Annotated in this window: 33 protein-coding genes and 3 pseudogenes; 11 read left to right on the forward strand and 25 right to left on the reverse strand. The window is 69.9% G+C overall.

Annotated features, from left to right (window positions below):
* Positions 1-79: 79 nt before the first annotated feature.
* Complete coding sequence (locus tag FPZ47_RS11685; protein WP_144950314.1) at positions 80-4,333, reverse strand: alpha-(1->3)-arabinofuranosyltransferase; 4,254 nt, start codon at positions 4,331-4,333, stop codon at positions 80-82.
* Between the two features lie 64 nt (positions 4,334-4,397).
* A complete protein-coding gene (locus tag FPZ47_RS11690) occupies positions 4,398-4,571 on the reverse strand; it encodes a DUF2613 domain-containing protein (protein ID WP_144950317.1) in 174 nt (57 codons plus the stop codon).
* A 162-nt stretch (positions 4,572-4,733) separates the two neighbouring features.
* Here FPZ47_RS11690 and FPZ47_RS11695 point away from each other — a divergent pair, with 162 nt between their 5' ends.
* The 3 genes from FPZ47_RS11695 to FPZ47_RS11705 are packed head-to-tail and all read left to right on the forward strand — an operon-like array spanning position 4,734 to position 7,868.
* Positions 4,734-5,894 (forward strand): glycoside hydrolase family 3 N-terminal domain-containing protein, encoded by a 1,161-nt coding sequence (locus tag FPZ47_RS11695; protein WP_144950319.1) that lies wholly within the window; start codon positions 4,734-4,736, stop codon positions 5,892-5,894.
* A 58-nt stretch (positions 5,895-5,952) separates the two neighbouring features.
* On the forward strand, positions 5,953-6,603 hold the full coding sequence (locus tag FPZ47_RS11700) for a TetR/AcrR family transcriptional regulator (protein ID WP_144950321.1): 651 nt from the start codon (positions 5,953-5,955) through the stop codon (positions 6,601-6,603).
* 11 nt (positions 6,604-6,614) lie between these two features.
* The gene (locus FPZ47_RS11705) at positions 6,615-7,868 is read left to right on the forward strand and encodes a chloride channel protein (protein ID WP_144950323.1); all 1,254 of its coding nucleotides are present in this window, start codon (positions 6,615-6,617) and stop codon (positions 7,866-7,868) included.
* Between the two features lie 13 nt (positions 7,869-7,881).
* On the opposite strand, the gene FPZ47_RS11710 is transcribed toward FPZ47_RS11705, so the two are convergent.
* The gene (locus FPZ47_RS11710) at positions 7,882-8,733 is read right to left on the reverse strand and encodes a MaoC/PaaZ C-terminal domain-containing protein (protein ID WP_144950325.1); all 852 of its coding nucleotides are present in this window, start codon (positions 8,731-8,733) and stop codon (positions 7,882-7,884) included.
* Between the two features lie 22 nt (positions 8,734-8,755).
* Positions 8,756-10,120, reverse strand: a complete 1,365-nt coding sequence (locus FPZ47_RS11715; RefSeq protein WP_144950327.1) for a 3-oxoacyl-ACP reductase — start codon at positions 10,118-10,120, stop codon at positions 8,756-8,758.
* A gap of 135 nt (positions 10,121-10,255) precedes the next feature.
* Between FPZ47_RS11715 and FPZ47_RS11720 the strand changes: the two genes are divergently transcribed.
* Complete coding sequence (locus FPZ47_RS11720; RefSeq protein WP_144950329.1) at positions 10,256-11,602, forward strand: acetyl-CoA C-acetyltransferase; 1,347 nt, start codon at positions 10,256-10,258, stop codon at positions 11,600-11,602.
* Positions 11,603-11,914: 312 nt separating this feature from the next.
* On the opposite strand, the gene FPZ47_RS11725 is transcribed toward FPZ47_RS11720, so the two are convergent.
* On the reverse strand, positions 11,915-13,750 hold the full coding sequence (locus tag FPZ47_RS11725) for an acyl-CoA dehydrogenase (protein ID WP_144950331.1): 1,836 nt from the start codon (positions 13,748-13,750) through the stop codon (positions 11,915-11,917).
* A 257-nt stretch (positions 13,751-14,007) separates the two neighbouring features.
* Between FPZ47_RS11725 and FPZ47_RS11730 the strand changes: the two genes are divergently transcribed.
* Positions 14,008-14,496 carry a flavin reductase family protein gene (locus FPZ47_RS11730; protein WP_144950333.1) on the forward strand — a complete coding sequence of 163 codons (489 nt, stop codon included), beginning with the start codon at positions 14,008-14,010 and terminating at the stop codon, positions 14,494-14,496.
* Positions 14,497-14,574: 78 nt separating this feature from the next.
* Here the strand turns inward: FPZ47_RS11730 and FPZ47_RS11735 are convergent, their stop codons facing one another.
* The 5 genes from FPZ47_RS11735 to FPZ47_RS11755 all read right to left on the reverse strand — a co-directional run bounded on the left by FPZ47_RS11735 (position 14,575) and on the right by FPZ47_RS11755 (position 19,113).
* The gene (locus tag FPZ47_RS11735) at positions 14,575-15,321 is read right to left on the reverse strand and encodes a succinate dehydrogenase/fumarate reductase iron-sulfur subunit (RefSeq protein ID WP_144950335.1); all 747 of its coding nucleotides are present in this window, start codon (positions 15,319-15,321) and stop codon (positions 14,575-14,577) included.
* Complete coding sequence (locus FPZ47_RS11740) at positions 15,322-17,253, reverse strand: fumarate reductase/succinate dehydrogenase flavoprotein subunit (protein ID WP_144950337.1); 1,932 nt, start codon at positions 17,251-17,253, stop codon at positions 15,322-15,324.
* Between the two features lie 43 nt (positions 17,254-17,296).
* Complete coding sequence (locus tag FPZ47_RS11745; RefSeq protein ID WP_144950339.1) at positions 17,297-18,127, reverse strand: hypothetical protein; 831 nt, start codon at positions 18,125-18,127, stop codon at positions 17,297-17,299.
* An 80-nt stretch (positions 18,128-18,207) separates the two neighbouring features.
* On the reverse strand, positions 18,208-18,513 hold the full coding sequence (locus FPZ47_RS11750; protein ID WP_144950341.1) for a hypothetical protein: 306 nt from the start codon (positions 18,511-18,513) through the stop codon (positions 18,208-18,210).
* A gap of 147 nt (positions 18,514-18,660) precedes the next feature.
* Positions 18,661-19,113: an Hsp20/alpha crystallin family protein gene (locus FPZ47_RS11755; RefSeq protein WP_144950343.1), complete on the reverse strand. Its 453-nt coding sequence runs from the start codon at positions 19,111-19,113 to the stop codon at positions 18,661-18,663.
* A gap of 215 nt (positions 19,114-19,328) precedes the next feature.
* Here FPZ47_RS11755 and nirB point away from each other — a divergent pair, with 215 nt between their 5' ends.
* Positions 19,329-21,911, forward strand: a complete 2,583-nt coding sequence (gene nirB / locus FPZ47_RS11760) for a nitrite reductase large subunit NirB (protein WP_144950345.1) — start codon at positions 19,329-19,331, stop codon at positions 21,909-21,911.
* Positions 21,908-22,264 (forward strand): nitrite reductase small subunit NirD, encoded by a 357-nt coding sequence (nirD, locus tag FPZ47_RS11765; protein WP_144950347.1) that lies wholly within the window; start codon positions 21,908-21,910, stop codon positions 22,262-22,264. Before nirB ends, nirD begins: the two co-directional genes overlap by 4 nt.
* 9 nt (positions 22,265-22,273) lie before the next feature.
* Here the strand turns inward: nirD and FPZ47_RS11770 are convergent, their stop codons facing one another.
* From FPZ47_RS11770 to FPZ47_RS30425, 8 genes and pseudogenes are all read right to left on the reverse strand, one after another.
* Positions 22,274-22,726, reverse strand: a complete 453-nt coding sequence (locus FPZ47_RS11770; protein WP_144950349.1) for a TetR/AcrR family transcriptional regulator — start codon at positions 22,724-22,726, stop codon at positions 22,274-22,276.
* A gap of 47 nt (positions 22,727-22,773) precedes the next feature.
* The gene (locus tag FPZ47_RS11775; protein ID WP_144950351.1) at positions 22,774-23,922 is read right to left on the reverse strand and encodes a uroporphyrinogen-III synthase; all 1,149 of its coding nucleotides are present in this window, start codon (positions 23,920-23,922) and stop codon (positions 22,774-22,776) included.
* Positions 23,923-24,004: 82 nt separating this feature from the next.
* Positions 24,005-25,423 carry a nitrate/nitrite transporter gene (locus FPZ47_RS11780; protein ID WP_144950353.1) on the reverse strand — a complete coding sequence of 473 codons (1,419 nt, stop codon included), beginning with the start codon at positions 25,421-25,423 and terminating at the stop codon, positions 24,005-24,007.
* Positions 25,424-25,760: 337 nt separating this feature from the next.
* Positions 25,761-26,306 carry a GNAT family N-acetyltransferase gene (locus FPZ47_RS11785; RefSeq protein ID WP_144950355.1) on the reverse strand — a complete coding sequence of 182 codons (546 nt, stop codon included), beginning with the start codon at positions 26,304-26,306 and terminating at the stop codon, positions 25,761-25,763.
* Between the two features lie 11 nt (positions 26,307-26,317).
* Positions 26,318-27,229 (reverse strand): 5-oxoprolinase/urea amidolyase family protein, encoded by a 912-nt coding sequence (locus FPZ47_RS11790; protein WP_144950357.1) that lies wholly within the window; start codon positions 27,227-27,229, stop codon positions 26,318-26,320.
* 9 nt (positions 27,230-27,238) lie between these two features.
* Positions 27,239-27,901, reverse strand: a complete 663-nt coding sequence (locus tag FPZ47_RS11795; protein ID WP_144950359.1) for a 5-oxoprolinase subunit B family protein — start codon at positions 27,899-27,901, stop codon at positions 27,239-27,241.
* Positions 27,902-28,001: 100 nt separating this feature from the next.
* Positions 28,002-29,000 (reverse strand): ABC transporter substrate-binding protein, encoded by a 999-nt coding sequence (locus FPZ47_RS11800; RefSeq protein WP_144950376.1) that lies wholly within the window; start codon positions 28,998-29,000, stop codon positions 28,002-28,004.
* Positions 29,001-29,129: 129 nt separating this feature from the next.
* A pseudogene (locus FPZ47_RS30425) lies at positions 29,130-29,507 on the reverse strand (acyl-CoA-like ligand-binding transcription factor); the annotation flags it as partial.
* On the opposite strand from FPZ47_RS30425, the gene FPZ47_RS11805 reads away from it, so the two are divergent.
* Positions 29,500-30,897, forward strand: coding sequence for a NarK family nitrate/nitrite MFS transporter (locus FPZ47_RS11805; RefSeq protein WP_428321245.1), 1,398 nt, complete (start codon positions 29,500-29,502; stop codon positions 30,895-30,897). The pseudogene FPZ47_RS30425 and the gene FPZ47_RS11805 sit on opposite strands and share 8 nt — an antisense overlap.
* Here the strand turns inward: FPZ47_RS11805 and FPZ47_RS11810 are convergent.
* Positions 30,894-32,135: a DNA polymerase domain-containing protein gene (locus FPZ47_RS11810; RefSeq protein WP_144950364.1), complete on the reverse strand. Its 1,242-nt coding sequence runs from the start codon at positions 32,133-32,135 to the stop codon at positions 30,894-30,896. The two genes, FPZ47_RS11805 and FPZ47_RS11810, sit on opposite strands and share 4 nt — an antisense overlap.
* A gap of 57 nt (positions 32,136-32,192) precedes the next feature.
* On the opposite strand from FPZ47_RS11810, the gene fadD2 reads away from it, so the two are divergent.
* On the forward strand, positions 32,193-33,872 hold the full coding sequence (fadD2, locus tag FPZ47_RS11815) for a long-chain-fatty-acid--CoA ligase FadD2 (RefSeq protein WP_144950366.1): 1,680 nt from the start codon (positions 32,193-32,195) through the stop codon (positions 33,870-33,872).
* 24 nt (positions 33,873-33,896) lie between these two features.
* On the opposite strand, the gene FPZ47_RS11820 is transcribed toward fadD2, so the two are convergent.
* The 4 genes and pseudogenes from FPZ47_RS11820 to FPZ47_RS11840 form a co-directional block, all read right to left on the reverse strand.
* A complete protein-coding gene (locus tag FPZ47_RS11820; protein ID WP_144950368.1) occupies positions 33,897-34,265 on the reverse strand; it encodes an ATPase in 369 nt (122 codons plus the stop codon).
* Positions 34,266-35,455: 1,190 nt separating this feature from the next.
* Entirely contained in the window at positions 35,456-37,684 is a 2,229-nt protein-coding gene (locus FPZ47_RS11830) for an acyl-CoA dehydrogenase family protein (protein WP_144950370.1), read from the reverse strand.
* A 183-nt stretch (positions 37,685-37,867) separates the two neighbouring features.
* Positions 37,868-37,987 (reverse strand): annotated as a pseudogene (locus FPZ47_RS30620) (alpha/beta hydrolase); the annotation flags it as partial.
* Between the two features lie 94 nt (positions 37,988-38,081).
* Positions 38,082-38,753 (reverse strand): TetR/AcrR family transcriptional regulator, encoded by a 672-nt coding sequence (locus tag FPZ47_RS11840; RefSeq protein WP_246133340.1) that lies wholly within the window; start codon positions 38,751-38,753, stop codon positions 38,082-38,084.
* A gap of 93 nt (positions 38,754-38,846) precedes the next feature.
* Between FPZ47_RS11840 and FPZ47_RS11845 the strand changes: the two genes are divergently transcribed.
* Entirely contained in the window at positions 38,847-39,764 is a 918-nt protein-coding gene (locus tag FPZ47_RS11845; protein ID WP_144950374.1) for an oxygenase MpaB family protein, read from the forward strand.
* On the opposite strand, the pseudogene FPZ47_RS30625 reads toward FPZ47_RS11845, so the two are convergent.
* Both FPZ47_RS30625 and FPZ47_RS29385 read right to left on the reverse strand, forming a co-directional pair.
* Positions 39,739-39,966 (reverse strand): annotated as a pseudogene (locus FPZ47_RS30625) (PIN domain-containing protein); the annotation flags it as partial. The gene FPZ47_RS11845 and the pseudogene FPZ47_RS30625 overlap by 26 nt on opposite strands.
* Entirely contained in the window at positions 39,876-40,058 is a 183-nt protein-coding gene (locus FPZ47_RS29385) for a hypothetical protein (protein ID WP_246133341.1), read from the reverse strand. The gene FPZ47_RS29385 and the pseudogene FPZ47_RS30625, both read right to left, overlap by 91 nt.
* Before the next feature lie 66 nt (positions 40,059-40,124).
* On the opposite strand from FPZ47_RS29385, the gene FPZ47_RS29390 reads away from it, so the two are divergent.
* Positions 40,125-41,358 (forward strand): PPE family protein (locus FPZ47_RS29390; protein ID WP_246859844.1); only part of this gene is annotated, 1,234 nt, incomplete at its 3' end.

The raw sequence follows: 41,358 nt of genomic DNA on the forward strand, positions 1-41,358 counted from the left end.
CCGGCCCGCATCGTCACCGCGGTGTCAATGCCGCGGTTCCTCCTCGGGCCGCTGCCCGGCCCGCATCGTCACCGCGGTGTCAATGCCGCGGTTCCTCCTCGGGCCGCTGCCCGGCCCGCATCGTCACCGCGGACGCGGCGACCGCGGTGACCGAGATCAGCGCCAGCAGTTGCACATTCGCCGAATGGCCGGCATAGAAGTCGACTGACCGCCACGGATGCCGGGACAGCACGGCTCCGGCCAGGATCAAACCCCCCGCACTCAGTGCAAGCATGACGGCGTCGGAGTTCCGGTCCCGCAGCGCATACCGCAGCGCGAGCACGGCACCGGCCACCACCAGGCCCGCCGCACCGGCGATCGCCGCGCCGGCCGCCAGCACCGCGACGGCGGCCCACCCCCCGGGTGACCATGGCGCCGCGGGCGGGTCGGCGTCGGGACGGCGGCGTCTCCACCAGGCCAGCAGCGCCAGCAGCGGTAGCAGCGCCAGCCCCACCGCCAGGCCCGCCCGATACTGCGCGTCGGAGGCGAAGGTCAACGTGATGGCACCGGGATCGCCCGCGGGCACCACCCAGCCCTGCTGCCACCCGTTGACGGCGACCGGCGTCAGCCGGACCCCGGTGGCGGTGCGCGCCACCCAGCCGGGGTTGATGCTTTCGGGAACGACCAGCACCCGGGACCGCGCGGACGCGGGCGCGCGCACCTCGCGGTGGTCGGAACTCCACGCTCCGGTCGCCGCGGGCATCGGGGAGCCGGAAGCGGGGGGCAGTGCGCTGGTACCGGCGGCCGCCAGTTGGGCCCCATCCACCGCGAACGCGGCGCCCGGGCTGATCAGCAGTTCCTGCCGGCCCGCCGGCAGCGCGATCGGGTCGCGCTCGCAGGGCAGCGCCCGCACCGGGTCGCCGTCCAGCAGCGCGCCCGCGGTGGTCCGGATCGAGGTGTGCACGAACCGGCCCGCGACGGCGATGACCGGGCCGTGGCCGCAGTCGACGTCGACCACCCGGGACCGGTTACGGGCGGCGTCGGCGGGCGCTATCGGCCGGCCGTCGGCGCCCAGGACCGTGATCTCGGCCAGCCCCGGGGGTTTGAGCTGGTCGAATCCCAGCGCGTTGCGGTCGATGACATCGTGCCAGTGCAGCAGGCTGACGGTGACGGTGTCGGTGACCCGGGGCTGCAGGGCCAGTTCGAAAGACTGGGTCCCGCCCGCCCCGCCGCTCGCGGTCAGCTCCCGGACCTGCGGGCCGTCGCCCAGGTTGACGGCCACCAGCGTCGGGCGCGCCGGCAGCTCCCAGCGGCTGGGGACCAGCCGCAGCCCGGCGACCTCGGTGGGCCGCGGCAGGGTGAGGGTCAGCGTCGGCGGGACCCTGTGTTGCACGACCCGCTGCGGTGCCGTCCACGCGGTGGCCGGGTCACCGTCGGTGGCCGCATACGCGGAGCCCAGGACATCCACCGTGTCGGAATCGCCTTGTGCCCGCGTGCTATTCGGCTGCGCGATCAGATCGGCGAGCCTGGGTCCCTGTCGGGGCCGCACCCACACCTTCGGGGTCACCGACGTCGGGTCCGGCACGGCCAGGGTGCGGCTGAAGGTGACCGGCTCCTCGGCCACCAGCGCCATCGACGCCGCGCAGCGCACGCTGTCCGGAGCCGGGGCGCACCCCGGCCGGCCGAGCAGCTCCGGGCCCAGGTCCCAGCCCGCGACGGCGGCACCCGGCGGGGGTGCCGGAACCAGCGCGGTGTGCCGCAGGTCGACGGGATGGGCGAATCCCGACGCGTCGTACTGGGTGATCGACAGCTCGGTGATGCCGAACTGCACGCCCGAGGACCCGTTGTCGGTGCCGGCCGCGGTGATCCGCACCCACGGGGTCTCGCCGTAGGGCAGCGCGGCGGTCAGCGGCTTGCCAGCCTCGTCGAATCGCAGAGTCGTGCTGCCGGTGGCGGTTTCGACCAGCATGCGGCGCACCTGCGCGCCGACGGCGGTCGGGCTGGGCGTCACCGTGATGACCGCGTTGGTCACCGGGTGGTCGAAGTCGACCTGCAGCCACTGCCCGACGGCCGCCTGCAATCCGTTGGACACCCAGGCGGTCGCCGGGTCGCCGTCGACCGCGGCGGCGGGGGAGGTGGCCGCGGCGACGTCGGGCATCGCCGTGGCGTCCGACGACGAACTCGACACGGTGATACGGCCGCCCGTCCAGGCGCCGAACACCGTGTCGGCGCCCGGAACCGGGTAGTCGGGCACCCGGTTGAACGTGTGCCGGGCGTCACCGGCCGCCCGGAGGGCCGAGGAGTGCTGGTCCACCCGGCCGTAGTCGGTCTCGCGGGCCACCGGGGTGTCGGTGACGGTCACCAGCGGCGCCGGCAGACCGGCGCGCCGGGCGTCCGCGGTCATCAGCACCGGACCCAGTGCCGGCTGCCCCCGCAGCCGCCGGCGCTCGTCGAGGCGCAACAGCACCTCGGGCCCGCCGTCGACCCGGGCCAGCCCGTCGATGTCGGCGAAATAGGGGGCGCCGGGGTCGTCGGATCCGCCGTTCGGCGATGCGACGCGATAGATCTCCACGGCGGGGTAGCGCGGTCGCAGCCCGCTGTCCGCGACGAAGCCCGCCACGGCGCCGGGGCCCACCGGCGCGCCGAACTGCGCCACCTTCGTCAGGCGCGGCGACCCTCCGACGGCGCGGTGCACGAGGATGGGGCGCGCCGAGCGCGACGTGTCGGGATCCAGGTCGTTGCGCAGCACGACGTACGAGATCCCTTGGTGAGCAAGGGTATCGGCGAGGCCGGCCGAGGGGCGACCGGCGGCGAACAGTCGTTGCACCGAATCCAGCGCCCGGATGGTCTGCGGCGGGGTCAGCGGAATGGAGTCGCGCACCCCCCACGGGCTGCCGCCGAGCACCTGCAACGGCTCGTCATGGCTGGTGCCCCACATCTGGGTGGCGAAGGGCGCACCGGGCACCACGAGCACGCGTCCGGGCCGTGGTGTCCCCGTGTTGTGCTCGTCGAGCCAGGCGGCGGCGTCCTGCCAGTAGCGGGGGATCGCAGTGAACGTGCCCGGCGGCGTGAGCCGGCCGGTCCAGGCCAGCGACGTGCTGACCAGCAGCGCCGTGAAGACCACGATCGCGACCGCGAGCCGCTTGTCGCGTTCCGGGTGGGCGAACACCCGCAGCCACTCAGCCCGCGGCGCGCCGCCCGGCCCCCCACCGGGCAGGGGCACCCGGCCCAGCAACTGGGCGAGGCCCAGCACCACCGGGATCCGGACGACCGAGTCCAGCTTGTGCACGTTGCGCAACGGCGCGCCGCCGGCGTCGAGGAACGCCTGCACCTGGTGGGCCAGCGGCGATCCCAGGCCCCCGCTGTAGCCCGCGGCCAGCAGCAGCACGCCGACCAACAGCATCGTCACCAGCCGGCCCCGTGCGGGCATGCCGGGGCGGGCGAGCCCGGCCAGCCCGGCCGCGGCGACCAGGCACGTGCCCAGGATGGCCGCCGACCCCGTCACCAACGGCGCGCCCGCGGTGGCGGTCGGCGCCACGAACGGGGTCCAGCTGTCGGTGCCGCGCAGGATCTCGGTCAGCGACGACCACTGGGTGGTCACGCCGGAGGATTCGATGAAGTCCAGGAACGGCGGGCTGATGGCGTGCAGCTTCGCCAGCGCCACCACCCACCACAGCACGGCCAGGGACACCGACAGCAGCCACCAACCGGTGTAGCGCCACCACAGTCGGTTGGGCCGGTGGCAGGCCCACCAGATGACCGCGGGCAGGCAGCCGGCCAGCGTCGCGATGGCGTTGACCGCGCCCATCAACGCGACCGCCAGCCCGGCCTGTCCGCCGAGCGCCCGCACCGACCTGGCCGAAGCCGATCCCGCGCTGCCCCGCAGGGCCAGGATCGTCGGCAGCAGCACCCAGGGCGCCAGCATCATCGGCAGTGTCTCCGACGAGATCGAACCGAGCGTGGTCAGCACCCGCGGCGACAGCGCGAACGCCGCCGCGGCGACCACCCGGGAGGCCGGGCTGCCGACGCCGAGCGCCTCGGCGACCCGCAGCAGCCCCCAGAAACCCGCGGCGAGCAGCAGCGCCCACCACAGGCGCTGGGTCACCCAGCCGGGCAGTCCCAGCAGGTGGCCGGCCAGGAAGAAGGTGCCGTGCGGGAACAGGTAGCCGTAGGCCTGGTTCTGCGCCTGGCCGAACGGGAGGTCGCTGTTCCACAGGCTGGTCGCGCGGACCAGAAACCGCAGCGGGTTGGCGGTGAGGTCGAGTTTGGTGTCGGGGGAGACCCGGCCGGGGGACTGGGCGAACGTCAGCGCCAGCGCGATCGCCCCGACCAGCAGCAACCATTGCCGAGACAGCGGGGCGGCCGGCGGGGACGAGGCCGGCGCGCCGGCCCGGGCACACGCGGATGCCCGCGCCGGGCTAGCTACGGTTGCCGTACTCGACCCGGTTGAGCACTGACGACTGCGGATCGCCCCCGGGAAGTGGCGGCTTCGTGTCCTGCTGCACCATCAGCGTGACCCCGAAAGTCGCTGCTGCGCCCAGCAACAGGCCGACCACCACGCTGGCGGCGGCGGGCGCAACGATCCGGTTCATCCGGGTTCTCCTCAGGCTCCTCGGGGTGAACAGACGTAGCGCCAACCTAGCAGACGGGCGACCGGCGCCGGACGGCGCCGATCGAGATGCGCGCCGGGTGAAACGTCACCCGGCGGGTCCCCGCGCCCGGGGGCCCGGACCGGGCCGTGACACCATGTGCCGATGCCTTTTCCGCGCACCCGGGCCGTGCTGGCCACCGCAACGTTGGTCGTGGCGGGCGCGTTCGTGGCGGGCTGCGGCCACCACGCCGCGCGGCCGCCGGCCGCCTCCTCGGGCGCGGCGGCCAAGCCGTCCCCCGCTCCCGCGCCGGTCTGTGGCGACCCTACGGTCCAGCTGTCGACGCGCGACAAGCTGGCGCAGCTGGTGATGGTGGGGGTGAAAAACGCCGACGACGCCCGGGCCGTCGTCGACGGCTACCACGTCGGCGGAATCTTCATCGGCAGCTGGACGGACCTGTCGATCTTCCGGGGGCCCCTGGCCGACATCGCCGCGCACGCGGGTCCGCTGCCGCTCGCGGTCAGCGTCGACGAAGAGGGCGGCCGGGTGTCCCGCTTGAAGTCGCTGATCGGGTCCGCGCCCGCACCCCGGGTGCTGGCGAGAACGCAGACCGTCGACCAGGTGCACGACCTGGCGGCCGAGCGCGGCAAGAAGATGCGCGACCTCGGCATCACTGTCGACTTCGCCCCGGTGGCCGACGTCACCGACGCCCCCGACGACTCCGTGATCGGCGACCGCTCGTTCGGCAGCGACCCCGCCACCGTCACCGCCTACGCCGGCGCGTACGCGCAGGGGCTGCGCGACGCCGGGCTGCTCCCGGTGCTCAAGCATTTCCCCGGGCACGGGCACGGCTCCGGCGACTCGCATTCCGGTGGGGTGGTGACGCCGCCGCTGAGCGAACTGCGAGGCGACGACCTCGTTCCCTACCGGACGTTGGTGAAGGCGGCCCCGGTCGCGGTGATGATGGGACACCTGCAGGTCCCCGGACTGACCGACGGCGCCCCGGCCAGTCTCAGCAGGCCGGCGGTGCAGTTGCTGCGCGACGGCACCGGCTATGGCGGCCCGCCGTTCACCGGCCCGGTTTTCAGCGACGACCTGTCGAGCATGGCCGCGATCTCCGATCGGTACGGCGTTGCCGAAGCGGTCCTGCGCAGCCTGCAGGCCGGGACCGACGTCGCGCTGTGGGTCACCACCGCGGAGGTTCCCGCGGTGCTCGACCGGCTGGACAAGGCGGTCGCCGCCGGCGAACTGTCGATGCCGGCGGTCGACGACTCGGTGGTGCGCGTCGCGACGATGAAGGGCCGCAACCGGGCGTGCGGGCGCTGAAGCCCAAGCAGGGTCGTTATTCTTGTCTGGAGACAGTGGGGCTGGAAAGGCGCAACGGATGGCAGGTGGTACCAAGCGGCTGCCCCGTGCCGTGCGCGAGCAGCAGATGCTCGACGCCGCGGTGCAGATGTTCTCGGTCAACGGGTACCACGAGACCTCGATGGACGTCATCGCCGCCGAGGCGCAGATCTCCAAGCCGATGCTCTACCTGTACTACGGCTCCAAAGAAGACCTGTTCGGCGCCTGCCTGAACCGCGAACTGGGCCGGTTCATCGATGCGGTGCGCGCCGACATCGACTTCACGCACGGTCCCCGGGACCTGCTGGGCAACACCATCGTGTCGTTCCTGCGCTACATCGACACCAACCGGGCGTCGTGGATCGTGATGTACACCCAGGCCAGCAGCTCGCAGGCGTTCGCCCACATGGTGCGCGAGGGCCGCGAGCAGATCATCGAGATGGTGGCGGGGCTGGTGCGTGCCGGCAGCCGTACCCCGAGGTCGGAGATCGAGAACCAGATGATGGCCGTGGCGCTGGTGGGCGCGGGTGAGGCGATGGCCACCCGGCTTTCCACCGGCGACATCGACGTCGACGAGGCGGCCGAGCTGATGATCGACCTGTTCTGGCACGGTCTGCGTGGCGCCCCGGAGGATCGCGAGCCCGCGACGGCGCTGCGCGGCGACGGCGGTCCGGGCACGCTGTCCGGGTAGTCCCTGGCTTCGTGCGCCGCAACCTGGACTTCTTCTGCGCCGTGATCGCCGTCGGCTTGCTGGCCGGGGTCGCCGGGTTGACGACGTCGGCGGTGCTGCGCTTCGTCGAGCACGTGACGTACCACTACACCTTCGGCACGCTGCTCGCCGGGATCACCGGCAGCAGCCCGGTGCGTCGCGCGCTCGGGCCGATGGTCGGCGCTGCGCTGGCGGCGATCGGCTGGTGGATCCTGCGGCGCACGACGGAGGTGCCAGAGCTCGCGCAGACCGTCGCCCGCCGGGATCGGGTACCGCGCCTGACCTGGAGCATCGACGCCCTGCTGCAGGTCGTGCTGGTCGGGTCCGGGGCGTCCCTCGGCCGGGAGGGCGCCCCGCGCCAGTTCGCGGCCGCACTCGGCGACGTGGCCATGGGTTGGCTCAGGCGGCTGTCCCCGGGTGACCGGCAGATCCTGCTGGCGTGTGCGGCCGGCGCCGGGCTCGGCGCGGTCTACGCCGTTCCGCTGGCCGGTGCGCTGTTCTCGGTGCGCATCATTCTGCGCACCTGGCGGTTGCGGGCGGTGGGGGCGGCGCTGGTCACCTCCAGCCTCGCCGTCGCGGTCGGTTCGCTCATCACCAAGGACAAACCCGTGCTGGACTGGCCCAGCCTGGGTCTGTCCCCCGTGCTGACCGGGCAAGCGCTGCTGCTGGCCCCGGTGGCGCTCGCGGTGGGGTTGGCGTTCGACCGGCTGATGGCCGCGGCACGGCCGCCGCGCCCGATGCGGACCTGGGTGCTGGTCCCCGCGCTCGGGACCGCCGGGCTGGTGATGGGCGTCTGCTCGCACTGGTGGCCAGACCTGCCCGGCAACGGGCGCAGCATCCTGACCGTCAGCCTGGCCAGCGGCATGACGCTGTCGGCGGCGGCGGTGATCCTGGTCCTCAAACCGCTGTTGACCGCGCTGTTCCTGCGCGCCGGCGGTGCCGGCGGCATGTTGACGCCGTCGCTGGCCACCGGTGCGGCGGCCGGTTCGCTGATGGCGCTGATCGCCGACTGGGCGGTCGGGACGCATCTGCACATGCCGACGGTCTCGCTCGCCGGTGCCGCGGGGGTGCTCGCGGTCACCCAGGGGTCGCCGCTGTGGGCTGCGGTGTTCGTCTGGGAGCTGGCCGAGCCCCCGCTGTGGCTGTTTCTGGTCTTCCTGGTCACCGCGGTCGGCGCGCACCTGCTCAAAGCCGTCGTGCCCGTTCGCGATACGCCGCCCCCGACGCCGTACCCGCGCACCCGCTGAATCCGGAAACCGTTCAGAGCGCGCGGACGGTGCCCGTGAGGTACGGGTACTTCTTGGCGACGTTGCGCAGCGCCAGGTCCCAGCCCGCGGCGTTCGTGTCGCATTCCCGGACGTACAAACCCGCGGTGGCGGGCAGCACCAGCGGCTTGCCGAAGCGCACCGAGTACCCTACCGCGTCGGGCAGGCGGGCCTCGATGTTCGCCAATACCGCTGCGGCGCTGAACATCCCGTGCGCGATGACCGTCGGGAACCCGAACATCTTGGCGGCGATCGGGTTGGTGTGGATCGGGTTGTGGTCGCCCGCGACGGCGGCGTACCGGCGGATCTGTGCGGGCGTGACCCGCAGCAGCGCGCTGGGCGGGGGCAGCTTCGGCGGCTTCTGCGGCGGCGGTTTCGGTTCGTCCGACAGGCTCGTGCGCTGCTGGTGCAGGAACGTCGTCACCTGATGCCACGCGTCCTCGTTGCCGACGCTGACGTCCGTCACCAGGTCGACCAGCAGTCCCTTGCGGTGTTCGCGCAGGTTCTCCGCGCGCACGCGCACGCCGACCGAGTCGGTGACCGCGATGGGCCGGTACGCGGTGATGTGGTTCTCGGTGTGCACCGCTCCCAGCGCCGCGAAGGGGAAGTCGAAGCCGGTCACCAGCGACATCACCACGGGGAAGGTCAACGCGAACGGGTAGGTCAGCGGCACGTGGTTGCCGTAGCGCAGCCCGGTGAGCGCCGCGTACTCGGCCACATTGGTGTGGTCGATGCGCAGTTCGTCGACGTTGACCGTGCGGGTGGGCAGTTGGTCCGAACGGGCCACCAGGGGCAGGGCCCCGGCCGCTGCGCGCAGCATGTTCAGCATGCCGCTCGGCTGATTCATCGTGTCCTCCCGGGAGTCCTGGTCACGCGCCGAGCATGGCCTGGCCGCAGACGCGGATGACGTTGCCGGTCACCGCGTTGGAGGCCGGGCTGGCGAAGTAGGCGATGGTCTCGGCGACGTCGACCGGTTGGCCGCCCTGCAGCAGCGAGTTCATGCGCCGGCCCACCTCGCGGGTCATCAGCGGGATGGCCGCGGTCATCTGGGTCTCGATGAAACCGGGTGCGACGGCGTTGATCGTGATGCCCTTCTCGTACAGTCCGGGCGCCAGCGCCTGGGTGAGGCCGATCATCCCGGCCTTGGTGGTGGCGTAGTTGGTCTGTCCGCGGTTGCCCGCGATACCGGCCATCGAAGACAGACCGATCACCCGGCCACCTTCACCGATGCTGCCGTTGCCGACCAGCCCCTCGGTGAGCCGCAGCGGAGCGAGCAGGTTGACCGCCAGCACGGCGTCCCAGCGGGCATCGTCCATGTTGGCCAGCAGCTTGTCCCGGGTGATGCCGGCGTTGTTGACCAGGACGTCGGCGTGGCCGCCGTAGTGGTCGCGCAGGTGCTGGGTGATCCTATCGACGGCGTCCTCGGCGGTGACGTCGAGCGCCAGCGCGGTGCCCCCCACCCGGGTCGCGACCTCGGCCAGCGGCTCGGCGGCCGACTCGACGTCGAGGGCGACGACGCGCGCGCCGTCGCGGGCGAACACCTCGGCGATGGTCGCGCCGATGCCGCGGGCGGCGCCGGTCACGATGGCGACCTTGCCGTCCAGCGGGCGGTCCCAGTCCGCGGGCGCCGTGGAGTCGGCTTCACCGATGTAGAACACCTGGCCGTCCACGTACGCCGACTTGGCTGACAGGATGAACCGCAGGGTCGATTCCAGGCCCGTCGCGGCCGGCTTGGCGTGCGGCGACAGGTACACCAGCGCCGCGGTGGCGCCGTGGCGCAGTTCTTTGCCCAGCGAGCGCGTGAAGCCCTCCAGCGCGCGCTGGGCGATGCGCTCATGCGGGCCTGCGGCGGCGTCGGGCGTGGTGCCGACGACCACGACCCGCGACGAGTGGCCGAGGTTGCGCAGCACCGGGGTGAAGAACCCGTGCAGCTGCCGCAGTCCGGCCGGCGCCGTGATCCCGGTGGCGTCGAAGACCAGGCCGCCGAACTTGTCGGCCCAGCGGCCGCCCATGTTGTCGCCCACCAGGTCGTAGTCCTCGGCCAATGCGGCGCGGATCGGCTCGACCACTCTGCCCTCCCCGCCGATCAGCAGCGACCCGGCCAGCGGCGGCTCGCCGGCCCGGTAGCGGCGCAGCGTCGCGGGCTGGGGGAGACCGAGCTGTTTCGCCAGAAACGACCCGGGGCCGGAGTTGACGACCTGTGACAACAGGTCCGACGAAAGCTTGGGAGCCACTGCGCTGCCTTCCGTGTCGGTGGTTTCGCGTCCTATTGGGCCAACGGTATCGGTGCTGAACTTACTTCAGAGTAAGAATAGCGGGTAGGATGCCCCCAGTGGCCCTCAGTGGCCGACCCATGCCGACAACCGGAGATGAACGTGGCCCCTGCACAGGCAAACAACCAGGCCGCCCCGAAGAGCACGCAGACCAGGCGACGCGTCGCCGTGCTGGGTGGCAACCGGATCCCCTTCGCCCGCTCGGACGGCGCCTACGCCGAGGCGTCCAACCAGGACATGTTCACCGCGGCGCTGGACGGGCTGGTGGACCGGTTCGGGCTGGCCGGCGAGCGGCTGGGCGTGGTGGTCGGCGGCGCGGTGCTCAAACACAGCCGCGACTTCAACCTGACGCGGGAATCCGTGCTGGGCTCCGCGCTGTCGTCGTACACGCCCGCGTTCGACGTCCAGCAGGCCTGCGGCACCGGCCTGCAGGCGGCGATCGCCGCGGCCGACGGGATCGCGGCGGGCCGCTACGAGGTGGCCGCCGCGGGCGGGGTGGACACCACGTCCGACCCGCCGATCGGGTTCGGCGACGACCTGCGCCGCACCCTGCTGAGGCTGCGCCGGGCCGCGTCGCACGTCGAGCGGCTGAAGTTGGTCGGCAAGCTGCCGGCCACCCTCGGCGTCGAGATCCCGGCCAACAAAGAGCCGCGCACCGGGATGTCGATGGGCGAGCACGCGGCCGTCACCGCCAAGCAGATGGGCATCAAACGGGTCGACCAGGACGAACTGGCCGCCGCCAGCCACCGCAACATGGCCGCCGCCTACGACCGGGGCTTCTTCGACGACCTGGTCACGCCCTTTCTGGGGCTCTACCGCGACGACAACCTGCGCCCGGACTCCAGCGCGGAAAAGCTGGCCACCCTGAAGCCGGTCTTCGGGGTCAAGGCCGGGGACGCGACGATGACCGCCGGCAACTCGACGCCGCTGACCGACGGGGCGTCGGTGGCCCTGCTGGCCTCCGAGGAGTGGGCGAGCGGGCACTCCCGGGCGCCGCTGGCCTATCTGGTGGACGCGGAGACCGCCGCGGTGGACTACGTCAACGGACGCGACGGCCTGCTGATGGCGCCGACCTACGCGGTGCCGCGGCTGCTGGCGAGAAACGGACTGGGATTGCAGGATTTTGATTTCTACGAGATTCACGAGGCGTTCGCGTCGGTGGTGCTGGCGCACCTGCAGGCGTGGGAATCCGAGGAGTACTGCAAGGAGCGGCTGGGCCTGGGCGCCGCGCTGGGCTCGATCGACCGGTCCAGGCTCAACGTCAACGGTTCGTCGCTGGCCGCGGGCCACCCCTTCGCGGCCACGGGGGGCCGCATTCTCGCCCAGGCGGCCAAGCAGGTCGCCGAGAAGAAAGCGGAGCGCAAGGGCGGCGGCACCGTCCGGGCCCTGATCTCGATCTGCGCCGCCGGCGGTCAGGGCGTCGCGGCGATCCTGGAGGCCTGACGGGGCCCGACCACCGGCGATGGCATGGAGCACATCCGGTTGGCTGCGCCGAAGCTGGGTAACCCACGGCGCGGAAGCCCCGTGTTGTGGTCTGACCCCGACGGCAATACGGGGCATCCCTGAATCGGCCGTCCGTCACGTGGCGGTGACGGCGTACGGAATGGACCGCCGCTGGACAGAGGGGATCCAGCGGCGGTCTTTTTACTGTGCTCGGACTACTGTGCTCGGCCTACTGTGCTCGGCGGATGCGGAAATCCCCCGCGTGGAAGCGGGGGATTTCCGGGTGTTCGTCCGGGCCCGTCGGGCCGCCAGTCAGAAGGCGGCTTCGTCGAGCTCCATGATGTCGTTGTCCAGCGTCTCGATCACCTCGCGGGTGGCGCCCAGCATCGGCAGGAAGTTCTTCGCGAAGAACGAGGCAACCGCGACCTTGCCCTCGTAGAACGACCGTTCCTCGCCAGCGGCGCCGGCGTCGAGCGCCTGCACGGCCACCGCGGCCTGACGTTGCAGCAGCCAGCCGATGACGAGGTCGCCGACGCTCATCAGGAAGCGCACCGACCCCAGGCCGACCTTGTAGAGGCTGGTCACGTCTTCCTGTGCTGCCATCAGGTAGCCGGTCAGCGTGCCCGCCATCGCCTCGACGTCAGCCAGCGCCTTGGCCAGCAGCTCGCGCTCGGACTTCAGCCGTCCGTTGCCCGACTCGCCGTCCACGAACTCGCGGATCTGACCCGACACGTGCGCCAGCGCCACCCCCTTGTCGCGGACGATCTTGCGGAAGAAGAAGTCCTGCGCCTGGATGGCGGTGGTGCCCTCGTAGAGCGAGTCGATCTTGGAGTCGCGGATGTACTGCTCGATCGGGTAGTCCTGCAGGAAGCCGGACCCGCCGAGTGTCTGCAGGCTCTCGGTCAGCTTCGCGTAGGCCTGTTCGGAGCCCACGCCCTTGACCACCGGCAGCATCAGGTCGTTGACCTTGACGGCCAGGTCGGCGTCGACGCCGTGCAGCGCTTCGGCGACCGCCGCGTCCTGATAGGTCGCGGTGAACAGGTAGAGCGCCCGCAGGCCCTCGGCGTAGGCCTTCTGGGTCATCAGCGACCGGCGCACGTCGGGGTGGTGCGTGATGGTCACCCGCGGTGCGGTCTTGTCCGTCATCTGGGTCATGTCGGCGCCCTGCACCCGGGACTTGGCGTATTCCAGCGCGTTCAGGTAGCCGGTCGACAGGGTCGCGATGGCCTTCGTGCCGACCATCATGCGGGCCATCTCGATGACCTCGAACATCTGCGCGATGCCGTTGTGCACCTCGCCGACCAGCCAGCCCTTGGCGGGCACGTCGTGCAGGCCGAACGACAACTCACAGGTCGCCGAGACCTTCAGGCCCATCTTGTGCTCGACGTTGGTGACGAACACACCGTTGCGCTCCCCCGGCTCGCCGGTCTCGAAGTCGAACAGGAACTTGGGCACGATGAACAGGGAAAGGCCCTTGGTGCCGGGACCGGCGCCGTCGGGGCGGGCCAGCACCAGGTGGACGATGTTCTCGAACAGGTCGTCGGAGTCGGCGGAGGTGATGAACCGCTTCACGCCCTCGATGTGCCAGGAGCCGTCGTCCTGCTTGACGGCCTTGGTCCGGCCGGCGCCCACGTCCGAGCCGGCGTCCGGCTCGGTGAGCACCATGGTCGCGCCCCAGCCGCGCTCGGCACACAGCACCGCCCACTTCTTCTGCTCCGCGGTGCCGAGGTGGTGGATGATGTTGGCGAACCCGGCGCCGCCGGCGTACATCCACACCGCCGGGTTGGCGCCCAGGATGTGCTCCTGCAGCGCCCAGACCAGCGACTTGGGCATCGGCATGCCACCGAGGACCTCGTCGATGCCGGCCTTGTCCCACCCGGCGGCCAAGACGGCCCGGACCGACTGCTTGAAGGATTCCGGCAGCGTCACCGAGTGTGTCTCAGGGTCGAAAACCGGCGGATTGCGGTCGCCGTCGATGAACGACTCGGCGACGGGACCCTCGGCCAGCCGGCTGATCTCGCTCAACATCTCGCGCGCGGTGTCGGCATCCAGGTCGCCGTACTCGCCCGCCCCTAAAGCCTTGTCAACGCCCAGTACCTCGAAAAGGTTGAACACCTGGTCGCGGACGTTGCTCTTGTAGTGGCTCACTACGGTCCTCCTCGTTGAGAATGCCACACCGTGGTTGGGTACTAAGTCTAAGTTACCCACCAGTAACACTGCTAAAATATCCCCGTCGGACAGTTCCACGCAAGTCGATGTGAGCTAAATTTCATAATCTAATTAACCAACCGGTTGGGTTGGGCGCCGTTTGCCGGGGTTTCAGAGGCTTGCGGCGCCGGCCGCCGGTCGGCGCGGCCGGGTCTAGTAGGGTCGGGCGGGAAGTCGTCGATCACGAGCGAAGGCCGATGAACTCGAACAACAAGCTGACTCCGACCTCCCTTCGCGAGGCGTTCGGCCACTTTCCCTCCGGAGTGGTGGCCATCGCCGCGCAGGTCGACGGCAATCGCGTGGGCTTGGCGGTCAGCACCTTCGTACCGGTTTCGCTGGAGCCGCCGCTGGTCTCATTCTGCGTGCAGAACACCTCGACCACGTGGCCCAAACTCGAGGCCGCGCCGATGCTGGGCATCAGCGTGCTGGGCGAGTCCCACGACGCGGCCGCGCGCACCCTGGCCGCCAAGACCGGTGACAGGTTCGCCGGCCTGGAAACGGTGTCCAACGACTCCGGCGCGGTCTTCATCAAGGGCACCGGCCTGTGGCTGGAAAGCGCCGTCGAGCAGCTGATCCCGGCCGGCGACCACACCATCGTCGTGCTGCGGGTCAACGAGGTGACCGTGGACGCCGAGGTGGCGCCCATCGTGTTCCACCGCAGCGGGTTCCGGCGCCTGGGCGCTTAGTCCTGATGGTGGCGACCCGCCTCGCCCGGCTGCGCCGCGCTCGCGATCGCCACGGGGTTTTCCTGGAGGCCCGGCGCCTCAGCGGCGGAACAGCTTGTTACCCAGCCAGACGATCGGGTCGTACTTGCGGTCGGCGACGCGCTCCTTCATCGGGATCAGCGCGTTGTCGGTGATCTTGATGTTCTCCGGGCACACCTCGGTGCAGCACTTGGTGATGTTGCACAAGCCCAGGCCGTGCTCCTCCTGGGCGTCGTTACGCCGGTCCCGGGTGTCCAGCGGGTGCATCTCCAGCTCGGCGATGCGCATCAGGAACCGGGGCCCGGCGTAGGCCTTCTTGTTCTCCTCGTGGTCGCGGATCACGTGGCAGACGTTCTGGCACAGGAAGCACTCGATGCACTTGCGGAATTCCTGGGAGCGCTGCACGTCGGACTGCGCCATCCGGTACTCGCCGGGCTGCAGTTCCTTCGGCGGCGCGAACGACGGGATCTCGCGCGCCTTCTCGTAGTTGTACGACACGTCGGTGACCAGGTCGCGGATGACCGGGAAAGTGCGCATCGGCGTCACGGTGACGACCTCGTCCTCGGCGAACGTGGACATCCGGGTCATGCACATCAGCCGGGGCTTGCCGTTGACCTCGGCCGAGCAGGAGCCGCACTTGCCCGCCTTGCAGTTCCACCGCACCGCGAGGTCGGGTGTCTGGGTCTGCTGCAGGCGGTGGATGACGTCGAGCACCACCTCACCCTCGTTGACCTCGACCGTGAAGTCCTGCAGCGCGCCGCCGGCCTCGTCGCCACGCCACACCCGCAGGGTCGCGTTGTAGGTCATTTACTTCTCCGTCCTTGAGGTCCGTCCCGGATGCGCGGCCAGTTCGTCGTCGGTGAAGTACTTCTCCAGTTCGGAGATCTCGAAGAGCTCCATCAGATCGGCGCGCATCGGCACCTGGGCCTCTCGAGTCACCGCGATGTCGGGGATCACGGGATCCGAGCCCGCTGCCGCGCGGCAGACCAGCAACACCTTGCGCCACGCCGAGTCCATCGCCGGGTGGTCGTCGCGGGTGTGCCCGCCGCGGCTCTCGGTGCGCTCGAGTGCGGCCTTGGCGACGCATTCGCTGACCAGCAGCATGTTGCGCAGGTCGATGGCCAGGTTCCAGCCCGGGTTGTACCGGCGTTGACCCTCGACGTGGATGTTCTTGAACCGGGCCCGCAGCTTGTCGAGCCGGTCCAGGGCCTCGGAGAGCTCGTCCGCCTTGCGAATGATGCCGACCAGGTCGTTCATCGACTGCTGCAGCTCCAGCTGCAGGGTGTAGGGGTTCTCCGCCGCGGCCTTGTCGGCGGGGCCCTCGAACGGTGCCACCGCCTGTTCGGCCGCGGTCTCGAGGACCTCCGGTGCGATCGTCGGGCGGCTGCTGAGCGTGCGCACGTAGTCGGCCGCGCCCAGGCCCGCCCGCCGGCCGAAGACCAGCAGGTCCGACAGCGAGTTGCCGCCCAGCCGGTTGGAGCCGTGCATGCCGCCCGAGCACTCGCCGGCGGCGAAGAGCCCGGGCACGGTGGCCGCACCGGTGTCCGCGTCGACCTCGATCCCGCCCATCACGTAGTGCAGGGTGGGCCCGACCTCCATTGGCTCCTTGGTGATGTCGACGCCGGCCAGCTCCATGAACTGGTGATACATCGACGGCAGCCGCCGCTTGATCTCCTCGGGCGTCAGGCGGGAGGCGATGTCCAGGTAGACCCCACCGTGCGGGCTACCACGTCCGGCCTTGACCTCGGAGTTGATCGCGCGTGCCACCTCGTCGCGGGGCAGCAGGTCCGGGGTGCGGCGCGCCGCGTCGTTGTCCTTGAGCCACTGGTCCGCCTCCTGCTCGCTCTCGGCGTACTGACCCTTGAAGACCGGTGGGATGTAGTCGAACATGAAGCGCTTGGAGTCGGAGTTCTTCAGCACCCCGCCGTCGCCGCGCACGCCCTCGGTGACCAGAATCCCCTTGACGCTCGGCGGCCACACCATGCCCGTCGGGTGGAACTGGACGAACTCCATGTTGATCAGCGACGCGCCGGCGCGCAGCGCCAGGGCGAACCCGTCGCCGGTGTACTCCCAGGAGTTGGAGGTCACCTTGAACGACTTGCCGATCCCGCCGGTGGCCATCACGATCGCGGGGGCCTCGAACACGATGAATCGGCCGCTCTCCCGCCAGTAGCCGAACGCACCGGCGATCCGGTCGCCGTCCTTGAGCAGCTCGGTGATCGTGCATTCGGCGAAGACCTTGATCCGGGCCTCGTAGTCGCCGACCTCCGCGTAGTCCTCCTGCTGCAGCGACACGATCTTCTGTTGCAGCGTGCGGATCAGCTCCAGCCCGGTGCGGTCACCGACGTGCGCGAGGCGCGGATAGGTGTGCCCGCCGAAGTTGCGTTGGCTGATCTTGCCGTCTTTGGTGCGGTCGAACAGTGCGCCGTAGGTCTCCAGCTCCCAGACGCGGTCCGGGGCCTCCCTGGCGTGCAGCTCGGCCATCCGCCAGTTGTTGAGGAACTTCCCACCGCGCATGGTGTCGCCGAAGTGGGTCTTCCAGTTGTCCTTCGGGTTGGCGTTGCCCATCGACGCGGCGCAGCCGCCTTCGGCCATCACCGTGTGGGCTTTGCCGAACAGGGACTTGCACACCACCGCGACCCGCAGGCCGCGTTCGCGCGCTTCGATGACCGCCCGCAACCCGGAGCCGCCGGCACCGATGACGATGACGTCGTAGGAGTGCCGTTCGACCTCAACCATGGAACCTCACTCAGCCTTTTCTGGGTATTCCTGAAATGGCTTCTCAGCCAACAAATCTCAGGTCAGGGATGGTACCGCTGGCCACCAGCGCGATGTAGAAGTCGGTGAGCATCAGGGTGCCCAGCGTGATCCAGGCGAACATCTTGTGCCGGGTGTTGATGTTGCTGACCTGGGTCCAGATCCAGTACCGCACAGGGTGCTTGGAGAAGTGCTTGAGCCGCCCGCCGGTCACGTGCCGGCACGAGTGGCAGGACAGCGTGTAGGTCCACAGCATGATGACGTTGCCGACCAGGACCAGGTTGCCCAGGCCGAAACCGAATCCGCCCGGCCCGTCCTCGGAATGGAACGCGACGATGGCGTCGTAGGTGTTGATCACCGAGATGATCGCGGCGACGTAGAAAAAGTACCGGTGACTGTTCTGGATGATCAGCGGGAGCCTGGTCTCGCCGGTGTAGTGGACGCGGGGCTCGGCCACCGCGCACGCGCTGGGCGACTGCCAGACCGTGCGGTAGTAGGCGCCGCGGTAGTAGTAGCACGTCAGCCGGAACAGCAGCAGGAACGGCAGCGTCAGGGCCGCGTACGGCAGCCACCACACATCCGGCAGGATCTGCGGCCAGAACTCGCTGGCCTCCTTGGCGCAACCGGTGCTGACGCACGGTGAGTAGAACGGCGTCAGGTAGTGGTACTTCGGGACGAAGTAGTTGTCCTGCAAGAACGCGCGCACCGTCGCGTAGATGAGGAATGCGGCGAAGCCCAGGTCGATCCGCAGCGGCGACATCCACCACCGGTCGGTGCGTAGGCTCCGTTGCGGGATGCGGGCGCGCGTGGGTGAAAAGACACCTGACGCAGGACGGTTCGCCGTGGGTGCGCTCATCTAGTGTTCCTCTTCGAACGGGCTGTTGATCGAAGGGTACACAGAGAAGCACCCCCTGGTTTGCGGGGGTTTGGGTTAAATCAGTACCTGCTGTGGCCTCCGACACCCTCGTCGTCGGCATCGCGCCAGAATTCGCTGTCGTACTGGGTGTCGGGGATGGCGATCTTCTCTTCTGATTGCTGCACCGTGGCGAGTATCACGTCCAGTTCGGACACGTCGGCATCGAGCAGGTCGACGTCGGACAGGATGCGGTCGGCGTCGATGACGAGGCGGCGCAGCGCCGGGCTGTCGCCGTACCGCGCCCTCAGTGAGCTCACGCAGCGCCGCAAACCGCCGACGAGGTCGTGTAGTTCGGCGAGTTCGGTGGAGCCGGTCGTGCTGGTCAACGAATCTCCTGGGCAGGCGGTGTTGTAAATCACATTACGCCCCCGATCCCAGCCACGGCACCGCGCCGGCGCCGCGCCGAGACGACTCCGGCGAGGCCGAAGGGCCCCGCCGGAAGTCGTCGAGTGCCGCTCCGGGGCGTTCGCGGGTTACTTGGCGATCGCGATGCGCTGCGGCTGGGTTCCGGCGTGGACGCCGGCGACTCGCACGGTCAGCACGCCGGCGTCGTACGACGCCGAGACGGCCTCGCTCGTGACGTGCGCGGGCAGTTGGAACGTCCGGCGGAACGAGCCGTAACGAATCTCACGCAACGTGCGGCCCTCCCGCTCGTCCGCGCGCTCGTCGCGGTGTTCGCCGTGGATCACCAGGCGGCCGCGTTCCACCTCGACGTTGACGTCCTTCTCCACGTCGACGCCGGGCAGCTCGACGCGTATCACCGCGTCGTCGCCGTCCTTGACGATCTCGGCGGCCGGCCGGAATCCGCTGCCCGTCTGCTCGTTCGCGGGTTTGTACCAGTCCGTCGCCGCGGCGGGCCCGAAGAGGTCGCGGAACCACCGGTCGGTGTCCCAGGCCGGTCGCGACCACAATGCGAGGTTGCTCATTGGCATCTCCTTACGCTTCCTTGTGAGTTGGCTGTGACCGGCGCCTTACCGGTCGGCTACCACTACCAACATGAGCCGAGGACGCTTAAGTTCCACCTGGGGGTTCGCCGTGGGCGAACGGCCTCACCACGATCGCATAGTTTCGTGAGCGTTCCGTCATCTGCGCGTAACACCAGGCGACGGGCCCTTAATTAGCCACCGGTACGCTCAATTTCGTGCCTGCCGAGGGGATTTCGCGCGCGAACTGTGCGGTACGTCACATTGTCGTGGTGGGGCATGGAATGGTCGGCCATCGGTTCGTCGAGGCGCTCTGCGCCCGCGACAGCGAAGGTGCGTGGCGCGTCACCGTGCTCGCCGAGGAGCCCGACGCGGCCTATGACCGCGTCGGGCTGACCTCCTACACCGAGAGCTGGGACCGCAGCATGCTGGCGCTGCCCGGCAACGACTACGCCGGTGACGAGCGGGTCCGGTTGGTGCTGAACGCGCGCGTCGTCGAAATCGACCCGGCGGCCAAGTCGGTGGTGACCGCCGACGGGCAACGCCACGCCTACGACAAGCTGGTGCTGGCCACCGGGTCGTACGCGTTCGTTCCGCCCGTGCCCGGACACGACCTGTCCGCGTGCCACGTCTACCGCACCCTCGACGATCTGGACGCCATCCGCGCCGGCGCGCAGCGCGCGTTCGAGGGCGGCGCATGCGCGGGGGTGGTCGTCGGCGGCGGCCTGCTGGGGCTCGAGGCCGCGAATGCGTTGCGCCAGTTCGGGTTACAGACCCACGTCATCGAGATGATGCCGCGTCTGATGGCCCAGCAGATCGACGAGGCCGGTGGCGCGCTACTCGCCAGGATGGTCGGCGAGCTGGGGATCGCCGTGCACGTCGGCACGGGCACCGAGGCGATCGAACCCGTGGAGCCCGCCGACGGTCCGGCGTCGGTGCGGGTGCGCCTGACGGACGGCGACATCATCGATGCGGGCGTGGTGATCTTCGCGGCCGGGATCCGCCCGCGTGACGAGCTCGCGGCGGCCGCGGGACTCACGCTCGCCGAACGGGGTGGCGTCCTCACCGATTTGTCCTGCCAGACAAGCGATCCCGACATTTATGCGGTGGGGGAGGTCGCCGCGATCGGGGGCCGGTGTTACGGGCTCGTCGGGCCCGGTTACACCTCGGCCGAGGTGGTGGCGGACCGGCTGCTGGGCGGGTCCGCGGAATTCGGCGAAGCGGACATGTCCACCAAACTCAAGCTGCTTGGCGTCGATGTCGCCAGCTTCGGCGACGCGATGGGCGCGACGGAGAACTGCCTCGAGGTCGCCGTCAACGACGCCGTGAAGCGGACGTACGCGAAGCTCGTGCTCTCCGATGACGCCAAGACCCTGCTCGGCGGGGTGCTGGTGGGCGACGCGTCGTCTTACGGCGTGTTGCGTCCCATGGTCGGTAGCGAGCTGCCCGGGGATCCGCTGGCGCTGATCGCACCGGCCCAATCCGCCGGTGGCGCTTCGGCTCTGGGTGTCGGAGCGTTGCCGGATTCGGCGCAGATCTGCTCCTGCAACAACGTCAGCAAGGGCGATTTGAAGTGCGCGATCGCCGACGGCTGCGCCGACGTCGCGGCGCTCAAGGCGTGCACGGCGGCAGGCACCTCGTGCGGCTCGTGCGTGCCGCTGCTCAAGCAGCTGCTGGAGGCCGAGGGGGTCGAGCAGTCCAAGGCGCTGTGCGAGCACTTCGACCAGTCGCGGGCGGAGCTGTTCGAGATTATCTCGGCCACCGAGATCCGCACGTTCTCGGGCCTGCTGGAGCGCTACGGCCGCGGAAAGGGTTGCGACATATGCAAACCCGTCGTCGCCTCCATCCTGGCGTCCACCGGCTCGGACCACATTCTCTCCGGCGAGCAGGCCGCGCTGCAGGACTCCAACGACCACTTCCTGGCCAACATCCAGAAGAACGGCAGCTACTCGGTGGTGCCGCGGGTGCCCGGCGGGGACATCAAACCCGAGCACCTGATCCTGATCGGCCAGATAGCACAGGATTTCGGGCTCTACACCAAGATCACCGGTGGCCAGCGCATCGACATGTTCGGGGCGCGGGTGGAACAGCTGCCCGAGATCTGGCGCCGCCTCGTCGAGGGTGGCATGGAGTCCGGCCACGCCTACGGCAAGGCGCTGCGCACCGTGAAGAGCTGCGTGGGCACCGACTGGTGTCGCTACGGGCAACAGGATTCGGTGCAGCTGGCCATCGACCTGGAATTGCGCTACCGCGGCCTGCGGGCGCCGCACAAGATCAAGATGGGCGTCTCGGGCTGCGCGCGGGAGTGCGCCGAGGCCCGTGGCAAGGACGTGGGCGTCATCGCCACCGAAAAGGGCTGGAACCTCTACGTCGGCGGCAATGGCGGCATGACCCCCAAGCACGCGCAGCTGCTGGCCTCCGACCTGGACACCGAGACCCTCGTCCGCTACGTCGACCGGTTCCTCATGTACTACATCCGCACCGCCGACCGGCTGCAGCGCACGGCGCCGTGGGTCGACTCACTCGAGGGTGGCCTCGACCATGTCCGCGAGGTCGTCTGCGAGGACTCGCTGGGCCTGGCCGCGGAATTCGAGGAGGCGATGCGGCGCCACGTGCAGAACTACCAGTGCGAATGGAAGGGCGTGCTGGAGGATCCGGACAAGCTGTCCCGTTTCGTGTCCTTCGTCAACGCCCCGGACGCCGTCGACCCGACCGTGACGTTCACCGAGCAGGCGGGACGCAAAATCCCCGTGTCCATCGGGATGCCCCGGGTCCGTGAGTCAGCTCAGGAGGAATCGTGACGTTGGTCAACGACATTCAGGTGTGGACGACCGCCTGTGCGTACGACCACCTCATCCCCGGTCGTGGCGTGGGCGTGCTGCTCGACGACGGTGCGCAGGCCGCGCTGTTCCGGCTCGATGACGGGTCGGTGCGCGCGGTCGGCAACATCGACCCGTTCTCCGGTGCGGCGGTGCTGTCCCGGGGCCTGGTCGGCGACCGCGACGGCCGTGTGATTGTCCAATCGCCCATCCTGAAGCAGGCTTTCGCGCTGGACGACGGGACTTGCCTGGACGACCCGGACATCTCGGTGCCCGTCTACGCGGTGCGCGTCACGTCCGGGGGCTCAGTCCAGATCGGGCGGAGCGGCGCCTAGCTCGTAGCGTCACCGGGTGATGTCACCGACCAGATAACGCTGCAACGTCGGTCCGATCGCGTCCACGAGGGCGTCCACCGACATCGAGTGCAGCGGCTCGGATCGCAGGCCGTACCGCATGATGCCCAGGCCCACCAGTTGCGAGGCGCACAGCGACGCGCGCACCGCCACCTTGTCGGCTCCCAGCGCCCGCAGCAGCGGGCCGAACACCGGACCGATGAACATGCCCTCGACGATCTCGGCGGTCTTGGCCATCCCCGTGGAGGCGACCGCGCCGGCCGCAAACGGCCCGCCGTCGGCGGCGTCCCACGTGGTGATCAGCATGCGCAGGGTCCGGCGGCCCACCTGGTGGATGCTCCCGGTGACGATGCGGTCGATGAACTCCGGTGTGCCGAAGGGCAAATTCAGCATCTTGGCGACCGGATCGAAGATCCCGCGCGACGGCTCTTCGCGGCGGGGCATGGTGCCAGGATCACCCGCACCGGATCAAAGATCAAGCACCGCCGGGCTCAGGCCGGTGACTCCGGCGGGTCGTCAACGGCGAGCCGGTAGCCGCGCTTGACCACGGTGGCGACGATGGTCTTGTCGCCCAACGCCGTTCGCAGCCGCAGCACTGCCGTGTCGACGGCGTGCGGATCGGTGCTGTTGCCGGGCAGCACGCGCAGCAGGTCTGAGCGCGCGACGACGTCACCGGGACGCTGCGCCAGCGCGCGCAAGGTCGCCATGCCGGACCCCGACAGCGATGTGACCGAGCCGTCGACCACCACGCAGCTGCCGCGGATCTCGATCCGGTGCCCGGCCGCATCGATGGTGCACGAGCGGCGCGCCGGGAGCTCCTGGGCGATGTGACGGGCCAACGCCCCCAGGCGCATCCGGTCCGGCGACGAGGTGGGGACCCCCGCCCTGGTGAGGGGCTGGGCGGTCACCGGACCCACGCACATCGCGTGCACGTCGGTGCGCAGTGCCGCCAGCAGCTGGTCCTCGATGTCCAGCTCGCGGCTGCGTTCCAGCAGTGCCGCGGCGGCCGGGGCGGAGGTGAAGCTGACCGCGTCGAACTGGCGCCTGGCGACGGCGGTGAGCAGCTGGTCGAATTCTCCGCCGACCGGTGTGGGCTTCCACCGGTACACGTGGATGGGGACCACCTCGGCGCCCGCCGAGCGCAGCTTGCCGAGGAACCCGGGGTGCGGGTCCCAGCTCTGTGCGGCGCCGTGCAACTGGACGGCGATCCGCTTGCCGGACACCCCGGATTCGAGCAGGTATTTCACAACCTCGCGTGACGACTCGGATTTCGGTGACCACTCCTCGGACAGACCGGCCGCGCGCAGCGCCCCGGTCGCCTTCGGCCCCCGGGACACGATGCGTGCCTGCGACAGCGCGGCGACCAGCTGGCCGGCCACGCCCCAGCCGTCGGCCGCGGCCATCCAGCCGCGGAAGCCGATCCCGGTGTGCGCGACCAGGATATCGGGCGCCCGGGCGATCAGGGCCGTGGTGTTGCGGTGCAATTCGTCGTCGTCGGGCAGGGCGATCATGTCGATGGCCGCGGCGCTGCAGACCTCCGCACCATTGCGGCGCAGCAGGGCGCACAGCTCCTCGGCGCGGTTGGCCGAGGTCACCGCGATCCGGTAACCGGTCAGTGGTGCAGAGTCTGGCTGGGCCATGTGAATGATGTTTCCCTAGGCCGCGTCTCGAGCGTTACCGGGCAATTGCTGCCGCATTGCGCTCACCGCCACCGCCGCATGGTCACACCCGGGCCGGTTCGGCGTGGGGCTGGTTCCGGGCTTCCGGCCCGGTCGCGGTCACGGCCGTCGGGGCGGGGCGGCGGACGTACCTCGCCCACGTCATCACCGCGGCGGCGACGTAGAACAGCAGGAACGCCCAGTACGCCAGCGTGTCGGTGCCGGTGCTCAGGTAGGACTGGCGCAGTGCGAGGTTGATCGCGACGCCGCCGAGCGCGCCGAACGCGGCCACGAACCCGATCACGGCCCCGGACGTGCCCTGCGACCAGCGGCGCCGATGGTCCTCGGCGAGCCCCAGTCGGTGGCTGCGCGCCTCGAAGACCGAGGGGATCATCTTGTAGACCGACCCGTTGCCCAACCCGGCCAGGATGAACAGGGCCATGAATCCGCAGATGTAGCCGGCCATGGTGGCCGCGGTGGTCAGGCCGGGCGTATGGTCCTCGTGGGTACTGATGGCGACCAGGAACGCGGTGACGACTCCCATCGTGGTCAGGACGGCCAGGGTGACGCGGCTGCCGCCGACGCGGTCGGCGAGCCTGCCGCCGTAGATGCGGGCCAGCGAGCCCAGCGCCGGGCCGACGAACGCGAACTCGGCGGCGTGCAGGGCGGCCTGCCCGTGGCTTTGCCCGGCGCCCACGAAGTTGATCTGCAGGACCTGGCCGAACGCGAACGAGAACCCGATCCAGGAGCCGAAGGTGCCCAGGTAGAGCAGCGCCAGAACCCAGGTGTCCCGCTCGCGCAGGATCAGCCGCAGGTGGCTCGTGTCGTACGTCGCGTGGTCCAGGTTGTCCATGTGGCGGGCCGCGCCGACGGCGACCACCGTCAGCAGTGCCAGGTACAGCCCGCACACCCAGTACGGTTCGTGGCGGCCGGCGACGGCGAGGACCAGCATCCCCACCAGCTGGATCATCGGCACCCCGAGGTTGCCGGCGCCGGCGTTCAACCCGAGCGCGAAGCCTTTGCGCCGGTGCGGGTACAGCGCGTTGGTGTTGGTCATCGACGCCGCGTAGTTGGCGCCGCCCATCCCGGTCAGCGCGGCACACGCCAGGTACGGCCAGAAGGGCAGGCCGGGATGGGCCATCAGCCAGATCGTGACGACGGTCGGGACGAGCAGCGCCACGATCGAGAAGACGGTCCAGTTGCGGCCGCCGAAGGTGGCGATGCCCAGCGAGTAGGGGATGCGCAGGCAGGCCGCGACCAGGGTGGCGGTGGCACCGAGCAGGAACTTGTCGGCCGCGGAGAAGCCGTAGACGTCCTGGGGCAGGAACAGCGCCATCACCGGCCACAGCGTCCAGACCCCGAAGGCGATGTGGTCGCAGGCGATCATCCAGACCAGGTTGCGGCGGGCGATCTTGTTGTTGCCCGACTCCCAGGCCGCGGCGTCCTCCGGATTCCAGTCCGCGATCCGATGGTTGCGGCCCATGCGTTCTTCACCTTTCGTGGACAGGGGTCGCGGTGGGTCTCAACCCGCATGGCGGGAGCGACGCTTCCGGGTCCGGCCGCCGATGCCCGTGTGGGCGCCCCGAATGAAGAGGCATGCCCTGCCGTGTCTTTCGATGCTCACACTGAGAACCCAAGCGCGTCAACTTGATCCGGTCGATATCGCCTGTCAGTTGTATCCCAGTTATCTGGCAAAGCGCTGAGGGGCGTTGTCGCTGTGATGTTCGTCTCCGCCAGGCGGATTCGGCCCCCGGCCGCCGCTCTGCGAACGGCCCCGTGGCCCAGAAAGTGTTGTGTCCCGCGGAAAGGTCGGTGGCGCCCTACCAGGCGTCGCCGCCGCGCCAGTCGCACATCAGGCCCGCGGAGGTGTCCAGGCTCAGCCCGACCGGCAGCACGAAGACGGCGCCGTCGTCGGCGGGCGTGCGGGCCGGACCGGTGGGCGCCAGCACCGACGTCGGTCCCCGCCAGGGCAGCCAGCCCCGCGCGGTGAACAGCCCGCGGGCTCGGGCCGACGCGCTCAGCGCCCCCACCTGGTAGGCGCCGCGCATCACCTGCTCGACACCGTCCAGCAGGGCGTGCACCAGGCCCTGGCCGCGACAGTCCATCCGCACCGCCACCCCCTCGACGTAGCCGCAGCGCAGCGCGCTGTCCCGGTACACCAGCCGGCGCTGGACCACCGCGGCGTGCGCGATGATCGCGCCGTGATGCCAGATCAGGGCGTGCATGCCGCCCATCGCGTGCTCCCAGTCGTCCTCGGTGAAGTTGCCCGTGAACGCGGCGGTGACCATCTCGCGCAGATGCTGCCGGGTCTCGTTGTCGAGATCGGCGGTATGGACCAGGCGGGCGGTGTGGACCTGGGCGCGCACAGCCGGGAAGTCTACGAGAGGTGGGCAAGACGCGCGCGCGAGCCGTCGCCCCGCGGCGAACGGGGCCGCGCCCAGTGCAGCCGCACGCGCTGGCCGGGCCGCACCTGGGCGACCTTGTCGATGTCCTCGTCGGTGACCACGCCGACGACGGGGTAACCGCCGGTGACCGGATGGTCCGGTCCCAGGATCACCGGTAAACCGTTGGGCGGCACCTGAATCCCGCCGCGGCAGGTGCCCTCGCTGGGCAGCTGCCGGTCCGGGAAGTGGTAGTGCAGCGGGCGGCCGACCAGTCGCATCCCCACCCGGTCGCTGCGGTGGGACGCCACCCAGTCGTCGCGCACCAGGGCGTCGGGATCGACGAACCAGTCGTCGCGGGGCCCGGGCACCACGGACAGCTCGACCACGTCGCCGGTGATGGCGGCGACCGGGGCCTGGTCGAGTTCGGGATAGGCGGCGGTGTGCTCGCCGACCGGCAGGCGATCCCCCGGCCGGAGCGGGGACGGCCCGATCGCCGACATCACGTCATAGCTGCGGGAGCCCAGCACCGGCTCCACACAGATGCCGCCGCGCACCGCGACATAGGTGCGCAGCCCGGCGCGCGGCGCGCCCAGCGCGATCACCTGGCCGTCACGGACGCGATGAATGCTGTTGGTGCCGAACTTGATTCCGTTGACGGTCGGGTCGGTGTCGGCGCCCGTCACCGCGATGTCGACGTCGCCGCCGCGGACGCGGGCCGAGAAGCCGCCGAACGTCACCTCGACGGTGGCACGGTCGTCGGGGTTGGCAACCAGCCGATTGGCCAGCTTGTGCGCCCGGCGGTCGGCCGCCCCGGAACCGCTGACGCCGAGGTGGGCCAGCCCGGTGCGGCCGAGGTCCTGGACGACGGCGAACGGTCCGGTGCGCAGGATTTCCAGCGTGATCACGGCCCCTCCTCACATGGCCCGGAACTGAACCCACATGCCCTGCGTCAGCAACGCCGGGACGGGCCGGTCGATGTCCCACAGGGGGGCGTCGGTGCGGCCGATGAGCTGCCAGCCGCCGGGCGACTGCCGCGGATAGATCGCGCTGAATTCGCCGGCCAGGGCGACGGCGCCGGCCGGCACCGCGGTGCGCGGTTCCGGGCGCCGGGGCACCCGCAGTCGCGGGTCGCCGCCGACCAGATAGGCGAAACCCGGTGCGAAGCCGCTGAATCCGACCTGCCACACGGTCGAGGTGTGGGCCTCGACCACCGCGGCGGCGCTCAGTCCGGTGAGGCCGGCGACCTCGTCGAGGTCCGGGCCGTCGTAGACCACGCCGATCACCACGTCGGGACCGCGATCCGCCGGGGCGGCCGCGTGGGCGCCGACCCGCATCGTGCGCAGCCGCCGACGCACGACCCCCTGGCGGCGGGGTCCGTCGAGTTTCACCAGCACCGTGCGCGCCGCGGGAACGATGTCGACCACGCCCGGCAGCGCCACGGCCCGCAGGGCCGCGACCCATGCCAGGACGTCGGCGGTGCTGCCGCACTGCACCATCAGCGCGCGGTCGCCGTAGTCGACCACGGTGTTGCCCACCAGGTCCGCCGGCAGGTCCGTGGGGAGATCCGTCACGCTCATTACTCGACGGTAACCCCGCATCCACCTGCGGACGAGAGATTTTCGAACACTGCCAGAGGTGCCTTACCGAACGCTCACGGGAGGGGCTGCCGGGCGCGGTTCAGCCGAGGATCTTGCCGATCTGCGGGGGCAGCCGCTCGGCGACGACCGGGTAGCTGAGGGTCGACGCGAAGGCGATCGCGCCGGCTTCCTCCTTGGACGTGAAGATGTGGCGGTGCTGCGCGGTCGCCTGACAGGCGGCCACCGCCGGGTCGGCCAGGATCGCCTGTTGGTCCTCCGGGCCTTCGGTTGTCCAGATCACCACGTCGGCGGCATCGAGCACCGCTTTGATGTGGTCGCGCGGGATGACGGCGCGGTAGCCGCTGCCGAAGGGTTGGACGCTGTCGGCGACGGCCAGGCCCATGGCGGTCAAAAAGTCGGTCCGCCAGCCCGGCGTCGTGGCGACCACGGTGCCCTGCCACAGCCTGCCGTGCATCAGCAGGACCTTCTTGTCCTTCCACTGCGGGTTCTGCCGGGCCACGGCGGCGAACTTCGCATCGACGCCGTCGATCAGTGACTTCATCCGGTCTTCCTGGAACACGGCCCGGCCGATGGTGGTGGCCTGGACCTTCCACGGTTCGAAGAACGCGTCGCTTCCGGCCTGCGGCACGGTGGGGGCTATCGCCGACAATTTCTGGTAGGTGTCCGCGTCGACGCCGGCGTTGATCGCCACGATCAGGTCGGGTTTGAGCTTGGCGATCCGGTCGACCTGGATTCCGTTGTCGAGGCTCAGCACCACGGGCCGCGCCGGGCCCAGTTTCGGCTGGGCCCACGGCCACACCGCGAACGGCTCGTCGCCGAACCAGTTGGTCACCGCGACGGGCACCACGCCGACCGCGAGCAGGTCGTCCTGCTCGGTGTAGCCCGCGCTGACCACGCGCTTGGGCGGCTCCTCGATGACCGTCTGACCGAAGAGGTGCGTGATCGTCACCGCTCCGCTGCCGGGGGTGCCCGGCGCCGGCTTGCGCGACGAGCACGCGGGCGACGCGCCGGAGACGGCGGCGACGCCGGTGGCGCCTGCGAGCTGCAAGAACCGCCGTCGATTCCATCCCTGCCGCACCGCGTGAGAGTATCGCGTCCCCGGCCGGGAGCGGCGCCTTCGCGGGCGGCCGCTCAGCTCAGCGGCATGCCGGCCTCGGGGAAGTCCGGGGCCCGGTAGCCGGTCCAGGCGGTCATCGGCGGCGCTGGTCACCGCACCGGCGAACACCAGGACATCGAAATCCTTTGCGGCGCAGCCGATTCGATGGCCGACGGCCTCCGCGGCGAGGTCGACGGTACGGTAGCACTCGTCGCAGAGGGCGCCTTTGAGCTCCGGTATCGAGAACATCAGCCGCTGCCGGGTGCTCTCGAACTGCAACTGCTCGGCGGCCGGGCGGGCCATCGCGGTCTCGTACGCGCGCCGTTCTGACAACGGCCGCGCTCGCGGTGCGATCTTGATGTGATCCCCCCGTAACGGTGGGCGCCCCAACCGGTAACAGGGCCTCTTTAGCGTCGAGACGTGCCGGCCGATCGAGGCCAGGTACGTGCCGCGTCGTCGACAGGGGGCCCACCGCATGACCATGACCATCCCGCCGCTGCTGCAGCCCGCGCCGCCGCGCGAACAGCATCGCGGACGGCACTGGATCGACGACTGGCGGCCCGAGGACCCCGCGTTCTGGGAGACCACCGGCAAAGCCGTCGCCCGGCGCAACCTGATCTTCTCCATCTTCGCCGAGCACGTCGGCTTCAGCGTGTGGATGTTGTGGAGCATCGTGGTCGTCCAGATGACGGCCGGGCCGCACGGCGGCCCGGCCGCGTCCGGTTGGGCGCTTTCCGCGAGCCAGGCCCTGTGCCTGGTCGCGGTGCCCAGCGGGGTGGGGGCGTTGCTGCGGCTGCCCTACACCTTCGCGGTCCCGGTCTTCGGCGGCCGCAACTGGACGACCATCTCCGCGTCGATGCTGCTGCTCCCGTGCCTGCTGCTGGCCTGGGCGGTGAGCCACCCCGGCATCCCGTTCGCCGCGCTGGTGGCGATCGCCGCGACGGCCGGATTCGGCGGCGGCAACTTCGCCTCCTCGATGGCCAACATCTCGTTCTTCTACCCGGAGCAGGACAAGGGCTGGGCGCTGGGCCTCAACGCCGCCGGCGGCAATGTCGGTGTGGCGATCGTGCAGAAGATCATCCCGCCGATAGTCGTCGCGGGCGGCGGGGTGGCGCTGTCGCGCGCCGGCCTGTTCTACGTGCCGCTGGCCGTGGTCGCCGCGGTGTGCGCGTTCGTGTTCATGAACAACCTGACCGAGGCGTCCAAGCAGGGGGGAGCCGACGTGAAGCCGGTGTGGCAGTCGCTGCGCCACGCCGACACCTGGATCCTGTCGGTGCTCTACATCGGCACGTTCGGGTCCTTCATCGGTTACTCGGCGGCTTTCCCGACGCTGCTCAAGACCGTGTTCGGCCGCGGTGACATCGCGCTGACGTGGGCGTTTTTGGGCGCCGGCATCGGGTCGGTCGTCCGGCCCCTGGGCGGAAAACTCGCCGACCGGATCGGCGGGGCCCGCATCACCGCCGCCAGCTTCGGCATGCTCGCCGCGGGGGCCGCCGCGGCGCTGTGGTCCGTCGAGACCAGGAATCTGCCGTTGTTCTTCGCCAGCTTCATGTTCCTGTTCGTCGCCACCGGGATCGGCAACGGTTCGACGTACCGGATGATCTCGCGGATCTTCAAGGTCAAGGGCGAGCTCGCCGGCGGCGGCCCGGACACGATGGTGCACATGCGCCGCCAGGCCGCCGGCGCGCTGGGCGTCATCTCGTCGGTCGGCGCCTTCGGGGGGTTCGTGGTGCCGCTGGCGTACGCCTGGTCGAAGTCGCAGTTCGGCAGCATCGAGCCCGCGCTGCGGTTCTACGTGGCGTTCTTCGTCGCCCTGCTGGCCGTCACCTGGTACTGCTACCTGCGCCGGGGCAACGCGCTGGCGGGGCACGGCGTCTAACGGTCCCGGTACCCCTCCCAGGGGGAGTAGTCGGCGACCAGCTCTTCCTGCGGCGGGCGCTGGTCGGCCGGAACGTGCTGCAGGTTGATCCGGATCCGGTACCAGACCGAGCTCGGGCCCCGCATGCCGTCGACGAGCACGTCGGCCGGCTCCAGCCGGTCGGCCACCGCGGGGTGGCGGTCGCGCCAGGTGTCCAGCGCGGCCATCGCCTCGTCTTTGGTCCTGGTGCGCGCGACCTCGATCAGGGGCTTCGACGAGGTGCGCCTGCCGTCGGTGCGCCGACCCGAACTCTTCGGCGCGCGCTCCGGTGGCCCCAGTTCTTCGGCCAGCATCAACAGGCGATCGAGGTCACCGGGCGCGTCGTCCATGCCGGCCCAGGGATCACCCGCCGCGGCGAACCGGCCGGGCACGGTGTCGATGGTGAAGGACCCCGGTTCGCAGTCGGCGACCTCGTCCCAGCGCAGCGGGGTCGACACCCGGGCGTCCGGCGTCGCGCGCACCGAATACGCCGACGCGACCGTGCGGTCCTTGGCGTTCTGGTTGAAGTCGACGAACACTCCCCGGCGTTCCTCCTTCCACCAGCGGCTGGTGGCCGCGTCGGGCACCCGCCGCTCGACCTCGCGCGCCACGGTCTGGGCGGCCAGCCGCACCTGCCGGAAATCCCGGCGGGGGGCGATCCGCGCGTAGATGTGAAAGCCCCGCGAACCGGACGTCTTCGGCCAGGCGACCAGGCCGTGATCCTCCAGCACCTCGCGGGCCGCGAGTGCGACGTCGACGATCTGGCGCCAGCCGACACCCGGCATCGGATCCAGGTCGACCCGCAGCTCGTCGGGATGGTCGAGGTCGCCGGCGCGCACCGGATGCGGGTTGAGGTCGATGCACCCCAGGTTGACCACCCAGGCCAGCCCGGCGGCGTCCCGGATGACCGTTTCGGCGGCGGACGTGCCCGACGCGTAGTGCAACTCGGCGACGTCGACCCAGTCCGGGCGGTACTTCGGGGCGCGCTTCTGGAACACGGCCTCGGCGGAGATGCCCTGGACGAAGCGCTTCAGGATCATCGGCCGGCCCGCCACCCCCCGCAGCGCGCCCTCGGACACCGACAGGTAGTAGCGGACCAGGTCGAGCTTGGTGCGGGCCGTCGGGCCGTTGCGCGCGGGAAAGACCACCTTGTCCGGATGGGTGATGGCGACCTCGCGTCCGGCCACCTCCAGCGAAACCGGACCGGACATGGGGTCCATGCTAATTCGGCCGGACTTTCCGGTCGCATTGCGACGGGCGTCACATATGGTGAACTCATGCCTAATCTCCTCGGCCTGCCCGGGCAAACCGTGGCGAAAGTCCAGCAGTACCTCGACCGCGGCTCAGCCGAACTGCACTACCTGCGCCGGATCATCGAGTCGGGGGCGTTTCGGCTGGAACCGCCGCAGAACTACGCCGCGATGGCCGCCGACATCTACAAGTGGGGCGAGTTCGGCATGCTGCCGTCGCTCAACGCCAGGCGCACGCCCGACCGTGCCGCGTGTATCGACGAAGACGGCGAGTTCACCTACCGCGAGCTCGACGAGGCGGCCCACGCCGTGGCCAACGGGCTGATCGACAAGGGCGTCAAGGCCGGCGACGGTGTCGCCTTGCTGGCCCGCAACCACCGGTGGTTCCTGGTCGCCTACTTCGGGTGCGCCCGGGTGGGCGCCCGCATCATCCTGCTCAACAGCGAATTCTCCGGGCCGCAGATCAAAGAGGTGTCCGAGCGCGAGGGCGCCAAGGTCATCATCTACGACGACGAGTACACCAAAGCCGTCAGCAAAGCCGAGCCGCCGCTGGGCAAGATTCGGGCGCTGGGCGTCAACCCCGACGCCGACCAGCCGTCCGGCAGCACCGACGAAACCCTGGCCGAGCTGATCGCCCGGAGCAGCAAAGCGCCGGCCCCGAAGGCGGCCAAGCACGCGTCGATCATCATCCTGACCAGCGGGACGACCGGCACGCCGAAGGGCGCCAACCGCAGCACGCCGCCGACGCTGGCGCCGATCGGCGGCATCCTGTCGCACGTGCCGTTCAAGGCGGGCGAGGTGACCTCGCTGCCCGCGCCGATGTTCCACGCGCTCGGATTCCTCCACGGCACCATCGCGATGTTCCTGGGGTCGACGCTGGTGTTGCGGCGCAAGTTCAAGCCGCCGCTGGTGCTCGAGGACGTCGAGAAGCACAGGGTGACCGCCATGGTGGTGGTGCCGGTGATGCTGTCGCGCCTTCTCGACGCCGTCGAGAAGATGGACGCCAAGCCCGACCTGTCCAGCCTGCGCATCGTGTTCGTGTCCGGGTCCCAGTTGGGTGCCGAGCTGGCGGCCCGGGCGCTGAAGGACCTGGGCCCGGTCGTCTACAACATGTACGGCTCGACGGAGATCGCGTTCGCCACGATCGCCGGGCCGCAGCACCTGGAACGCAACGCGGCGACCGTGGGTCCGGTCGTCAAGGGCGTGAAGGTCAAGATCTACGACGACAACGGCAAGGAGCTGCGGCAGGGCGAGGTCGGCAGGATCTTCGTCGGCAACACCTTCCCGTTCTCCGGATACACCGGTGGCGGCAACAAGCAGATCATCGACGGGCTGTTGTCGTCGGGAGACGTCGGCTACTTCGACGAGTACGGCCTGCTGTACGTCAGCGGCCGGGACGACGAGATGATCGTCTCCGGTGGGGAGAACGTCTTCCCCGCCGAGGTCGAGGACCTGATCAGCGGGCATCCCGACGTGGTGGAGGCGACGGCGATCGGCGTCGAGGACAGCGAGTGGGGGCAGCGGCTGCGCGCCTTCGTGGTGAGGAAGGAGGGCGCCGGCGTCGACGAGGACACCATCAAGGGATACGTGCGGGACCACCTGGCGCGCTACAAGGTGCCGCGCGAGGTGGTGTTCCTCGAGGAGCTGCCGCGCAACCCGACGGGCAAGATCCTCAAGCGCGAGCTGCGTGAAATGCAGGTCGACTGAGACGCACCCGTGGGCGGGTCGCCGTCAGCGTCGCTGCTGGATGGCGCGGGTGATCTGGGCCGTGAGCTGCGGGTCGGCCAGCAGCTGATCGATAAGCGCGGAGATGACCTCCTGCCCGGTGACGCGGGCCACACCGAGCCGGTCGGCCGCTTCGCGCTGCCAGATGTCGAGGGCCCGGTGGGTGGCCGCGGGCAGGTCGACGGTGCGTCGGGTGCGGCGACCGCGCGACGGCTGCTCGCCCGCCGGTGGGTTGGCCGCCCGCTGGGGGCGCTGCGGCCGCAAGCCGGTGATGCGCTCCGTGGGCGCGGCTTCACGAGCCGGCGGGGTAGCCGATGGCTGCTGAGCGCGGAAGGCTCCGACGCTCAGCCCGACACGGCCGGGATTGGGTTTCACCGCGGCTTGTCTCCAGTGATGACGTAGGCAATCAGTAGTTCAGCGACATCTGTGTCAGTCGATACTGATCGCCCGACACGTCTCAGCATACGTCGCCTTTACTGGCGGCATCACCAACCCGGTGGCCGGTGCGAGCGAGGCGATCTGGTTCAGGCGCGACCGCTCGCCGGAATAGTTCCGGACGGGTTAGGCCAATGATTTATACCGTGTGATCAGGATTGAGGCTCCAAATGGCTAGCCAGAGTTGGTATCATTCAGAAAGGGTGCACGCGGCGAGCGTGATCCGTTCGAATGCCTGGCTGTGTCGACGATTTCCGACCGAATTTTCCCGCTATCGCACTGAGGCAGATCGGCGCGAAGGTTGATTTCCGGATTTCTGCTGGTCAGTAGCTCAGTATAAGTGCTCTAAGGTGCGGAAACGTGCGGGCACAGTGGGTGCTGCAGCGCAAATCGGACAGCAATATGATCGAGGTAGATAAATATTTCAGTAAATACTGCCAGTGGTAAACACTCGATTCAGTGATTTGACAATTGGCTCGCACGGAAATCTTTGGCAAATTCACAGCTGAATTTCTCGAAATTCGGCTGGCCTCACTTGCAATTTAGGGGTAGCTTCCGAAGCTATAGGCACCACAAAGATTTCGAAAGGAGTTCACGATGGGGGCTAGATCGCGATCGATCCACGCCGTTGCAGCGGGCGTTGTGAGCACCGGCGTGCTTGCCGGGGCTACGTTGTGCGGGACCATCCCCACCGCGGAAGCTGCCCCGGGATCAGTGGCGAGCTTCGTGAGCGCGGGCGCCCACGGAACCGTGCCGCAAGCACCGGCCGTCGAGCCCGTGCGGTTCGGGCCCGGCGGTTTCGGGCACGGTGGTTTCGGGCCCGGTGGTTTCGGGCCCGGTGGTTTCGGGCCCGGTGGTTTCGGGCCCGGTGGTTTCGGGCACGGTGGTTTCGGGCCCGGTGGTTTCGGGCCCGGTGGGGTACACCGGGGTTTCGGGCACGGCTGGGGACACCCGGGCGGTTTCTGGCGCCACGGGCGCTGGTGGAACTGGTGGTGGTGAGTGGACCGCCATCGGGCGGTGCCGGAGATCCACGTCCTGCCGCACGTGGGTTGACCGGCACCAGTGGGGGGGAACCATGCCGGCCCGGCTGACGTCGGGTCGGCATGGCCCTCCTGAGCGGGAGCAGCTGCCTAGGGGTCCCGCGGCAGGCCCAGCAGCCTCTCGGCGATGATGTTGAGCTGCACCTCCGAGGTGCCGCCGTAGATGGTCGTGGCGCGGCTGGCCAGCAGATACTCGCCCCACTTGCCCGGCAGTTCGGCGGTGTCGCCGATCGCGGCGTCGGTGCCGAACGACGACACCGCGAATTCGGCATAACCCTGGCCGGTGCGCATCGACAACAGCTTGGAAATCGCCGCCGACGGCATCGCGTCACCACCCGCCAGGGTCAGCAGCGTGGAGCGCAGGTTGAGCACCTTGGCGGCATGACCCTCGGCGATCAGCTGGCCTGCGCGGTGCTGGCCGACCTGGTCGAACTGGCCGTCGCGCACGAAGTCGACGAACTCGGGCAGGCTCGCCAGGAAGTTCGCGTCGCTGCTGCCCAGCGAAACCCGTTCCGCCGTCAGGGTGTTGCGGCTGACCTCCCAGCCGCGGTTGACCTCGCCGAGCACACACTCGTCCGGCACGAACACGTCGTCGATGTACACGGTGTTGAACAGCGCGTTGCCGGTGAGCTCGCGCAGCGGTGTGACCGTCACGCCCTCGCTCTTCATGTCCAGCAGGAAGTACGTGATGCCGTTATGTTTCGGGGCGCTCGGCTCGGTCCGCGCCAGCAAGGCGCCCCACTGCGACAGCTGTGCGGCGGTGGTCCAGATTTTCTGCCCGGTGATGCGCCATCCGCCCTCGGTGCGCGTCGCCTTGGTCGACAGCCCGGCCAGGTCCGACCCGGCGCCCGGCTCGGAGAACAGCTGACACCAGATCATGTCGCCCCGGAAGGTGGGCGGCAGGAACCGTTGCTTCTGCTCGTCGCTGCCGAACGCGACGATGGAGGGGATGATCCACGCGGCGATGCCGACCTGCGGCCGCCGGACCCGCCCGGCGCTGAACTCCTGGGCGATGATGACCTGCTCGACCGGGCTGGCCGCCCGGCCCCACGGCCTGGGCAGATACGGCAGCACCCAGCCTGCTTCGGCGATCGCGACCCTGCGCGACTCGCGGTCCATCTCCTTGAGCGCGGCGACCTCGGTGCGGATCTCGGCCCGCAGCTTCTCGGTGTCGGGGTCCAGGTCGATGTCCACCGGGCGCATGCCCGTGGTGGTCGCGCTGTCCACGACCTTTTGCGGGTATTCGGTCCTGCGCCCGAAGCAGGCGGCCAGCATCAGCGCCCGGCGGTAGTAGACGTTGGTGTCGTGCTCCCAGGTGAAGCCGATGCCGCCGTGCACCTGGATGCAGTCCTGTGCGCAGCGCTGCGCTGCCGCCGGCGCCAGGGTGGCGGCGACCGCGGCGGCGAACTCGACTCTGGCAGTCGCGATGTCCCAGCCGTTTTCGCCGGCTTCGCGCGCCTCGTCCAGTGCGCGGGCGGCGTCCCACACCGCGGCGGTGGCCCGCTCGGTGTCGGCGATCATTTCCGCGCACTTGTGCTTGATGGCCTGGAACTGGCCGATCGGGCGGCCGAACTGCTCACGGATCTTGGCGTACGCCGACGCGGTGTCGGTGGCCCAGCGCGCCACGCCGACGGCCTCCGCGGACAGCAGGGTCGACATCAGCGCGTGCGCGGTGGCCATACCCAGGTTGCTCAGCACGGCGTCGTCGCCGATCTCGACGGCGTTGGCCCGCACGTGGGCGACCGGGCGCAGCGGGTCGATGCTCTTGACCGGCACGATCTCGAGTTGTTCGGCCCGCAGCACCACCCATTCGTCGCCGCTGTCGATCGCCACCGGCAGGACCAGCACGGAGGCCTGCGCGGCCGCCGGCACGGCGCGCACCTCGCCGCGGATCACCAGCGCGTCGTTGTTCGGGCCGTGCCGGGTCGCGGTCAGGCCGGAATCGAGCGCGTAGGCGCCGATGGCCGCACCGGACGCCAACTCGGAAAGCACGTCGGCCCCGGGATCGTGTGCGGAGATCAGCGCGCCGGCGATCGCGGACGGCACGAACGGGCCGGGCACCGCCCCGTAGCCGAACTCGGCGAGGACGACGGCCAACTCGAGGATGCCGAAACCCTGTCCGCCGACGGACTCGGCCAGATGCACACCGTGCAGGCCCTGTTCGGCCGCCGCCCGCCAGTACGGCGGGGGGTTTTCCAGGGGCGATTCCGGTGTCGTCTCCATGGCCTCGTGCAGGACCTCGGACGGCGCCACCCGCGCCACCAGGGATCGCACCGAATCGGCCAGGTCCTGGTGCTCAGGAGTTATCGCGATCGGCATGGCGTGCCTTCCATTGCTTTGCTGGGCTTTTGCTCAAGTCTGGTGGTGAGGTATTCCCTCTCGGGTTGCGGCCAAGCATCCATCAATCTAGCCAACGGTCACCCGGCCGGCGGGCGGGGACTCGCAACGCCATCGCTTGGCGATCCACCTCGCGATGAGGTCGGCCTGCCCGCTGCGGGCGCCCGGGACGCCCGCATAACACGCGTTCGGCGCCCGAGCGCCGGGTTCGATGCCGGGATCGACCATGCGTGGATCCGCCCAGGTCCGCATCACGGCGAACGGCCGATCGGAAAAGCCACCGGCGTGAGAATTGATCTCGCGCTTCAGTGCGCACCGCATCATGCGGCTTGCGATGGTGCGGTTGTGGCAGCTGGACCCGGGGATGCGGCTGCGGCACCTACCGCTTTTTCCCTGAGACGCCTTTTCCCTTGAGGCGGTACAGGTCCGGCTCGGCGAGCTCGTCGAGCAGCGATGCCAGCTGGTCGACGAGCTCGTCCGGTTCGAGCCGGACGTCGCCGGCCAGCCACGCGCTGATCGTCTGCCCGACCCCGCCGACGACGAAGTGTGCCGCGGCCTTGATGCGATCGTTGGCCGGGACGCGCAGCGCATCGCCGACGTGCTGCCCCGACAGCATGGCGAACAGCGCGCTGGATTCGGCGCGTTTGCGCACCACCACCGGATCGGCCAGTTGGCTGCTGAACAGCAGGCGCCCGATGCGGGCGTCGCCGGCGATGGCGCGCACGATGTTGGCCATCCCCGCGCGGGTCTGCTCGTGCGCCGGTACCGCCGTCACCGCCGCCTGGGTGGTGGCGGCCAGTTCGGCGACCACCCAGTCGAACACGCAGCCGACGAAAGCGTCCTTGTCGGCGAAGCTTTCGTAGAAGTAGCGGGCGGCCAGGCCGGCGCGCCGGCATACGCCGCGAACGGTCAGTGTCGGGATGTCCTGTCGTTTCGCCCCCAGCAGGTCCAGTCCGGCCGCCAGGAGCCGGTCCCGCCGCGCGGCGACCCGCGCGGCCGCGTCGACGCCGCCGTAGGGTCGCACGCTCGGCGCTTCGGTCTCGGCGGCCACGAGCACCATCTTGACACCGGGCGAGACCGCGGACAATATCAGGAAACACGCGTTCGCACATTCCGTGCGACGGGCGCCGCGGGAGGTCAGGCCATGGCGATTCACCAACCGGGTCGCCGGGCGACGCCACACGTCGAACGTGCGGTCACCGACCCGCCCCGCCCGCGATCGAACCCGCGGCTGCGGACGCGGGGGCCGCTGGGCATCGACGAGGGCCTGATGGGCGTGGCGCTGCTGGCCGGCCCGGCCAACGTGATCATGCAGCTGGCACGGCCCGGCGTGGGCTACGGCGTGATGGAGAGCCGCGTCGAAAGCGGCCGGGTGGACCTGCACCCGGTCAAACGGGCGCGCACCACCTTCACCTACCTCGCGGTGGCCACCGCGGGCAGCGACGCGCAGAAGGATGCCTTCCGCCGCGCGGTGAACCGCGCGCACGCGCAGGTGTACTCCACTCCCGAAAGTCCGTTGCAGTACAACGCCTTCGACGTCGATCTGCAGCTGTGGGTGGGCGCCTGCCTGTACAAGGGCGGGCTCGATGTCTATCGTATCTTCGTCGGCGAGCTCGACGAGTGCGACGCCGATCGTCATTATCGCGAGGGCATGGCGCTGGCGACCACGCTGCAGGTGCCGCCGCAGATGTGGCCGGCCGACCGTGCGGCCTTCGACCGGTACTGGCAGGAGTCGCTGGCGCGCGTGCACATCGACGACGCCGTGCGGGGCTACCTGTTCCCGATCGCCGCGGGCCGCATCCGGGGCGTCGTGCTGCCGGGCCCGCTGCAGCGGACGTCGGACAACCTGGCGCTGCTGATCACCACCGGCTTTCTGCCGCAGCGGTTCCGCGACGAGATGCGGCTGCCGTGGGACGCCGCCAGGCAGCGCCGGTTCGACCGGCTGATGGCCGTGCTGGGCTCGCTGAACCGCTTGATGCCGCGGTTCGTCCGGCGATTCCCGTTCAACGTGCTGCTGTGGGACGTCGACCGCCGGATCAGGACGGGCCGGCCTTTGGTCTGAGCGTGCGAACCGAGCCGAACCGCGCGAAGTCGTGGTCCGGGGTCACCACGTCGCAGTGATGTTCGGCGGCGTGATGTTCGGCGGCGACGGCCGCAAGTGCGGCGTCGGGAATCAGGCCGCCGGAAGCGTCGGCCTGCTCGCAGGCTCGTCGCAGCAGCGCGAGGTGTCGTGGGCGGGGGCCCGTCGGCAGGTGATGGGGTCGGGGTGGTCGCCGCGGTGCGCGGCCGGCAGCACAGTGACGTCGACCAGGGGGACGTCGACCAGGGGGACGTCGACCAGGGGGCCCGCGGACACCCCTTGTTGTTAACGACAACCATTTTCACTAAGCTTTCCGGCAGTGACCGGAAAGGGCGGCGGACGATGACGGCACCGATCTGGATGGCCTCGCCACCGGAGGTGCACTCGGCCCTGCTGAGCAGCGGGCCGGGGCCGGGGGGCCTGTTGGCGGCGGCGGCGGCATGGGACGCGCTGAGCGCCGAATACGCCTCGGCGGCGGAGGAATTCACGGCGCTGCTGGGGTCGGTGCAGGCCGGCGCGTGGGAGGGGCCGAGCGCCGAGTCCTACGTCGGCGCCAATGCGCCGTATCTGAGCTGGCTGATGCGGGCAAGCGCCGACAGCGCGGCCACGGCCACCCAGCACGAGGTTTCGGCCGGCGCCTACACCGCGGCGCTGGCGGCGATGCCGACCCTGGCCGAGTTGGCCGCCAACCACGCCATGCACGGAGTCTTGTTGGCGACCAACTTCTTCGGGATCAACACCATCCCGATCGCGGTCAACGAGGCCGACTATGCACGGATGTGGGTCCAGGCCGCCACCACGATGGGGACCTATCACGTGGTCTCGGGTACGGCCCTGGCGTCCGCGCCGCAAACCGACCCGGCGCCGCCAATCGTCAAAACCGACACGCACACCCCGGCGGCCACCGCCGCGCTGCAGCAGATCGAGCAGTTCCTGCACAATCCGCTGGGTGTCCAGCAGGACATTCTCAACATCCTGAACAGCAATATCCAGAGCAACAACCCGCTGGGGCTCCCGCAGTGGTTCCAGAACATTCTGCAATCCGTCGGTGTCTCCAATACCCAAGTGGCACACGACCCGACGATCGACCTTCCGTTCGACAACATGATCGCCAGCCTCCTGCAGCACGTCGGCATCAATTGGGATCCGGCGGGCGGAACGATCAACGGGGCCACCTATGACGCATACGCGAACCCCGGCCAGGCGATGTATTGGGTCGCTCGCAGCCTCGAACTGTTCGAGGACTTCCAGAATTTCCTGGTAGATCTGACACAAAATCCGGTGCTCGCGTTTCAGTGGCTGGGCAGCTGGCTTTTTTTCGATATCCCGACTCACATATTGGAAGTGGTGGCTTACACGGTCAGCAACCCGGCGCTGGCTCTTGCGGCCCTGCCCGCCGTCGCTCCCCTGGGAGCGGTGGGCGGCCTCGCGGGGATGGCGGGACTGGCCGCCATTCATCCGGTCGCGGCCGTCGTGCCCGCGCCGCCGCCGCCCCTGGTGCTGCCTCTGGCCCCCGTGGCCCCGACGGTGGCCGCACCGGCGGCTCCCGCCTCGGCGCCGGGCCCGGCGCCCACAC

This window comes from Mycobacterium helveticum, assembly GCF_007714205.1.
GTDB lineage: Bacteria > Actinomycetota > Actinomycetes > Mycobacteriales > Mycobacteriaceae > Mycobacterium > Mycobacterium helveticum.

Excerpts from the sequence above, each read along its gene's own strand:
- FPZ47_RS11690 (WP_144950317.1), bottom strand. The coding sequence starts at position 4,571 with ATGAACCGGATCGTTGCGCCCGCCGCCGCCAGCGTGGTGGTCGGCCTG.
- FPZ47_RS11695 (WP_144950319.1), top strand. The coding sequence starts at position 4,734 with ATGCCTTTTCCGCGCACCCGGGCCGTGCTGGCCACCGCAACGTTGGTC.
- FPZ47_RS11700 (WP_144950321.1), top strand. The coding sequence starts at position 5,953 with ATGGCAGGTGGTACCAAGCGGCTGCCCCGTGCCGTGCGCGAGCAGCAG.
- FPZ47_RS11710 (WP_144950325.1), bottom strand. The coding sequence starts at position 8,733 with ATGAATCAGCCGAGCGGCATGCTGAACATGCTGCGCGCAGCGGCCGGG.
- FPZ47_RS11720 (WP_144950329.1), top strand. The coding sequence starts at position 10,256 with ATGAACGTGGCCCCTGCACAGGCAAACAACCAGGCCGCCCCGAAGAGC.
- FPZ47_RS11730 (WP_144950333.1), top strand. The coding sequence starts at position 14,008 with ATGAACTCGAACAACAAGCTGACTCCGACCTCCCTTCGCGAGGCGTTC.
- FPZ47_RS11735 (WP_144950335.1), bottom strand. The coding sequence starts at position 15,321 with ATGACCTACAACGCGACCCTGCGGGTGTGGCGTGGCGACGAGGCCGGC.
- FPZ47_RS11740 (WP_144950337.1), bottom strand. The coding sequence starts at position 17,253 with ATGGTTGAGGTCGAACGGCACTCCTACGACGTCATCGTCATCGGTGCC.
- FPZ47_RS11745 (WP_144950339.1), bottom strand. The coding sequence starts at position 18,127 with ATGAGCGCACCCACGGCGAACCGTCCTGCGTCAGGTGTCTTTTCACCC.
- FPZ47_RS11755 (WP_144950343.1), bottom strand. The coding sequence starts at position 19,113 with ATGAGCAACCTCGCATTGTGGTCGCGACCGGCCTGGGACACCGACCGG.
- FPZ47_RS11770 (WP_144950349.1), bottom strand. The coding sequence starts at position 22,726 with ATGCCCCGCCGCGAAGAGCCGTCGCGCGGGATCTTCGATCCGGTCGCC.
- FPZ47_RS11775 (WP_144950351.1), bottom strand. The coding sequence starts at position 23,922 with ATGGCCCAGCCAGACTCTGCACCACTGACCGGTTACCGGATCGCGGTG.
- FPZ47_RS11780 (WP_144950353.1), bottom strand. The coding sequence starts at position 25,423 with ATGGGCCGCAACCATCGGATCGCGGACTGGAATCCGGAGGACGCCGCG.
- FPZ47_RS11795 (WP_144950359.1), bottom strand. The coding sequence starts at position 27,901 with ATGAGCGTGACGGATCTCCCCACGGACCTGCCGGCGGACCTGGTGGGC.
- FPZ47_RS11805 (WP_428321245.1), top strand. The coding sequence starts at position 29,500 with ATGACCATCCCGCCGCTGCTGCAGCCCGCGCCGCCGCGCGAACAGCAT.
- FPZ47_RS11810 (WP_144950364.1), bottom strand. The coding sequence starts at position 32,135 with ATGGACCCCATGTCCGGTCCGGTTTCGCTGGAGGTGGCCGGACGCGAG.
- fadD2 (WP_144950366.1), top strand. The coding sequence starts at position 32,193 with ATGCCTAATCTCCTCGGCCTGCCCGGGCAAACCGTGGCGAAAGTCCAG.
- FPZ47_RS11830 (WP_144950370.1), bottom strand. The coding sequence starts at position 37,684 with ATGCCGATCGCGATAACTCCTGAGCACCAGGACCTGGCCGATTCGGTG.
- FPZ47_RS11845 (WP_144950374.1), top strand. The coding sequence starts at position 38,847 with ATGGCGATTCACCAACCGGGTCGCCGGGCGACGCCACACGTCGAACGT.